Origin of the sequence: Streptomyces sp. NPDC058086 (assembly GCF_042885015.1) — a bacterium.
Classification (GTDB): domain Bacteria; phylum Actinomycetota; class Actinomycetes; order Streptomycetales; family Streptomycetaceae; genus Streptomyces.
The window spans coordinates 57,672-114,180 of sequence record NZ_JBHVST010000021.1 but is presented as its reverse complement, the minus strand read 5'-3'; the positions used below and the strand labels follow the sequence as shown (position 1 = coordinate 114,180).

Annotated in this window: 53 protein-coding genes and 1 riboswitch (2 of these 54 only partly in view); of the genes, 42 read left to right on the top strand and 11 right to left on the bottom strand. The window is 71.0% G+C overall.

The features are described 5' to 3' along the window. A protein-coding gene (locus ACFVWD_RS19015) for a hypothetical protein (protein ID WP_067366048.1) crosses the window boundary here: on the bottom strand, positions 1-57 show its start. 486 nt of this gene lie to the left of the window's left edge; 57 of the gene's 543 nt are visible here — the first part of the coding sequence; it begins with the start codon at positions 55-57; the stop codon falls past the left edge of the window. Positions 58-410: 353 nt separating this feature from the next. Here ACFVWD_RS19015 and fmt point away from each other — a divergent pair, with 353 nt between their 5' ends. From fmt to ACFVWD_RS18960, 11 genes are all read left to right on the top strand, one after another. Beyond that, complete coding sequence (gene fmt / locus ACFVWD_RS19010; protein WP_389597431.1) at positions 411-1,343, top strand: methionyl-tRNA formyltransferase; 933 nt, start codon at positions 411-413, stop codon at positions 1,341-1,343. A 329-nt stretch (positions 1,344-1,672) separates the two neighbouring features. Then, positions 1,673-3,115 (top strand): RsmB/NOP family class I SAM-dependent RNA methyltransferase, encoded by a 1,443-nt coding sequence (locus ACFVWD_RS19005; RefSeq protein WP_389597429.1) that lies wholly within the window; start codon positions 1,673-1,675, stop codon positions 3,113-3,115. A 161-nt stretch (positions 3,116-3,276) separates the two neighbouring features. Then, complete coding sequence (locus ACFVWD_RS19000) at positions 3,277-4,782, top strand: dihydrolipoyl dehydrogenase family protein (RefSeq protein WP_389597428.1); 1,506 nt, start codon at positions 3,277-3,279, stop codon at positions 4,780-4,782. A gap of 92 nt (positions 4,783-4,874) precedes the next feature. Then, positions 4,875-5,702: an alpha/beta fold hydrolase gene (locus ACFVWD_RS18995; protein ID WP_389597426.1), complete on the top strand. Its 828-nt coding sequence runs from the start codon at positions 4,875-4,877 to the stop codon at positions 5,700-5,702. A 179-nt stretch (positions 5,703-5,881) separates the two neighbouring features. Further along, on the top strand, positions 5,882-6,568 hold the full coding sequence (rpe, locus tag ACFVWD_RS18990) for a ribulose-phosphate 3-epimerase (RefSeq protein ID WP_389597424.1): 687 nt from the start codon (positions 5,882-5,884) through the stop codon (positions 6,566-6,568). Positions 6,569-6,646: 78 nt separating this feature from the next. Continuing rightward, entirely contained in the window at positions 6,647-7,690 is a 1,044-nt protein-coding gene (locus ACFVWD_RS18985; protein WP_389597422.1) for a sugar-binding transcriptional regulator, read from the top strand. Positions 7,691-7,759: 69 nt separating this feature from the next. Beyond that, the gene (locus ACFVWD_RS18980) at positions 7,760-8,197 is read left to right on the top strand and encodes a ribonuclease domain-containing protein (RefSeq protein ID WP_389597459.1); all 438 of its coding nucleotides are present in this window, start codon (positions 7,760-7,762) and stop codon (positions 8,195-8,197) included. Continuing rightward, positions 8,194-8,580, top strand: coding sequence for a barstar family protein (locus ACFVWD_RS18975; RefSeq protein WP_389597420.1), 387 nt, complete (start codon positions 8,194-8,196; stop codon positions 8,578-8,580). The genes ACFVWD_RS18980 and ACFVWD_RS18975 overlap by 4 nt, the downstream gene beginning before the upstream one ends. 107 nt (positions 8,581-8,687) lie before the next feature. Continuing rightward, positions 8,688-10,130 (top strand): GuaB1 family IMP dehydrogenase-related protein, encoded by a 1,443-nt coding sequence (locus ACFVWD_RS18970; RefSeq protein ID WP_389597458.1) that lies wholly within the window; start codon positions 8,688-8,690, stop codon positions 10,128-10,130. Between the two features lie 306 nt (positions 10,131-10,436). Then, positions 10,437-11,903 (top strand): amino acid permease, encoded by a 1,467-nt coding sequence (locus tag ACFVWD_RS18965; protein ID WP_389597418.1) that lies wholly within the window; start codon positions 10,437-10,439, stop codon positions 11,901-11,903. A 10-nt stretch (positions 11,904-11,913) separates the two neighbouring features. Continuing rightward, the gene (locus tag ACFVWD_RS18960) at positions 11,914-12,366 is read left to right on the top strand and encodes an Lrp/AsnC family transcriptional regulator (protein WP_015661832.1); all 453 of its coding nucleotides are present in this window, start codon (positions 11,914-11,916) and stop codon (positions 12,364-12,366) included. A 109-nt stretch (positions 12,367-12,475) separates the two neighbouring features. Here ACFVWD_RS18960 and ACFVWD_RS18955 read toward each other — a convergent pair whose 3' ends face one another. Continuing rightward, positions 12,476-13,216, bottom strand: coding sequence for a GntR family transcriptional regulator (locus tag ACFVWD_RS18955; protein ID WP_389597416.1), 741 nt, complete (start codon positions 13,214-13,216; stop codon positions 12,476-12,478). A 212-nt stretch (positions 13,217-13,428) separates the two neighbouring features. Between ACFVWD_RS18955 and ACFVWD_RS18950 the strand changes: the two genes are divergently transcribed. From ACFVWD_RS18950 to ACFVWD_RS18905, 10 genes are all read left to right on the top strand, one after another. Continuing rightward, entirely contained in the window at positions 13,429-14,586 is a 1,158-nt protein-coding gene (locus tag ACFVWD_RS18950) for an ABC transporter substrate-binding protein (protein WP_389597414.1), read from the top strand. Then, complete coding sequence (locus tag ACFVWD_RS18945) at positions 14,583-15,494, top strand: ABC transporter permease (protein ID WP_389597412.1); 912 nt, start codon at positions 14,583-14,585, stop codon at positions 15,492-15,494. The genes ACFVWD_RS18950 and ACFVWD_RS18945 overlap by 4 nt, the downstream gene beginning before the upstream one ends. Beyond that, on the top strand, positions 15,479-16,357 hold the full coding sequence (locus tag ACFVWD_RS18940; RefSeq protein WP_389597410.1) for an ABC transporter permease: 879 nt from the start codon (positions 15,479-15,481) through the stop codon (positions 16,355-16,357). The genes ACFVWD_RS18945 and ACFVWD_RS18940 overlap by 16 nt, the downstream gene beginning before the upstream one ends. Positions 16,358-16,360: 3 nt before the next feature. After that, the gene (locus ACFVWD_RS18935) at positions 16,361-17,437 is read left to right on the top strand and encodes an ABC transporter ATP-binding protein (RefSeq protein ID WP_384917951.1); all 1,077 of its coding nucleotides are present in this window, start codon (positions 16,361-16,363) and stop codon (positions 17,435-17,437) included. A 45-nt stretch (positions 17,438-17,482) separates the two neighbouring features. Continuing rightward, a complete protein-coding gene (locus tag ACFVWD_RS18930; RefSeq protein ID WP_389597407.1) occupies positions 17,483-19,018 on the top strand; it encodes an HAD-IA family hydrolase in 1,536 nt (511 codons plus the stop codon). Between the two features lie 161 nt (positions 19,019-19,179). Then, a complete protein-coding gene (locus tag ACFVWD_RS18925; RefSeq protein WP_389597406.1) occupies positions 19,180-21,543 on the top strand; it encodes a nitrate- and nitrite sensing domain-containing protein in 2,364 nt (787 codons plus the stop codon). After that, positions 21,533-22,003, top strand: a complete 471-nt coding sequence (locus tag ACFVWD_RS18920) for a roadblock/LC7 domain-containing protein (protein WP_389597405.1) — start codon at positions 21,533-21,535, stop codon at positions 22,001-22,003. The genes ACFVWD_RS18925 and ACFVWD_RS18920 overlap by 11 nt, the downstream gene beginning before the upstream one ends. Before the next feature lie 7 nt (positions 22,004-22,010). Then, positions 22,011-22,391 (top strand): DUF742 domain-containing protein, encoded by a 381-nt coding sequence (locus ACFVWD_RS18915; RefSeq protein ID WP_389597403.1) that lies wholly within the window; start codon positions 22,011-22,013, stop codon positions 22,389-22,391. 253 nt (positions 22,392-22,644) lie between these two features. Beyond that, positions 22,645-23,433 (top strand): carbon-nitrogen hydrolase family protein, encoded by a 789-nt coding sequence (locus ACFVWD_RS18910; protein ID WP_168507226.1) that lies wholly within the window; start codon positions 22,645-22,647, stop codon positions 23,431-23,433. Between the two features lie 61 nt (positions 23,434-23,494). After that, the gene (locus ACFVWD_RS18905; RefSeq protein ID WP_389597401.1) at positions 23,495-25,189 is read left to right on the top strand and encodes a flavin monoamine oxidase family protein; all 1,695 of its coding nucleotides are present in this window, start codon (positions 23,495-23,497) and stop codon (positions 25,187-25,189) included. A gap of 74 nt (positions 25,190-25,263) precedes the next feature. Here the strand turns inward: ACFVWD_RS18905 and ACFVWD_RS18900 are convergent, their stop codons facing one another. Together ACFVWD_RS18900 and ACFVWD_RS18895 are read right to left on the bottom strand one after the other, a co-directional pair. Beyond that, positions 25,264-26,196: a TIGR03619 family F420-dependent LLM class oxidoreductase gene (locus tag ACFVWD_RS18900; protein ID WP_389597400.1), complete on the bottom strand. Its 933-nt coding sequence runs from the start codon at positions 26,194-26,196 to the stop codon at positions 25,264-25,266. A 58-nt stretch (positions 26,197-26,254) separates the two neighbouring features. After that, on the bottom strand, positions 26,255-26,959 hold the full coding sequence (locus tag ACFVWD_RS18895; RefSeq protein ID WP_097283883.1) for a DUF5995 family protein: 705 nt from the start codon (positions 26,957-26,959) through the stop codon (positions 26,255-26,257). Positions 26,960-27,173: 214 nt separating this feature from the next. On the opposite strand from ACFVWD_RS18895, the gene ACFVWD_RS18890 reads away from it, so the two are divergent. Continuing rightward, positions 27,174-28,292 carry a glycoside hydrolase family 6 protein gene (locus tag ACFVWD_RS18890; protein WP_389597456.1) on the top strand — a complete coding sequence of 373 codons (1,119 nt, stop codon included), beginning with the start codon at positions 27,174-27,176 and terminating at the stop codon, positions 28,290-28,292. On the opposite strand, the gene ACFVWD_RS18885 is transcribed toward ACFVWD_RS18890, so the two are convergent. Further along, positions 28,274-29,668 carry a uracil-xanthine permease family protein gene (locus ACFVWD_RS18885; RefSeq protein WP_389597398.1) on the bottom strand — a complete coding sequence of 465 codons (1,395 nt, stop codon included), beginning with the start codon at positions 29,666-29,668 and terminating at the stop codon, positions 28,274-28,276. The genes ACFVWD_RS18890 and ACFVWD_RS18885 overlap by 19 nt on opposite strands. A gap of 121 nt (positions 29,669-29,789) precedes the next feature. Between ACFVWD_RS18885 and ACFVWD_RS18880 the strand changes: the two genes are divergently transcribed. Together ACFVWD_RS18880 and ACFVWD_RS18875 are read left to right on the top strand one after the other, a co-directional pair. After that, complete coding sequence (locus ACFVWD_RS18880) at positions 29,790-31,055, top strand: alginate lyase family protein (RefSeq protein WP_389597397.1); 1,266 nt, start codon at positions 29,790-29,792, stop codon at positions 31,053-31,055. A 99-nt stretch (positions 31,056-31,154) separates the two neighbouring features. Continuing rightward, positions 31,155-31,616, top strand: coding sequence for an acyl-CoA thioesterase (locus tag ACFVWD_RS18875; protein ID WP_389597396.1), 462 nt, complete (start codon positions 31,155-31,157; stop codon positions 31,614-31,616). On the opposite strand, the gene ACFVWD_RS18870 is transcribed toward ACFVWD_RS18875, so the two are convergent. Beyond that, a complete protein-coding gene (locus ACFVWD_RS18870) occupies positions 31,576-32,778 on the bottom strand; it encodes an MFS transporter (RefSeq protein ID WP_389597455.1) in 1,203 nt (400 codons plus the stop codon). The genes ACFVWD_RS18875 and ACFVWD_RS18870 overlap by 41 nt on opposite strands. Positions 32,779-32,907: 129 nt before the next feature. Here ACFVWD_RS18870 and ACFVWD_RS18865 point away from each other — a divergent pair, with 129 nt between their 5' ends. From ACFVWD_RS18865 to ACFVWD_RS18820, 10 genes are all read left to right on the top strand, one after another. Then, on the top strand, positions 32,908-34,137 hold the full coding sequence (locus ACFVWD_RS18865; protein WP_389597394.1) for an ROK family transcriptional regulator: 1,230 nt from the start codon (positions 32,908-32,910) through the stop codon (positions 34,135-34,137). A gap of 316 nt (positions 34,138-34,453) precedes the next feature. Further along, a riboswitch (FMN riboswitch) is annotated at positions 34,454-34,584 on the top strand. A gap of 153 nt (positions 34,585-34,737) precedes the next feature. After that, entirely contained in the window at positions 34,738-35,373 is a 636-nt protein-coding gene (locus ACFVWD_RS18860; protein WP_101406323.1) for a riboflavin synthase, read from the top strand. Next, positions 35,370-36,014 carry a nicotinamide riboside transporter PnuC gene (gene pnuC / locus ACFVWD_RS18855; protein WP_389597393.1) on the top strand — a complete coding sequence of 215 codons (645 nt, stop codon included), beginning with the start codon at positions 35,370-35,372 and terminating at the stop codon, positions 36,012-36,014. Before ACFVWD_RS18860 ends, pnuC begins: the two co-directional genes overlap by 4 nt. After that, on the top strand, positions 36,011-37,309 hold the full coding sequence (locus ACFVWD_RS18850; RefSeq protein ID WP_389597391.1) for a bifunctional 3,4-dihydroxy-2-butanone-4-phosphate synthase/GTP cyclohydrolase II: 1,299 nt from the start codon (positions 36,011-36,013) through the stop codon (positions 37,307-37,309). Before pnuC ends, ACFVWD_RS18850 begins: the two co-directional genes overlap by 4 nt. 22 nt (positions 37,310-37,331) lie before the next feature. Then, a complete protein-coding gene (gene ribH, locus ACFVWD_RS18845; protein ID WP_067366149.1) occupies positions 37,332-37,817 on the top strand; it encodes a 6,7-dimethyl-8-ribityllumazine synthase in 486 nt (161 codons plus the stop codon). A gap of 34 nt (positions 37,818-37,851) precedes the next feature. After that, complete coding sequence (locus ACFVWD_RS18840; protein ID WP_015661856.1) at positions 37,852-38,124, top strand: phosphoribosyl-ATP diphosphatase; 273 nt, start codon at positions 37,852-37,854, stop codon at positions 38,122-38,124. 57 nt (positions 38,125-38,181) lie between these two features. Then, on the top strand, positions 38,182-39,039 hold the full coding sequence (gene hisG, locus ACFVWD_RS18835; protein ID WP_385369939.1) for an ATP phosphoribosyltransferase: 858 nt from the start codon (positions 38,182-38,184) through the stop codon (positions 39,037-39,039). A 17-nt stretch (positions 39,040-39,056) separates the two neighbouring features. After that, positions 39,057-39,512, top strand: a complete 456-nt coding sequence (locus ACFVWD_RS18830) for a PH domain-containing protein (protein WP_101406327.1) — start codon at positions 39,057-39,059, stop codon at positions 39,510-39,512. A gap of 203 nt (positions 39,513-39,715) precedes the next feature. Continuing rightward, on the top strand, positions 39,716-41,050 hold the full coding sequence (locus tag ACFVWD_RS18825) for a hemolysin family protein (protein WP_389597389.1): 1,335 nt from the start codon (positions 39,716-39,718) through the stop codon (positions 41,048-41,050). After that, positions 41,047-42,144 (top strand): hemolysin family protein, encoded by a 1,098-nt coding sequence (locus ACFVWD_RS18820; protein WP_389597387.1) that lies wholly within the window; start codon positions 41,047-41,049, stop codon positions 42,142-42,144. Before ACFVWD_RS18825 ends, ACFVWD_RS18820 begins: the two co-directional genes overlap by 4 nt. A gap of 259 nt (positions 42,145-42,403) precedes the next feature. Here the strand turns inward: ACFVWD_RS18820 and ACFVWD_RS18815 are convergent, their stop codons facing one another. Together ACFVWD_RS18815 and ACFVWD_RS18810 are read right to left on the bottom strand one after the other, a co-directional pair. Further along, on the bottom strand, positions 42,404-44,269 hold the full coding sequence (locus ACFVWD_RS18815; protein ID WP_168507204.1) for an AAA family ATPase: 1,866 nt from the start codon (positions 44,267-44,269) through the stop codon (positions 42,404-42,406). 435 nt (positions 44,270-44,704) lie between these two features. Beyond that, entirely contained in the window at positions 44,705-45,325 is a 621-nt protein-coding gene (locus tag ACFVWD_RS18810) for a uridine kinase (RefSeq protein ID WP_389597453.1), read from the bottom strand. A 242-nt stretch (positions 45,326-45,567) separates the two neighbouring features. On the opposite strand from ACFVWD_RS18810, the gene ACFVWD_RS18805 reads away from it, so the two are divergent. Next, complete coding sequence (locus ACFVWD_RS18805) at positions 45,568-46,926, top strand: peptidase C39 family protein (protein WP_389597385.1); 1,359 nt, start codon at positions 45,568-45,570, stop codon at positions 46,924-46,926. 63 nt (positions 46,927-46,989) lie between these two features. Here the strand turns inward: ACFVWD_RS18805 and ACFVWD_RS18800 are convergent, their stop codons facing one another. Next, on the bottom strand, positions 46,990-48,489 hold the full coding sequence (locus ACFVWD_RS18800; protein WP_389597384.1) for a M1 family metallopeptidase: 1,500 nt from the start codon (positions 48,487-48,489) through the stop codon (positions 46,990-46,992). 237 nt (positions 48,490-48,726) lie between these two features. On the opposite strand from ACFVWD_RS18800, the gene ACFVWD_RS18795 reads away from it, so the two are divergent. Both ACFVWD_RS18795 and ACFVWD_RS18790 read left to right on the top strand, forming a co-directional pair. Next, positions 48,727-48,873, top strand: coding sequence for an SCO1431 family membrane protein (locus ACFVWD_RS18795; protein WP_107096575.1), 147 nt, complete (start codon positions 48,727-48,729; stop codon positions 48,871-48,873). A gap of 165 nt (positions 48,874-49,038) precedes the next feature. Beyond that, a complete protein-coding gene (locus ACFVWD_RS18790; protein ID WP_389597382.1) occupies positions 49,039-49,698 on the top strand; it encodes a TetR/AcrR family transcriptional regulator in 660 nt (219 codons plus the stop codon). Between the two features lie 51 nt (positions 49,699-49,749). On the opposite strand, the gene ACFVWD_RS18785 is transcribed toward ACFVWD_RS18790, so the two are convergent. Beyond that, positions 49,750-50,985, bottom strand: coding sequence for a glycoside hydrolase family 18 protein (locus ACFVWD_RS18785; protein ID WP_389597380.1), 1,236 nt, complete (start codon positions 50,983-50,985; stop codon positions 49,750-49,752). A 351-nt stretch (positions 50,986-51,336) separates the two neighbouring features. Here ACFVWD_RS18785 and ACFVWD_RS18780 point away from each other — a divergent pair, with 351 nt between their 5' ends. The 3 genes from ACFVWD_RS18780 to ACFVWD_RS18770 all read left to right on the top strand — a co-directional run bounded on the left by ACFVWD_RS18780 (position 51,337) and on the right by ACFVWD_RS18770 (position 55,204). Next, entirely contained in the window at positions 51,337-52,530 is a 1,194-nt protein-coding gene (locus ACFVWD_RS18780; RefSeq protein ID WP_389597378.1) for an acyl-CoA dehydrogenase family protein, read from the top strand. 422 nt (positions 52,531-52,952) lie between these two features. Then, a complete protein-coding gene (locus ACFVWD_RS18775; RefSeq protein WP_389597377.1) occupies positions 52,953-54,080 on the top strand; it encodes a hypothetical protein in 1,128 nt (375 codons plus the stop codon). An 11-nt stretch (positions 54,081-54,091) separates the two neighbouring features. Further along, on the top strand, positions 54,092-55,204 hold the full coding sequence (locus ACFVWD_RS18770) for a phosphotransferase family protein (protein ID WP_389597375.1): 1,113 nt from the start codon (positions 54,092-54,094) through the stop codon (positions 55,202-55,204). A 13-nt stretch (positions 55,205-55,217) separates the two neighbouring features. Here ACFVWD_RS18770 and ACFVWD_RS18765 read toward each other — a convergent pair whose 3' ends face one another. Next, on the bottom strand, positions 55,218-55,655 hold the full coding sequence (locus tag ACFVWD_RS18765) for a hypothetical protein (RefSeq protein WP_389597374.1): 438 nt from the start codon (positions 55,653-55,655) through the stop codon (positions 55,218-55,220). Between the two features lie 267 nt (positions 55,656-55,922). Here ACFVWD_RS18765 and ACFVWD_RS18760 point away from each other — a divergent pair, with 267 nt between their 5' ends. Together ACFVWD_RS18760 and ACFVWD_RS18755 are read left to right on the top strand one after the other, a co-directional pair. Then, entirely contained in the window at positions 55,923-56,363 is a 441-nt protein-coding gene (locus ACFVWD_RS18760) for an Lrp/AsnC family transcriptional regulator (RefSeq protein ID WP_028803629.1), read from the top strand. 47 nt (positions 56,364-56,410) lie between these two features. Further along, positions 56,411-56,509 carry the 5' portion of an amidohydrolase gene (locus ACFVWD_RS18755; RefSeq protein ID WP_389597373.1) on the top strand. It continues 1,518 nt past the right edge of the window, so only the first 99 of its 1,617 coding nucleotides appear in the window; it begins with the start codon at positions 56,411-56,413; its stop codon lies beyond the right edge, outside the window.

Genomic DNA, 56,509 nt, shown 5'->3' with positions numbered 1-56,509 from the left:
CACCAGCAAGTGCAGGCTGGCCCGAGCCTGGGCGTCGTGGGTTGCGTGGTCGGCCATGAACAAGCCTCTCGAACCGGCGTTGAAAAGGATCGGGCCGCGATCGCGGCCCGTTGTGGTCAACTCTCTCTTGACCAACGCGTTTGCGGGTGAGTGGTCACGCTGCGGGGGCGTAAGAGAATATGCACAGGGCGCGTCCGGGGGCGTACGCCCCCGGGGCACCGTTGTCTCGCCTCGGTCTTCGGCGCCTGTTCGCCCGTTCGTGTGTTCGTGTGTTCGAGGTGTCGCCCGTCAAACCCCCGAGCCGCCGAGCCGTCGCGCCGCATAGACTGGTGCGCTGCCCCGTACCCCGTCCGGACCGGCGAGGGTGCAGGGCCCTGAAGCGTTCCCGCCCGAGAGGCCAGCCGTCACCCATGAAGCTCGTCTTCGCAGGTACCCCCGAGGTCGCCGTTCCCGCACTGGACGCCTTGATCGCCTCCGGGCGGCACGAGGTGGCCGCCGTGGTCACGCGGCCCGACGCGCCCGCCGGCCGGGGACGGCGGCTTGTCGCGAGTCCGGTCGCCGAACGGGCGGAGGAGGCCGGCATCGAGGTGCTGAAGCCGGTCAAGCCGCGGGACGAGGACTTCCTGGCCCGGCTGAGGGAGATCGGGCCCGACGCCTGTCCCGTGGTGGCGTACGGGGCGCTGCTGCCGCGGGTCGCCCTCGACGTGCCCGCCCACGGGTGGGTCAATCTGCACTTCTCCCTGCTGCCCGCCTGGCGCGGCGCCGCCCCCGTGCAGCACGCGATCATGGCGGGGGACGAGATCACCGGTGCCTCCACCTTCCTCATCGAGGAGGGGCTCGACTCGGGGCCGGTGTACGGGACCGTCACCGAGGAGGTCCGGCGTACCGACACCAGCGGGGACCTGCTCACCCGGCTCGCGTTCGCCGGTGCCGGCCTGCTCGTCGCGACCATGGACGGCATCGAGGACGGCACCCTGAAGGCCGTACCGCAGCCTGCCGACGGCATCACCCTGGCACCGAAGATCACCGTCGAGAACGCCCATGTCGACTGGTCCGCACCGGCGCTGCGCGTCGACCGGATGGTGCGCGGGTGCACGCCCGCGCCCGGCGCCTGGACCGCCTTCCGCGGCGAGCGGCTCAAGCTCATCCACGCCACGCCCGTGCCCGAGCGCACCGACCTCGCCCCGGCCGAGCTGTCCGTCGGCAAGAACAACGTGTACGTCGGGACCGGCTCGTACGCCGTGGAACTGCTCTGGGTCCAGGCCCAGGGCAAGAAGCCGATGCGCGCGGCCGACTGGGCGCGCGGGGTGCGCATCGCCTCCGGGGAGCGGCTCGGGGCCTGACACACGGTCGTATGGCGACGGCCCGCACCTCCTCCGTTGTACAACTCCCCTGGTGGCGCGGGAGCTTGACGCACCGTCCCGTCCCGGTCGAGCCGGTCGTCGAGGGTACGCCGCGCCCGCACGCGCGCGTGGCACTCGGTTACGGGCAGCACGAGTCGACAGGCTCCGCCACGGACGGCGGGGAGGGGCTGAATCCGGACACGGCCCCGACGGGCACCGGGCACGGCGCTCGGCCCGGACAGCCGGGCACGTGGGCCGTCAGGCCGGCCACGTCCGTCCGGAAGTAGGCTGGAGGGGTCGAACCATCCAGGATCCGGAGCACCTTTTTCGTGAGTGAGCAGTCCCGTGGGCCGCGCAAGCCCGGCAAGCCCTATCGCCGCCCCCAGAAGGACCCGGTCCGCATGCTCGCCTTCGAGGCGCTGCGGGCCGTGGACGAGCGCGACGCGTACGCGAACCTCGTCCTGCCGCCGCTGCTGCGCAAGGCGCGCGAGAAGGAGGGACCGGAAAAGTTCGACGGGCGGGACGCGGCGCTGGCCACCGAGCTGGTGTACGGGACGCTGCGCCGGCAGGGGACGTACGACGCCGTCATCGCGGCCTGTGTGGACCGGCCGCTGCGAGAAGTCGATCCACCCGTGCTCGATGTGCTCAGCCTCGGCGTGCACCAGCTGCTCGGCACGCGCATCCCGACGCACGCCGCCGTGTCCGCCTCCGTCGAACTCGCCCGCGTCGTACTCGGCGACGGGCGCGCCAAGTTCGTGAACGCCGTGCTGCGCAAGGTCGCCCGGCAGGATCTCGACGCCTGGCTGGAGCAGGTCGCGCCGCCCTACGACGAGGACCCCGAGGACCACCTCGCCGTCGTGCACTCGCACCCGCGCTGGGTCGTCTCGGCGCTGTGGGACGCGCTGGGCGGCGGTCGTGCCGGGATCGAGGACCTGCTCGAGGCCGACAACGAGCGGCCCGAGGTGACGCTCGTGGCCCGGCCCGGGCGCTCCACCGCCGACGAACTCCTCGGCGTCCTCGGGGAGGAATGCGCGCTGCCGGGGCGCTGGTCGCCGTACGCCGTGCGGCTCAGCGAGGGCGGCGAACCCGGTGCCATCGACGCCGTACGGGAGGGACGTGCGGGCGTCCAGGACGAGGGCAGCCAGCTGGTGGCGCTCGCTCTCGCGAACGCGCCGCTCGACGGCCGGGACAAGACGTGGCTGGACGGCTGCGCGGGCCCCGGCGGCAAGGCCGCCATGCTCGCCGGACTGGCCGCCGAGCGCGGCGCCGCGCTGCTCGCCTCGGAGAAGCAGCCGCACCGGGCGGGCCTGGTGGCGAAGGCGCTCGCGGGCAATCCCGGCCCCTACCAGGTCATCGCCGCCGACGGCACCCGTCCGCCGTGGCTGCCCGGCACCTTCGACCGGGTGCTCATGGACGTGCCCTGCACGGGCCTTGGTGCCCTGCGCCGCCGTCCCGAGGCCCGCTGGCGGCGCCGTCCCGAGGACCTGGACGGCTTCGCGCCCCTCCAGCGCGGGCTGTTGCGCACGGCGCTGGACTCCGTGCGGGTCGGCGGCGTCGTCGGGTACGCGACCTGCTCGCCGCACCTCGCCGAGACCCGCGCGGTCGTGGACGACGTCCTCAAGCACTATGAGACAGGCTCCGCCGAACTCCTCGACGCCCGCCCGCTGCTGCCCGGCGTACCGGCGCTGGGCGACGGCCCCGACGTACAGCTGTGGCCACATCTGCACGGTACGGACGCCATGTATCTGGCGCTGATCCGCCGGACGGCGTGACCTCTCCCAGCGCCAAGAACAGCCAGAAGGCGTACCCTTTCTCGTATTCGGAGAAAAGGCAGAAGCGGAGTAGGACGACGAGTGGTAACCCTCGTCCGAGCGCAATACGAGAGCCATCGCCGAATCCTCCGAGTTCACCATTCTCGTATCTGAGGGCGTGAATGATGGCAGCGCGTGTGGATCCCGATCGTTCCGAATGGGACGTCATCGTCCTGGGCGGCGCCGCGGCCGGGGAGAACGCGGCACAGTACGCCACGCAGTTCTCCGGTCTGGACGCGGTGCTGGTCGAGGCGGAGTTGCTGGGTGGCGAGTGCTCGTACTGGGCCTGCATGCCCAGCAAGGCCCTGTTGCGCCCGGCCGAGGTGCTGGGCAGCGGACGGCATGTGCCGGGTGTGTCCTCGCTGTTGAGCGGGCGCGAACTGGACGTGCGGGCGGTACTGGCCCGCCGGGACACCGTCGTGAACGGCCTCGACGACTCCTCGCAGATCGACTGGGCGCTCGGCGTCGGCATCGACGTGGTGCGCGGGTACGGGCGGCTCACCGGGGAGCGCTCGGTGGCGGTGGAGACGGCGGCCGACGGCACCCGTGTGCTGACCGCACGGCACGCGGTGGTGATCGACACGGGCTCCTGCACCACCGTGCCGACGATCCCCGGCATGAGCGAGGCACGCCCGTGGACGTCCCGCGACGTCACCAATCTGCGCGAGGTGCCACGCCGGGTCGTCGTGCTGGGCGGCGGGGTGGTCGCGTGCGAGGCGGCGACCTGGCTGAGGGCGCTGGGCGTCGAGGAGTTGAGCGTCGTGTACCGGCGCACCGGCCTGCTGGCCCGGTCGGAACCCTTCGCCGGGCGCATGGTGGGTGGCCAGTTGACGGCCGCGGGGGTGCGGCTGCTTCCCGGCAGGTCGATCACCGAGGTGCGGCGCGACGATCCCCGTGACACGGGAGTCGGGCTGCCGCACGGCGGCGAGGTCACCGTCCGGCTGGACGACGGGAGCACGCTCGTCGCCGACGAACTGGTGCTCGCCACCGGCCGTACGCCGAACACCCAGGACATCGGCCTGTCGTCGGTGGGATGCCCCGACGGCGGCTTTCTGGAGGTCGACGACGAGCAGGCCGTGCGGGCGGTGGACGGGCACTGGCTGTACGCGGTAGGTGATGTCTGCGGACGTGCGCTGCTGACCCACATGGGCAAGTACCAGGCGCGGATCGCCGGTGAGGTGATCGCCGCCCGTGCCACGCAAGGGCCGGCGGCCGCGGCGGAACCCGGCGCGCCGGGCTCCGCCGACGGACATCGGGGCAACCCGCAGGTCACCTTCACCGACCCGGAGGTCGGATCGGCCGGCATGACCGAGCGGGAGGCGCGCGCGGCGGGACTCGACGTGGCAGCGGTCGAGTACGACATGGCCGCGCTGGCCGGCACGTATGTGATGCGCGAGGACTACCTCGGGCGCGCCAAACTGGTCATCGACCGGGGTACCGACACGGTGGTGGGCGCGACGTTCGTCGGCTCGGGCGTCGCGGAACTCGTCCACTCCGCCACGACGGCCATTGTCGCGAGAGTGCCGCTGCCCGTGCTGTGGCATGTCGTGCCCAGCTACCCCACCGCGAGTGAGGTGTGGCTCCGCCTGCTGGAGGCGTACCGCGCGGAAAAGCGGCGTGTCGGGTAGCGTGAAATTCCCGTCATGCATTTCAGCCGATCAGGTATCTCGCACGTGACTCGCAGAGATCTCGCACGTAACTCGATCGAAAGAAATATGCCATGCCTTTCATTTCCACGAAGGATGACACGGAAATCTATTACAAGGACTGGGGTACGGGGCAGCCGGTCGTGTTCAGCCATGGCTGGCCGCTGAATGCCGACGCCTGGGACCCCCAGGTCCGCATGATGGCCGAAAACGGCTTCCGTGCGATCGCACACGACCGTCGCGGCCACGGACGTTCGGGGCAGCCGTGGGACGGAAACGACCTGGACACGTACGCGGACGACCTGGCGCAGTTGATCGAGGCGCTCGATCTGCGCGATGTGATCCTGGTCGGCCACTCCACGGGTGGCGGTGAGGTGACGCGCTACATCGGCCGCCACGGCACCGGACGGGTGGCCAAGGCCGTCCTCCTCGGCGCGATCCCCCCGCTGATGCTCAAGACGGAAGCGAACCCCGAGGGGCTGCCGTTGGAGGTCTTCGACGAGATCCGCAACGGCGTCGCGACCGACCGCTCGCAGTTCTACGAGGACCTCAGCGCGCCCTTCTACGGTGCCAACCGGCCCGGGTCGCAGGTGTCCCAGGGCACGCGGGACGCGTTCTGGCTGTGGTCCCTGCAGGTGGGGATCAAGGGCTCGTACGACTGCGTCAAGGCGTTCTCCGAGACCGACCTCACCGAGGACCTGAAGCGGTTCGACGTCCCCACCCTGATCGCGCACGGCGACGACGACCAGATCGTGCCCATCGTCGCGGCCGCGGAGAAGTCCTCGAAAATCGTCAAGGACGCCACGCTGAAGGTGTACCCGGGTGCCCCGCACGGTCTGTCGATGGTCGCCCCGTTCAAGGACGTCTTCGACGCCGACCTGCTGGCCTTCGCCCGCGGCTGAACGACCGGGCGGCACCCCGACCTGCGGGGCGCGACATCCGCGCGACGGTCCCGGCGCCGCCCCGGTGCGGCTCGGACACGGCGCGGGTATGGCGCGGGTATGGCTCAGGTATGTCTCAGGTACGGTCCAGGAGCCGGACCGAGGAGAGCAACCGGCCCGGGGCATGGCAGGCTTGGGGCATGGCCGTGCAGATCAACCCCAGCATTCTGTCCGCGGACTTCGCCCGTCTTGCCCAGGAGGCACAGGCGGTGGAGGGCGCGGACTGGCTCCATGTCGACGTCATGGACAACCATTTCGTTCCGAACCTCACGCTCGGTGTGCCGGTCGTGGAGTCCCTGGCCCGTGCGACGGACACGCCGCTGGACTGCCATCTGATGATCGCGGACCCCGATCGGTGGGCGCCCCAGTACGTGGAAGCGGGTGCCGGTTCCGTCACCTTCCACGCCGAGGCGGCCGCCGCGCCGGTGCGGCTCGCCCGCGAGATCCGGGCCAAGGGCGCCCGCGCCTCCATGGCGCTCAAGCCCGCGACCCCGATCGAGCCGTACGAGGACCTGCTTCCCGAGCTCGACATGCTGCTGATCATGACGGTCGAGCCCGGTTTCGGTGGCCAGGCGTTCCTGGACATCATGCTGCCGAAGATCCGCCGCACCCGTGAGCTGATCAGCAAGCACGGCCTCGAGCTGTGGCTTCAGGTCGACGGCGGGGTGTCGGCGTCCACCATCGAGCGGTGCGCGGAGGCGGGCGCGGACGTCTTCGTCGCCGGTTCGGCCGTGTACGGGGCCGCGGATCCGGCCCAGGCGGTACGTGCATTGCGCACCCAGGCTCAGGGTGCGACGGCCCAAGCGGCGTGGGCGTGCGACCACTGACCAAAGGGAACGTGAACGCCGCCCATCTGGGCTGATCAAGTACGCCGGATCTGCGAGGATGAACGGCGAATCCAGAGTGTGAACAGCAGTGAGGAGATCGCCGTGTCGGGTATGTCGGCGGGCCGGTCAGCCATGCGGATGGGACCCGCTGAGCTGGTGCAGGCGGCGGCCATGGCCCGCCGCTTCTACCTCGAGGGCAAATCCAAGATCCAGATCGCCGAGGAGTTCGGCGTCAGCCGCTTCAAGGTGGCCCGGGTCCTGGAGACCGCCCTCGAACGGGATCTCGTGCGGATCGAGATCCGGGTGCCCGCCGAGCTGGACGCGGAGCGCTCCGACGCGCTGCGTGCCCGCTACGGCCTGCGCCATGCCGTCGTGGTCGAGTCCCCGGCGGATGCCGAGGAGTCGCCCGACCCCGAGAACCTCGGCGAAGTCGCCGCCGACCTGCTCGGTGAGCTGGTCAACGAGGGCGATGTGCTGGGCCTGGCCTGGGGCCGCTCCACCATCCACATGGCGGCGGCGCTCGACCGGCTCCCGCCGTGCACGGTGGTGCAGCTGACGGGCGTGTACGACGCCGGGACGGCGGAGCGCGGGTCGGTGGAGGCGGTACGGCGCGCCGCGCAGGTGTCGGGCGGCGACGCCCACCCCATCTACGCGCCGATGCTGCTGCCGGACGCTGCCACCGCGGCCGCGCTGCGCAGCCAGACGGGGATCGCCCGCGCCTTCGAGTACTTCGACAAGGTCACGGTCGCCTGCGTGTCGATCGGCTCCTGGGAGCCCGGCATCTCGACGGTGCACGACATGCTCACCGAGGAGGAGCGCGCCCACTACGCCACTCTCGGTGTCGCCGCCGAGATGTCCGCGCACCTCTTCGACACCGAGGGACGGCGGGTCGGCCGTGACCTGGGCGAGCGGTGCATCACCGTCGAGGCCGACCGGCTGCGGCGCATCCCCGAGGTCGTGGCGATCGCCGGCGGACAGCGCAAGGCCGCCGCCATCGACGCGGTGCTGCGGTCCGGGCTCGTCACCAGCCTGGTGACGGACACGTCCGCCGCGGACTACCTGATGACAGCGGGCCAGTCCCCCCGCCCCGCCCTCAACCGGGCGGACCCGGACGGGCCGTGACCCGTTGGGCGGGCGCTTCGGGGTATCGACGCGCCACGTGGAGGGGCCCGTGGCAGCATCGGCGGCATGGTGGTGGTGCGGTGGGTGCCCCGGGCGCTCGTAGGGCTTTTTCTGTGTTTCGGCGTGCTCCTGACGGGCTGCTCGTCGACCGAGTCGGCCGGTACCGGGGCGGGTGCGGTTACGGGAGCCCCGTCGGCGGCCCGGTCGGCGGTTCCGTCCTGGGCCCACGGGATGGGGACCGTCGACGCGGCCGGGCTTCCCGCCGAGGCTCGTACGACGCTTGCCCTCATCGACAAGGGCGGCCCCTTCCCGTACGCCAGGGACGGCATCGTCTTCGGAAACTTCGAGGGCATGCTGCCCAAGCACCAGCGCGGCTACTACCACGAGTACACGGTCAAGACGCCCGGCGCACAGGATCGGGGAGCCCGTCGCATTGTCACCGGGCAGGGCGGTGAGATCTACTACACCGATGATCACTACAAGTCGTTCAGGGCGGTGCTGAGGTGACGGACGGCCTGTTGGCGGAGGTGTTCCGCGCGGCGCGCGCGGTCGGATGGCAGGTCAGCGTGCTCGACCTCACCGGTGTCTCGGACAAGGCGGCCTTCATGGAACGCTGCGTCCGCGCCCTCGACCTGCCCGAATGGTTCGGCCGGAACTGGGACGCCCTCGCGGACTGCCTGGGCGACCCCGACTGGGGGCCCGCCAGCCCGGGCCGCGTCATCGTGGTGAACGGCTGGCGGCACTACGCCAAGGCCCGCCCCGACGAGTGGGAGACCGCCCAGGAGGTACTGGAATCGGCCGCCGGGCACTACGAGGAGCACGACGCCACGCTGTCGGTCGTCCTCTCTCTTGGAGGATCCGACCAACTGCCCCCTGACCAGCCTGGATGATCTGTGCGGGCATCACATTCAGGTCGCCATGGGACAATGAAGTACGTGCTCTTCCCCCTGGCTGACCTGTCCGGGGGCCACCTCTGATCGACTGGGATGTGCAGCACGTGCGTTTCCTCAACGACATCCAGCCCCCGTACGACCTGACGTACGACGACGTCTTCATGGTGCCCAGCCGCTCAGCGGTCGGCTCCCGGCAGGGCGTGGACCTCAGTGCCCCGGACGGCACGGGCACCACGATCCCCCTGGTCGTCGCCAACATGACCGCGATCGCGGGCCGCCGGATGGCCGAGACCGTCGCCCGCCGCGGTGGTCTCGTGGTCATCCCGCAGGACATTCCGATCGAGGTCGTCACCGAGGTCGTCTCCTGGGTCAAGGGACGCCACCTGGTGCTCGACACCCCCATCGTCCTGGCCCCCCACCAGACCGTCGCCGACGCACTGGCGCTGCTGCCCAAGCGCGCCCACAACGCGGGCGTCGTCGTCGACGAGGACGGCCGCCCGATCGGCGTGGTCACCGACGCCGACCTCACCGGCGTGGACCGGTTCACGCAGCTGGCCGAGGTCATGTCCCGGGACCTGCTGCTCCTCGACGCCGACATCGAGCCGCGCGAGGCGTTCAACAAGCTGGACGGCGCCAACCGCCGCTATGCCCCCGCCGTGGACGCCGTGGGCAAGCTCGCCGGCATCCTCACCCGCAAGGGCGCCCTGCGCGCCACGCTCTACACCCCGGCCACCGACGCCGACGGCAAGCTGCGCATCGCGGCCGCCGTGGGCATCAACGGCGATGTCGCGGGCAAGGCCAAGCAACTCCTCGACGCGGGCGTCGACACGCTCGTCATCGACACCGCGCACGGCCACCAGGAGTCGATGATCAGCGCGATCAGGACCGTGCGCGCGCTCGACCCGCAGGTCCCGATCGTCGCGGGCAACATCGTCGCCGCCGAGGGCGTCAAGGACCTCATCGACGCGGGCGCGGACATCATCAAGGTCGGTGTCGGCCCCGGCGCCATGTGCACCACCCGCATGATGACCGGCGTCGGCCGGCCGCAGTTCTCGGCCGTCCTCGAGTGCGCAGCCGAGGCGAAGAAGTACGGCAAGCACGTGTGGGCCGACGGCGGCGTCCGCCACCCGCGCGACGTGGCCATGGCACTGGCCGCGGGCGCGTCCAACGTCATGGTCGGTTCCTGGTTCGCGGGGACGTACGAGTCCCCGGGCGACCTCCAGCAGGACGCCAGCGGGCGCCTGTACAAGGAGTCGTTCGGCATGGCGTCCGCACGCGCGGTCCGCAACCGTACGAGCGAGGAGTCGGCGTACGACCGCGCCCGCAAGGCCCTCTTCGAGGAGGGCATCTCCACCTCGCGGATGTTCCTCGACCCGGGCCGCCCGGGCGTCGAGGACCTGATCGACTCGATCATCGCGGGCGTCCGCTCCTCCTGCACCTACGCGGGTGCGGGCTCCCTGGAGGAGTTCGCCGAGAACGCGATCGTCGGCATCCAGAGCGCGGCCGGCTATGCGGAGGGCAAGCCCCTGCACGCCAGCTGGGGCTGACCCGTTCCACCGTCTTACGGCCCCCGTGGTGCGCCCACGGGGGCCGTCGGCGTACCTGCCGCGGACCGCCGTGCGGGCGCGTGCGCAACCATCGAAAGGCCCCGCGCAACGAACACGCGCCGAGGTGCGATGAACGCAACGATCTTGCGGAGATGCGCAAGGTTGCTGCATTACGCCCGTGAAGCCCGGGCTCATAGGGTCAAGCGCTGTACATGGCGTGGCGGGGACCCCGCTCGGTGGGTCCCTGCTGCCAGGGGTGCCGCCGGTCCCCGCCGTATCGACCGGCAGCGACGAAGGAGCCACCGCGTGCTCGATCAAGGCGCACCCCCGCAGTCCCGCACAGAGTCCGCCGCACCGTCCCCGGGTGTCGGCGCGCGCCTCATGCGCCGCAAGCCCGTGGAAAGCCTGGTGGCCGAGGGCGGCCAGGGCGAGGGAGGCTCGCTCAGGCGCTCCCTCGGGCTGTGGCAGCTCACCATGATCAGCATCGGTGCCACCCTCGGCACCGGCATCTTCGTGGTCCTCGGCGAGGCCGTCCCCAAGGCCGGACCCGCGGTCACCCTCTCGTTCGTGATCGCCGGCCTCACGGCGCTCTTCTCGGCCCTCTCGTACGCCGAGCTGGCCGGCACCATCCCGGTCGCCGGCTCCTCGTACTCGTATGCGTACGCAACGATGGGTGAGCTGATCGCCTGGATCTGCGGCTGGTGTCTGGTCCTGGAGTACGGCGTGTCGGTGGCCGCCGTCGCGGTCGGCTGGGGCGAGTACCTCAACGAACTGCTCGACGGCACGATCGGCGTCACCATCCCGGACGCGCTCTCCGCACCTCCCGGCGACGGCGGCATCTTCAACCTGCCCGCCCTGATCGTCGTGATGCTCGCCATGGCCTTCCTGCTCGGCGGCGCCAAGGAGTCCGCACGCGCCAACACGATCATGGTGGCCGTGAAGATCGTCGCGCTGCTGCTGTTCTGCGCGATCGGCATCCAGGGCTTCAAGTCCGGCAACTACGAGCACTTCATGCCGCTCGGCATGGCGGGCGTCAGCGCCGCCGGCGCCACGCTGTTCTTCTCGTACATCGGCTTCGACGCCGCCTCCACCGCAGGTGAGGAGGCCAAGAACCCGCAGCGCGACCTGCCCCGCGCGATCATGCTCTCGCTGGTCATCGTGACGGCGCTGTACGTCGTCGTCGCGGCCGTCGCCGTCGGCGCGAAGCCCTGGCGGAAGTTCAACGACTCGGAGGCAGCGCTCGCCGAGATCATGAAGAACGTCACCGGGCAGACCTTCTGGGGCACGCTGCTCGCAGCCGGTGCCGTCATCGCCATCGCCAGCGTCGTCCTGACCGTGCTCTACGGCCAGACCCGCATCCTGTTCGCCATGTCCCGCGACGGGCTCGTGCCCAAGGTGTTCTCGCGCGTCCACCCGAAGACCGGCGCGCCCCGCGCGGGCACCGTGATCGTCTCGCTGTTCTGCGGTGTCCTCGCCGCCGCGATCCCGCTCGGCCAACTCGCCGACGCCACCAGCATCGGCACCCTCTTCGCCTTCGCGCTGGTCAATGTGGCCGTCGTGGTGCTGCGCCGGACGCGCCCGGAGATGCGGCGCACCTTCCGGGTGCCGCTGTCGCCGGTGCTGCCCGCGATCGGCTTGGCCCTGTGCGTGTGGATGATGGGCAGCCTTTCGGCCGTCACCTGGGTGGTCTTCGGAGTCTGGATGGCCGCCGGGCTCGTGTTCTACTTCAGTTACGGCTACCGCCGCTCCCGTCTCGCGCCATCAGAAAAGTGAAACACCCGCAGTGCTGAACGATCTCGACGAACGCATCGTGCACGCCCTCGCCGAGGACGCCCGCCGCTCCTACGCCGACATCGGCCAACTGGTCGGCCTGTCCGCGCCCGCCGTGAAGCGACGGGTGGACCGGCTGCGGGCCACGGGTGCCATCACCGGGTTCACCGTGCGGGTGGATCCGGCGGCGCTGGGGTGGGAGACGGAGGGGTTCGTCGAGATCTACTGCCGCCGGAACACCTCGCCGGAGACCATTCAACGGGGGCTGGAGCGGTATCAGGAGGTGGTGGCCGCGTCCACCGTCACGGGGGAGGCGGACGCGGTGGTGCAGGTCTTCGCTTCCGACATGCGGCATTTCGAGCGGGTGTTGGAGCGGATCGCTGGGGAGCCGTTCGTCGAACGGACCAAGTCCGTGCTGGTGTTGTCTCCGTTGCTGCGGCGGTTTTCGTCGGGATCGCCCACGTAGGCGCTCCGCTGGGGTGCGGTGTTCGGGTGCGGGTTGGCTGTGGCTGGTCGCGCCCCGCGGCGGAGCCGCTATACGTCACAGCCCCGCGCCCCTTTCGGGGCGCTCCAGCTCACTCCGCTGTTTTGCGGGCCAACGCGTTGTTGCCGATCGAGTTGTGGACGCTGAAGCTCACCGCGTCCGAGCGGTAGCGGTCGTCGGACCATTCCACCGGGCGGCCTTCGCGGGTGGTGGTGACGCGGCGGACCCTCAGGAGGGGACTGGTGCGGCGGACGCCGAGGAGGTCGGCGTCCTGGGCGCCCGCCGCCACCGCGTCGATGACGTGCTCGCCGTAGGCGAAGACCAGGCCGGTGTCCTCGTAGAGCCGCTGTGTGACCGAGGGGCAGTCGGGCTCGACGGCCTCGACGGCGGGGGAGATCCAGTCCGCGTACACGGTCCGTTCCAGGAGGACCGGCTCGCCGTCCAGGCCGCGGACCCGCAGCACGTGCAACACCGGTGTCGTCTCGGGGAGTTGGAGGCGTACGGCGTCCTCCGCGGTCGCCGGGCGGTGCTCCTGCTCGACGACGTGTCCCGTCGCTTCCCGGCCCATCGCGCGCGCCCACTGGGCGAAGCTGCGCAGTTCGGCGAAGCTCTGGCTGCGACGGCTGGCGAGGACCACCCGGCGGGCGCCCTGGCGGGAGCCGATGAGGCCCTCGGCGGTCAGGGCCGCGACGGCCTGGCGGACCGTGCCGCGCGCCACGCCGTACTGGGCCGCGAGGTCCGTCTCCGCGGGCAGCAGACTGCCCACCGTGTACTCCTCGCGGTCGATCGCCCGCCGCAGCTCATCGGCGATCTCCTCGTGTCGCGCCGGCATGCTTCCCCTCTGACTCGACTGCTGTGCACAGCGTGACCAGCCTAATCGAGATCGGAAGGTGATCGGCGCGGGCCGGGATTGTGCAGGGAATCAAGGGTCACGGTTTCGCCAAAGTTTACGAACAAGACACCAATGCCGGGCCTACTGGGGCCAACTTGTTCAGACAAGTTCTCCGCACCACCCGAACCCTCGTGCGTACTCCTGGAGAGACCGTGACCGTGTTCCTGCCGAGGACCGCCGTCCTCACCGGCGGCCTCGCCGTCGCCGCCGCCCTCGCCCTCAGCGCCTGTGGCGCGGCCCCCGACGACAAGTCGACCACCGCCGACGGCAAGAGCGCGGCCACCGCGACCTCCGCCGCGGACTTCGGCGGCCTCGACGCCCTGGTCAAGGCCGCCAAGAAGGAGGGCACGCTGCACGCGATCGCGCTGCCCCGGGACTGGGCCAACTACGGTGCCCTGATCGACGGCTTCAAGAAGAAGTACGGCATCAAGATCGAGGTGGAGAACCCGGACGGCGCCAGCCAGGACGAGATCAACGCCGTGACGTCGAGGAAGGGGCAGGACCGCGCCCCGGACGTCCTCGACCTGGGCAGCTCGTTCGCGCTCAGCGCCGCCCAGCAGGGGCTGCTCGCGCCGTACAAGGTGACCGCCTTCGCCGACATCTCCGAGGGGCAGAAGGACGCGCAGGGCCGCTGGTTCAACGACTACGGCGGCTACATCTCCATCGGCTGCGACGCCAAGAAGGTCAAGGAGTGCCCGAAGACCTTCAAGGACCTGCTCAAGCCGGAGTACAAGGGTCAGGTCGCCCTCAACGGCAACCCCACCAAGTCCGGTTCGGCCTTCGGCGGTGTCTACGCGGCCTCGCTCGCCAATGGTGGTTCGTTCGACGACATCCAGCCCGGCCTGGACTTCTTCGCCAAGCTGAAGAAGAACGGCAACTACACGCCCGTCGAGTCGACCCCGGCCACCGTCGAGAAGGGCGAGACCCCGATCAGCATCGACTGGGACTACCTGAACGCCGGTTACGCCGACGAGTTCAAGTCCAAGGGCGTCGACTGGACGGTCACGGTCCCCTCGGACGGCAAGTTCTCCCAGTACTACTCCCAGGCCATCAACAAGGACGCCCCGCACCCGGCGGCCGCCCGCCTGTGGCAGGAGTACCTCTACAGCACCGAGGGCCAGAACCTCTGGCTCAAGGGCTACGCCCGCCCGGCTCTGATGACCGCCATGCAGACCGCCGGCACCCTCGACAAGACCGCCGCCGCCAAGCTCCCCGCGGTCTCCGGCACGCCGAGCTTCCCGACCGAGGCCCAGCAGGCCAAGGCCAAGACGGTCCTCGCGCAGGGCTGGGGCAAGGCCGTCTCCGGATGACCACCGTCCTCGCCGAGGCCGAGGCCGACGTGACGCCCGCCGCCGCCGCTTCCCGGCGGCGGCGGCGCCGCGCCCCCGGCTGGCTCGCCGTGCTCCCGCTGCTCGTCTTCGTCGCGATCGCCTTCGGCATCCCCGCCCTGGCCATGCTGAACGGCGCCTTCACCGTCAAGGACCAGACGACCGGCGCCACCTCGTACACCACGGCCAACCTGACCGACTCGCTCCAGGGCGCCTACCTCACCGCCCTGATCGGCAGCGTCAAGCTGTCCGCGGTCTCCGCGGGCATCGCGACCGTCCTCGGACTGCCGCTCGCCCAGGCCGTGGTGACCTCCCGCTTCCGCGCCCTGCGCGAGGCGGTCCTCACCGCCTCCGGCGTCCTCGCCAACTTCGGCGGCGTCCCGCTGGCCTTCGCGTTCGTCGCCACCCTCGGCAACGCGGGCGTCCTGACCGAGCACCTGGGTCTGAAGGACAAGGGCTGGAACCTCTACAGCTTCTGGGGCCTGGTCATCGTCTACCTGTACTTCCTGATCCCGCTGATGGTCCTCACCATCACGCCCGCCCTGGACGGCCTGCGCTCCCAGTGGCGCGAGGCCGCACAGAACAACGGCGCCACCGGAATCCAGTACTGGCGGCACATCGCCCTCCCCGTCCTCACTCCCTCCCTGCTCGGCGGCCTCGTGCTGCTCTTCGGCAGCGCCTTCGCCGCGTACGCCACCGCGGCGGCCATGGTGGGCAGTGCGGTCCCGCTGGTCACCCTGCAGATCGCCGACGCCATCTCCGGCAACGTCCTGGTCGGCCAGGAGAACGTGGCGCTCGCCCTCAGCCTCGACATGGTCCTCATCGCGGGCCTGGTCATGGCCGTGTACCTGCCCCTGCAACGACGGAGCGCGCGATGGCTGGAAGCCTGAACAATCCCGCTCGGGTCCTGAAGCCCGCCCGCTGGGCGAACAAGTCCGTACGCGTACGTCCCTGGCGCGGGGTCGTCCTCGTCTGCGCCGGGCTCTACTTCCTGGTCCCGCTCGCCGCGTCCGTGATCTTCACGGTCGACGTGCCGAACCAGGGGATCACCTTCGACGCGTACCGCCAGATCGTCTCCGCCGACGGCTTCGGCTCCAGTCTGCTGCTGTCGCTGGAACTGGCCGCCGCCACCATCGCCGTGGTCCTGCTGCTGATGGTGCCCGCGATGGTCGCGCTGCGGCTCGGTGCCCCGAAGCTGCGGCCCGTGGTGGAGGTGATCTGCTCGCTGCCGCTGGTCGTCCCGCCGATCGCCTTCGTCGCCGGGATCGCCACGGTCCTCAAGTGGGGACCCGAACACCTCTCCCGCACCCCGCTGTTCGAGACGTTCGTGGCCCTCCAGAACCCCGACTTCCCGTTCGTGCTCGTTCTCGCGTACGTCGTGATGGCGCTGCCGTTCGTGTACCGGGCCCTGGACGCCGGGCTGCGCGCCGTCGACGTACGCACCCTCGTCGAGGCCGCGCGCAGCTGCGGGGCGAACTGGCCGCAGGCGCTGGTACGGGTCGTGCTGCCCAATCTGCGCGGGGCGCTGCTCAACGCCTCCTTCCTCACGCTGGCCCTGGTGCTCGGCGAGTTCACCGTCGCCCAGTTGCTCGGCTTCCAGCCCTTCGCCGTGTGGATCTACAGCGTCGGCGGCTCGCAGGCCCAGCTCTCCGTCGCCGTCTCCGTGCTCAGCCTGCTCGTCACCTGGGCCCTGCTCCTCTCGCTCGCCGGGCTCGGCGGGCGCTCCCGTTCCGCTTCCGCATCCCGGGGATGAACCATGACCGTCACCACGCTTGAGAAGGCCGCCGACGCCAAGGCCGCCACCGTTGAATTCCGGGGCCTGCGGCGGGAGTTCGGCCCGACCGTCGCCCTCGACGGCCTCGATCTGACCGTCCGGCCCGGCGAACTCCTCGCCCTGCTCGGCCCCTCCGGTTGTGGCAAGACCACCGCGCTGCGCATGCTCGCCGGTTTCGAACACCCCGACTCCGGCGAGGTGCTGGTCGACGGCGAGGACGTCACCCGGGTCCCGGCCCACCGCCGCGACGCGGGGATGGTCTTCCAGTCGTACAGCCTCTTCCCGCACCTCAGTGCCCTCGACAACGTGGCCTTCGGGCTGCGGATGCGCAAGGTGCGTACCGCCGAACGGCGTTCCCGCGCGGCCGAGTTGCTCGACCTCGTGGGACTCGCCGACAAGGGCGAGCGGTTCCCGCACCAGCTCTCCGGCGGCCAGCAGCAGCGCATCGCACTGGCCCGCGCACTCGCCCTGCGTCCGCGCGTGCTGCTGCTCGACGAGCCCCTCTCCGCCCTGGACGCCAAGGTGCGGCTCACCCTGCGCGAGGAGATCCGCCGGCTTCAGCAGGAACTCGGCATCACCACACTGTTCGTGACACACGATCAGGAAGAGGCGCTGTCCATGGCGGACCGCGTCGCCGTGATGCGGGCCGGGCGGCTCGAACAGTGCGCCGCGCCCGCCGAGCTGTACGGGCGGCCCGCGACCGCCTTCGTCGCCGAGTTCGTCGGCACGATGAGCCGGATTCCGGGACGGCTGGACTCCGGCGTGGCCGAGGTGCTCGGACAGCGGCTTCCGGTCGACGGGGACGCGCCCGCCGCGACGGAGATCGACGTGCTCGTACGGCCCGAGGCGGTGCGGGTACGGGCGGACGAGGCCGGGACCGCCCGCGTCGTCGCCACCGCCTTCCTCGGTGCCGCGACCCGCGTCACCGTCCGGCTCCCGGACGCCACCGAGGTCAAGGCCGACCTGCCCACGCACGAGGCCGCCGGGCTCGGCTCGGGCGCCGCCGTGACCGTGAGCCTGCCGGAGCGTCCTGTGCTGGTCGCCGAGCGCACGCGTTGACGGACGCATCCCCCCACTGAGTTACGCCGAGTGAAAGAGAGCACCGTGACCCTCCGCACCACCCCCCGCCGACTCCCCCTCCAGGCCGTCCTGTTCGACATGGACGGCACGCTCGTGGACACCGAGCGACTGTGGTGGGAGGCGGTGGAGCAGGTGGCCGACGGGCTCGGACGCCGGCTGACCGGGGCCGACCAGCCGGAGGTGCTCGGCCGGCCCGTCGAGTACACCGCCGCCTGGCTCGGCGGGATCACGGGCGCCGGGGCGCGGGAGATCGCCACCGAGCTGCACCGGGAGTTCGCGCACCGGGTCCGCACCGGCATCGTGCCCCGCCCGGGCGCGCTGCGGCTCCTCGGCGAACTGGTCCGCGAGGGTGTCCCCACCGCCCTCGTGACCGCGTCGCCGCGCGCCGTCGCCGACACCGTCCTCGCGGCCCTCGGCGCCGAACACTTCGCGGTCTCCGTCACGGCCGACGACACCGAACACACCAAGCCCGCCCCCGACCCCTACCTCGCCGCCTGCCGCGCCCTCGGCGTCGACCCCACCGCATGTGTGGCCGTGGAGGACACCGAGACGGGTGTGGCGTCCGCCGAGGCCGCGGGCTGTGCCGTGCTCGCCGTGCCCTCACTCGCGCCGATCGACTCCGTACCCGGACGCACCGTCCTGACCAGCCTGGAGGAGGTGACCCCGGCCCGGCTGCGCGCCATGGTCGCGCCCCGCGAGTTGCGGGTGATGAGCTGGAACCTCTGGTGCGGCGGGACGAAGGTCGACGACCACCGCGAGAAGCAGCTCAAGGTCATCGCCGAGACCGGCGCGGACGTGGTCGGCCTCCAGGAGACCTACGGCACCTCGGCACAGGAACTCGCCGAGGCGCTCGGCTGGCACCACCACCGGGCCGGCGAGAACCTCGGCGTCATCAGCCGCTACCCGATCACCGCCCACCACGGCGACCCGGACGTCGGCTTCTACGGCGGCACCGGAGTGCGCGTCCGGCTGGACGGCGGCCAGGAGGTGGACGTCTGGAGCGCCCACCTCGACTACACCCCGTACGGCCCCTACGAGGCCCGCTTCGACGGGCTCCCGGCGGCCGGACTCATCGCCCACGAGGGCGTCCGCCTGGAGCAGATGCGGGAGATCCTGCGGCGCGTCACCGAGTCCGCCACCGAGGCGGTCCCCGTGGTCCTGGTCGGTGACTTCAACGCGCCCTCGCACCTGGACTGGCCGGACGTCGAGTGGCCCGTGACCAGGGCCGCCGAGGAGGCCGGCCTGCGCGACTCCTACCGCGAGGCCCACCCCGACCCCGTGCGGGAGCCCGGACACACCTGGTCGCCGGTCCACGTGGAGCACGAGGACGGCAGCGGACGGCCCGAGCCGCAGGACCGGATCGACTTCGTGCTGCACCGTGGGCTGACCGTGCTCGACTCCCGGGCGCTCGTCACCGGCACGCCGCGACCCTGGCCCGACGTCGCCGGCAACGACTGGCCCTCGGACCACGCAGCGGTCGTGACCACCTTCGCCGTGCCCCGCGCCGACCCCTCCGACCCCTCCGAACTCGCCGACCGGCCGGGCATGTCCGCGCACTGAACCGAGAGTCAGTCCAGGAAGCCATGAGGAAGCCATGAGGAAGCCATTGCGATGCGGGCGCGCCATCACGTAGGTTGATCCGCGCCGCTACCAGCGAGTAACACCGATGGGTAACCAACCGTCGCCCAGCCACCCGACCGTCCTGTCGTCCTGGGGAGTCCATGCGCTGGTCCTTCGGCCGTCCCACCACGGTCCGTACGCGCATCGTGGCGCTCGCGCTCGCACCGGTGGTCGCCCTCATGGTGCTGTGGAGCTTCGCCATGGTGTCCGTCACCGGCGAACTGCGCGCGCTCGTCCGGGTCCAGGGGGTGTACGACGACTTCGGGACGCCCGTCGACACGGCGGTCGGCCAGATCCAGATCGAACGGCGGCTCGCGGCCGCCTACCTGGGCGCGGACCACGGCACGGCGGCGGCCCTCGACCTGATGGAGCAGCAGCGCCGCACCGACCGTGCCGTGACCGCCATGCGCACGGCGATCCGGGACGGTGACCGCGGGCGGCTCTCCGGCAGGCAGCGGCAGGTGCTCGACGCCGTGCTGCGCTCCTTCGACGGGCTGGAGGGGCTGCGGGAGCGGGTGCTGTCCCGCGCCATCAGCTGGGACCGGGCGGTGACCGAGTACGGTGCCCTCGTGGAGCCGGGCTTCGACGTCCAGTCCGCCCTCACCGCGCTGCAGGCCGGACAGCTGGCGCGCGAGGCCCAGGTCGTCATCGAGCTGGTGCGGGTGAGGGAGTTCGTCTCGCGGGAGGACGCCCTCGTCGCCGGGGCGCGGGCCGCCGGATCGCTCACCGACCGTCAGTACGACACGCTCACCGCGACGATCGAGGACCGCCGGGTCTTCGAGCGGACGTACGTGCCCGACCTTCCCGCCGACTCGCGCGGCCCCTTCGAGGAGTTCCAGCGCGGCTCCCTGTACCGGGAGTTGACCCGAGGCGAGGACGCCCTGCTGCGGGCGGGCGCGCGGGGTGCGGGGGAGGCCGTCGCGGCCGGCTCCTGGCGCACCACCACCGACCGGGCCGTCAAGCGGTACATGCAGCTGTGTACGCGGTCGGCCGTCAACTCCGCCGAGCGCGGACGGGCCTTCGCCTACCGGGAGCTGGCCAAGGCGGCGATCGTCGGTGTACTGGGACTCGCCGCCGTGGGCCTGTCCCTGTGGTTCGCCGTGCGCGGTGCCCGGCGCATCTCGCGCCGCCTGGAGACCCTCCGGGACGCCGCCGACCTCCTCACCACCCGCCAACTGCCCGACGTGATGCGGCGGCTCGGCGCGGGCGAGGACGTGGACGCCGCAACACAGGCCCCACCCCTGGCCGACGGGGAGGCGGGAGCCGACGAGATCGGCCAGGTCGGCCGGTCCTTCAACACCGCCCGCCTCGCGGCCGTCGAGGCGGCCGTCAAGCAGGCCACCCTGCGCCGCGGGCTGTTCGCGGTGCTCCTCAACATCGCCCGCCGCAACCAGGCCCTCGTCCACCGCCAGCTCAAACTGGTCGACACGCTGGAGCGGCGCACCGACGACCCGGACGTCCTGGACGACCTGTTCCGGATCGACCACCTCACCACCCGGATGCGGCGCCACGCGGAGAGCCTGATCATCCTCTCCGGCGCCGCGCCCGGCCGCAGATGGCGCAGGCCCGTGCCCGTCGCCCGCGTGGTGGCCTCCGCGGTGAGCGAGATCGAGGAGTACGCGCGCGTCGTGGTCCCGCCGATGCCGGAGGTGGGCGTGGCGGCGGACGCCGTCGCCGACGTCGTCCATCTGATCGCTGAACTCGTCGAGAACGCCACCGTGTTCTCACCGCCCCAGACGCAGGTCACCCTGCGCACGGGCCGGGCCGGGAGCGGGTTCGTCCTGGAGATCGACGACCGGGGCCTCGGTCTCGAACCCGAACAGATCGAGGAGGCCCACCGCACCCTCACCACGCCGGACGATTTCGACCCGACCCGGCACGACCGGCTCGGGCTGTACGTGGTGGGTCGGCTCGCCGCACGGCACGGCATCGAGGTCACGCTGTGCCGGTCGCCGTACGGCGGTACGACCGCGGTGGTGCTGCTGCCGGAGGCGGTCCTCGCGCCGGTCGACCCCGAGCGGCCGGAGCCGGCCGCGGACACGGACCGGCGGACGCTTCCGTCCCGGACCTCCCGGACCTCCGAGACTTCCTGGACCTCCGAGACTTCCCGGACCTCCGAGATCTCCCGGACCTCCGAGACCTTCCGGAAGGGCGCCGCGGTCCTTGAGGAACAGAGGGAGGCACCCGAGCGGCACGCTGACCGCTCACCGCAGAGCGCTCCCGCCGCGAGCCCGCCCGCGCTGCCCACCCGCGTCCGGCAGACCTCCCTCGCCCCCGAACTGCGCACCGAGGGCCCGGCCGCCGACGAGCCGTCGGAGCGCGAGGTCACCGCCGAGGAGGTCCGCGCGGTCTTCGGCGCCTTCCAGCGCGGCCTCGACCGCGGCCGCAAGGGCCTGCCCACCGGGCCCGGATCCGAGCGGCGAACCGACACCGAGGAAGGGACGGACGCCGACGATGCTCCGTGACCAGACCCCCGAGCCCGCCGACCGGGTCTCCGAGCCCCCCGGCAGCACCCCCGAACCGCCCGGCACGGACCTCGGCTGGTTGCTCGACGACCTCGTGGCCAGGACCGACCACGTCCGCCAGGCCGTGCTCCTCACCGCCGACGGCCTCCCGCTGAGCTGCTCGGACGGCATGCGCCGACGGGACATCGAGCACCTCGCCGCCGTCTGCTCCGGCTTCCACAGCCTGGCCCGCTCGGCCGGCGAACGCTTCGCCGCGGGGGAGGTGCGCCAGACCATGGTGATGCTCGACGACGCCTACCTCTTCATCACCCCGGCGGGCGACGGCAGCCGACTGGCCGTCCTGAGCGAGGTGCAGACGGACGTCGGACAGCTCGCCCACGAGATGGCGCTGCTGGTCCGCCGCGTCGGCCGCCACATGGCCGCCGCCGTACGGTCGGCCGCCGACCCCGCGGGCCCCTGACCCGGCCGTGACCGACGACCACTGGTACGAGGACGAGACCGGGTCGATGGTGCGGCCCTACACCGTGACACGGGGCCGGACCCGGCCCTCGGACCAGCACACGATCGATCTGATGTCGCGGGTCATCGCCCTCAGGACGGACGAGGGCCGGCCGGGTGTCGACCACGCCGGCGCCGCCCTGCTCGCCCTCGTGCGCCACGGACCCCGGCCGGTCGTCGAGCTCGCCGCCGACGCCGACCTGCCCCTGACCGTCGTACGCGTGCTGCTCGGCGATCTGGCCGAGGCCGGTCTCGTACGCATCGACGCGCCGCGGCGGCCGGATCAGGGCGGCCCGGCGGCCGACCCCGAGCTGTTGCGCGAGATCGTGGAGCGCCTGCGCGCGCTGTGAGAACCGGACGCGGGCCGTGCGGCCGGGACGGCTCGGCACGGCGAGCTCGCGACGGCTCGTCACGGCGTCTGTGACCTGCGCCTCAGCGGGTTTCGGGCCCCGTCCGAGGGTGCGCAACGAATCGCCGCCGGAGGCCGGGCGCACGCAACGATTCGTCCACCGGCGCGCAACGGCTCCGCCTTGTCCCCCCGAGCCCCCCGCCCGTACCGTCTAGACAGCCCCCGATACCCCTCCGTACCCGTGAGGACCACGCATGCGCACAGCCCTGCTCCAGAGCTCCGGCCGCCCCGGCTCGGTCGTCGAGAACCTGAAGGTCCTCGACGAGGCCGCGGGCCGTGCCGCCGCTGCCGGTGCCGGGCTCGTGGCGGCGCCGGAGATGTTCCTCACTGGGTACGCGATCGGCGACGACATCGCCCGCCTCGCCGACCCGGCCGACGGCGCCTGCGCGGACGCGATCGCCGAGATCGCCACCCGCCACGGCGTCGCCGTCGTCTACGGCTACCCCGAGCGCGAGGGCGAGACGGTCTACAACTCCGCGCAGCTCATCTCCGCCGACGGCACCCGCCTCGCGAACTACCGCAAGACCCACCTCTTCGGCTGCTTCGAGCGCGACCACTTCACGCCCGGCGAGCAGCCCGTCGTCCAGGCGGAGCTGAACGGCCTCCGCGTCGGCCTCATGATCTGCTACGACGTCGAGTTCCCGGAGAACGTCCGGGCGCACGCCCTCGCCGGCACCGACCTCCTCGTCGTGCCGACGGCGCAGATGCACCCCTTCCAGTTCGTCGCCGAGTCCGTCGTCCCGGTGCGCGCCTTCGAGAACCAGATGTACGTCGCGTACGTCAACCGGGTCGGCCCGGAAGGCGAGTTCGAGTTCGTCGGACTGTCCACGCTGGCCGGTCCCGACGGGATCGCCCGTACCCGGGCCGGACGCGGTGAGGAACTCGTCCTCGCCGACGCCGACCCCGACTTCCTCGCGGCCTCGCGCGAGGCGAACCCGTATCTGAAGGACCGCCGCCCCGGCCTCTACGGGTCGCTCGTCTGACATCCGGCCGCTCCCCCCGGCGCCTCCCCTCACCAGCTTTCCCGCAAGGAGTCCGTACCCCATGACGTCCACGGTGCCCACCGCCGTCCAGCACGCCGACGTGCAGCAGCCGCCGATCACCATGTTCGGCCCGGACTTCCCGTACGCGTACGACGACTTCCTCGCCCACCCGGCGGGCCTCGGCCAGATACCCGCGACCGAGCACGGCACCGAGGTCGCGGTCATCGGCGGCGGCCTGTCCGGCATCGTGGCGGCCTACGAGCTGATGAAGATGGGCCTCAAGCCCGTCGTCTACGAGGCCGACGAGATCGGCGGTCGCCTGCGGACCGTGGGCTTCGAGGGGTGCGACCCCTCGCTCACCGCCGAGATGGGCGCCATGCGCTTCCCGCCCTCCTCCACCGCCCTCCAGCACTACATCGACCTGGTGGGTCTGGAGACCCGGCCGTTCCCCAACCCCCTCGCGGAGTCCACGCCCTCGACGGTCGTCGACCTCAAGGGCGAGTCGCACTACGCGACCACCGTCGACGACCTGCCGCAGGTCTACCGCGACGTCATGAACGCCTGGAACGCCTGTCTCGAAGAGGGCGCCGACTTCTCCGACATGAACCAGGCCATGCGTGAGCGCGATGTGCCGCGCATCCGCGAGATCTGGGCGAAGCTCGTCGAGAAGCTCGACAACCAGACCTTCTACGGCTTCCTCTGCGACTCGGACTCCTTCAAGTCCTTCCGGCACCGTGAGATCTTCGGCCAGGTCGGCTTCGGCACGGGCGGCTGGGACACCGACTTCCCGAACTCGATCCTCGAGATCCTGCGCGTCGTCTACACCGAGGCCGACGACCACCACCGCGGTATCGTCGGCGGCTCCCAGCAGCTGCCGCTGCGCCTGTGGGAGCGCGAGCCGCAGAAGATCGTGCACTGGGCCTACGGCACCTCGCTCGCGAAGCTGCACGACGGCGCCCCGCGCCCGGCCGTGACCCGGCTGCACCGCACCGCGGGCAACCGGATCACCGTCACCGACGCGAACGGCGACATCCGCACCTTCAAGGCGGCGATCTTCACCGCCCAGTCCTGGATGCTGCTCTCCAAGATCGCCTGCGACGACTCGCTCTTCCCGATCGACCACTGGACGGCGATGGAGCGGACCCACTACATGGAGAGCTCCAAGCTCTTCGTGCCGGTCGACCGACCTTTCTGGCTGGACAAGGACGAGGAGACCGGGCGGGACGTCATGTCGATGACGCTCACCGACCGCATGACCCGCGGCACCTACCTCCTCGACGAGGGCCCGGACAAGCCCGCCGTCATCTGCCTCTCGTACACGTGGTGCGACGACAGCCTGAAGTGGCTGCCGCTGTCCGCGAACGAGCGGATGGAGGTCATGCTGAAGTCGCTCGGCGAGATCTACCCGAAGGTCGACATCAGGAAGCACATCATCGGCAACCCGGTGACCGTGTCCTGGGAGAACGAGCCCTACTTCATGGGCGCGTTCAAGGCCAACCTGCCCGGCCACTACCGCTACCAGCGCCGCCTGTTCACGCACTTCATGCAGGACGCGCTGCCCGAGGACAAGCGGGGCATCTTCCTCGCCGGCGACGACATCTCCTGGACGGCCGGCTGGGCCGAGGGCGCCGTGCAGACCGCGCTGAACGCGGTCTGGGGCGTCATGCACCAGCTGGGCGGGGTGACCGACCCGACCAACCCCGGGCCCGGCGACGTCTACGAAGACATCGCGCCGGTGGAACTGCCCGAGGACTAGGACCTGTCCGGCCGATCCTGCGACTTGATCGGCCGGACAGGTCCTGGCCGGGCCGGCCTTCGTGGGCCGGCCGGTCAGATTCCGGCCGCCCGCGCCGCCGTGTACACCTCGGCGGCCAGGTCCTTGAGCTCCTCGGCGTCCCGCGGGCCGTCCTGGAGGTCGACGAAGTACTCGTCGAGGCCGATCTCGGCGTAGGGCACCAGGTCCGACACGATCTGGTCGACGTTGCCCTGGAAGGGCTGGCGGTCCGTGCCGTCGTAGGCCTTGGCGGAGTAGCGCGCGTTGATGCGCGCCACCGACTGGATCGGCTCGGTGCGCCCGCGCTCGGCCGCGAAGTCCTGCACCTGCCGCCACTGGGCGGCGAGTTGGTCGGCGCCCCCCTGGGCGACGGGCTGCCAGCCGTCGCCGCGGTCCACGAGCCGGGTCAGCGCCTTCTTGCTGAAGGCGGGCAGCAGGATCGGGATCGGCCGGGCCGGTTTCGGGGCGACCACAGCCGACTCGATTTTGGTCAGGCGGCCCTCGTACGACACCGGGTCCGGGCCCCACACCGCGCGGCACACGTCGAGGACCTCGTCCAGGACCTGGCCCCGCTCCTCGAACGGCGCCACGCCCGCCGCGGCGTACTCGTCGAGCGACCAGCCGGTACCGAGGCCGGCCACGACCCGGCCGCCGCTCGCCGCGTCCAGTGTGGCCAGGGCCCTGGCCAGCTGGAACGGGCCGTGCAACGGGGCGACCAGGACGCTGGTGCCGAGCCTCGCCCGCCGTGTGGCCGCCGCGGCCAGCGTCAGGGTCACCAGCGGCTCGGCGACGCCGCGGTACGTGTCGGGCCAGGGCAGGTTCGGGACGCCGTACAGCCCCTGCGTGGCAGGGTCCGGGAACAGGGCGCGCTCGAACACCCACAGACTCTCGTAGCCGATCTCCTCAGCAGTGCGCGCCACGTCCGGGACGTCACGACCGATGTCGAACTGGCGTGTTTGAGGAAGACTCAGACCCAGCCGAGCAGCCATGCTTGTGCTCCTTCGCATTCGGCATTTGAATCGTGAACGTATCGCGTACGAGGGTGAGTTACGTGCCGTACGCGGTGATATGGCCGGATCGGTCCCCCAGGGGCGTGAGCAGCATCCGGCCCGCCAGACCGACCGCGGCGCCGAGCCGGTCGGCGAACTCCTCGGCGAGGTCGGGGAGTCCGCGCAGCGCCCACAGGGCCCGCGCCGCCGACCAGGCCGCGTCGCGGGCCCTCTCCAGGCTCCACGAGCCGAGCAGATGGGTGAGCGGATCGGCGATCTGGAGGAGGTCGGGGCCCGGCATCAGATCTTCGCGGACGCGCTCCTCCAGCGAGACGAGGAGGTCACCCACGCGCTCGAACTCGTCCTCCAGGTCGGCTGGTTCGCAGCGGAGCGTACGACAGGTGTCCACGACGGCGAGCGCCAGATCGTGTCCGATGTGCGCGTTGATGCCCGCGAGCGCGAACTGCAGCGGGCGTACTCCGGGATGGCGCCGGAACTGGAACAGCGGGCGCCAGCAGGCGGGCGGGGAGCCCTCCTCGGCCACGCGCAGATAGCGCTCTGCGAAACGTACATCCAGCGTGACCGCGGCCTCGCCGTCCGGGAATTCCCCCGCGTCCAGGCGCCGTTCGACCTCCTCCGTGACGGTGAGGTAGACGCGGTTGAAGACCGCGATTCCGTCCCGCTCCGGCAGGGTCGCCGCCAGGGTGCGCATCCGGGAGGCGATGGCGTCCACGGGGGTGGTGAACTGTTCCAACTGCGTCATGGGGGAAGGTTCCCAGTCCTAGGCTGACCGGAGTTGCCGCCTGGCCGGGCGCATCCCCAGAACGAGGGAAAACGCCCGTGTCGGGAGGAGCGGATGTGGCCGGGAGCGGCGGAAACGTGGTGGGAACCGGGGGGAGCGGTACGTGTCAGGCTTACGTGCGCAGCGTCTGGCCGCACGCAGGGCCGAGCGCAGGCGCGCGGTCCGGCGCGCCGCCATGGTCGCGGCGGCCGCGGTGGTCGTGGCGGTCGGCGCGGTGACGGGGATGATGTCCGCCCTCGACCGCGAGCGCCCCTCCGACGACGCCCAACCGCTGGTGACCCGCTCGCCCGGCCTCCGGCCGGGGCCCGCCGTACCGACTCCCTCCCCGGCCAGGACCTCCGCCGCGCCGTCCCCGTCCTCGCACTCCCCGTCCCCGAAGCCGAGCCCGACGCCCTCCCCGAGCAGGAAGGAGCCGAAGTCCGTGGCCGCCCCCGCCCTGCTCTACAACCACCCCGACTCCCAGGTCCTGGCCTGGGTCGCGTCGCACCCCGGCGACCACCGGCGTGCGGTCATCGAGTCCCGGATCGCCGACCGCCCGGCCGCCGTCTGGTTCGCCGACTTCACGCCCGCCACCATCACCGCGCGGGTCAGGGCGGTGACCGCGGGCGCCGCCGCCGAGGGCCGAGTCCCGGTCGTCGTGCCGTACGCCATCCCGCAGCGCGACTGCGGCGGGGCCTCGCAGGGCGGCGCGCCCGACCTGGCCGCGTACGACGGCTGGATCGACGACTTCGCGGCGGGCCTGGGCGATGACGAGGTCATCGTCATCCTGGAACCCGACTCGGTCGCCCAGGCCGGTTGCCTCCCCGCGGCCGACCGGGCCGCCCGCTTCGCCTCGCTGGCCCGCGCCGGCCGCGTCCTCAAGGCCGCCGACCCCCGGGCCCGCGTCTACTACGACGCCGGCCACTCCGCCTGGAACCCGGCCGCCGAACAAGCCGCGCTCCTCGAACGGGCGGGCGCCGCCTCGGCCGCCTCCTCCGACGGCGTCTTCACCAACGTGTCCAACTTCCACCGTACGAGCGACGAGATCGCGTACGCCCGGCGGGTGCTGTCCGCGCTGGGCGGCCCCGCGAGCCTGGGCGCCGTCATCGACACCAGCCGCAACGGCAACGGGGCCCCGGCCGACGGGGAGTGGTGCGATCCGGCGGGCCGGAAGATCGGCCGGGCGCCGACCCTGAACACCGGGGAGGCCGGGATCGACGCCTATCTGTGGGTGAAGCTGCCGGGGGAGTCGGACGGGTGCAAGGGCACGCCGGGGACCTTCTCGGCGGAGTACGCCTATGAGCTGGCGCGCTGATCGTCCGGCTCGTCGTACGAGGATGTGCCGGAGTCCAGCAGCGCCCCCCCGGTCTTCAGGTGGGCCGGGGCCATCGCCCGCAGCGCGTGGTACCCGGTGATCACGACGAGCGTGCCGAGCGCGATGCCGCTGAGCGAGAAGTTGTCCGTGAACTTCAGGGAGACACCGCCGACGCCGATGATGATGCCCGCGGCGGCCGGCACCAGGTTCAGCGGATTGCGCAGGTCGACCCGGGCGTTGAGCCAGATCTGGGCGCCGAGCAGGCCGATCATGCCGTACAGGATGACGGTGATGCCGCCGAGCACGCCGCCCGGGATCGCGGCCACGATCGCGCCGAACTTGGGGCAGACGCCGAAGAGGAGGGCGAAGCCCGCGGCGGCCCAGTAGGCCGCCGTGGAGTAGACCCGGGTCGCGGCCATCACGCCGATGTTCTCGGAGTACGTGGTGTTGGGCGGCCCGCCGACCGCCGTGGAGAGCATCGAGGCGACGCCGTCCGCGGAGATCGCGGTGCCCAGCTCGTCGTCCAGCGGATCGCCGGTCATCTCGCCGACGGCCTTGACGTGCCCCGCGTTCTCGGCGACCAGCGCGATCACGACCGGCAGCGCGACGAGGATCGCCGACCACTGGAAGGACGGGCCGTGGAAGGACGGCAGCCCGATCCAGTCCGCCTTGCCGACGCCGGAGAGGTTCAGCCGCCAGTGGTCGGTGAGCTTGCCGCTCGCGTCCACCGAGTGGATCTTTCCGAAGATCCGGTCGAAGACCCAGGAGATCGCGTACCCGAAGACCAGGCCCAGGAAGATCGCGATCCGTGACCAGAAACCGCGCAGGCAGACGACGGACATACCGGTGAGCAGCATGGTGAGCAGGGCCGTCCACTGGTCCTGTGGCCAGTACGTGGACGCCGTCACCGGCGCCAGGTTGAAGCCGATCAGCATGACGACCGCGCCCGTGACGATCGGTGGCATCGCGGCATGGATGATCCGCGCACCGAACCGCTGCACGGCCAGGCCCACCAGGAACAGCGCGACGCCGACGACGAACACCGCGCCCGTCACCGTGGCGCTGGTGCCGCCCTGCGCGCGGATCACCGCTGCGACGCCCACGAAGGAGAGCGAACAGCCGAGGTAGCTGGGCACCCGGCCGCGGGTGGCGAGCAGGAAGATGACCGTCGCGAAGCCGGACATCATGATCGCGAGGTTCGGGTTCAGACCCATGAGCACGGGTGCCACGAACGACGCCCCGAACATCGCCACCACGTGCTGGGCGCCGAGCCCGATCGTGCGCGGCCACGAGAGGCGTTCATCGGGTCGGACAACCGCTCCGGGCGCGGGCGTCCGCCCGTCGCCGTGCAGTTTCCAGCGCACGCCGAGGTCCATGGTGAGTTTCGCTTTCTTCGTACGTGAAACTTTGTCCGGACCATTGTCACGGGTACCTGGCGGTTCTACGCTCGCACGGTCTTACTCATGAACTGCGTTCATATGTCTGATCGGAGGCTTGATGAGTGCAAGACCCCGTCTGGCTGTCCTCCTCGCCGCAGTGGCCACCTTCGCGGCGGTCGTCGTCCCCTCCGCCTCGGCCCACGCGGCGCCCAAGGCCCCCCGGACCGCCGTCCTCGACGGCACCCGGCTCCAGCAGACCCGACTCCGCCTCGACCGCGGAGATCCCCAACTGAAGCGCACGCTCAAGGGCTTGACGGCCCGCGCCGACAACTGGCTGACCCAGGGCCCCTGGACGGTCGTCGACAAGCCCAAGCCCGCCCCCGGCGGCGACGTCCACGACTACCTGAGCCAGGCCCCGTACTGGTGGCCCTCCCAGCCGAAGACCGCCGACAACCCCTGGGGCTGCCCGTACGTCCAGCGTGACGGCCAGCGCAACCCCGAGGTCGACACCGGCACCGACCGCCAGGACGTCGAGAAGGTCTTCGACTTGACGTACGACCTCGCGCTCGCCTGGTACTACACCGGCAGGAAGCAGTACGCCGAGAAGGCCGCCACCGTCCTGCGCACCTGGTTCCTCGCCCCGGCCACCCGGATGAACCCGAACCTCGACCACGGGCAGTTCATCCCCTGCAAGTACGACGGCCGGGCCATCGGCATCATCGACTTCTCGCAGTCCTACACCAGCGTCCTGGACGCGATCGCGATCCTGGAGACGGGCGCCCCCGGCTGGTCGAAGAGCGACCGCACCGCCATGCGCGCCTGGAACACCGACTTCCGCGACTGGCTGGAGAACAGCGCCTTCGGCGGCGAGGAGGGCGCCGCCGAGAACAACCACGGCACCTTCTACGACATGCAGCTCGCCGCCCTGGCGTACGCGACCGGCGACGAGGACCTCGCCCGCCGGACCGTCCTCGGCGCGGAGTCCAAGCGGATCGACCCGCAGGTCGCCGCGGACGGCAGCCAGCCCCAGGAGCTCACCCGCACCCGCAGCTGGCACTACTCGACCTTCGACCTCGTCGCCTACACCCGCCTCGCGGCCATCGGCCGGCACGTCGGCGTGAACCTGTGGCGGTACACGGGGCCGGACGGCCAGACCCTGGCCAAGGCGGTCGACTATCTGCTGCCCGCCGCGACGGGCGCCGCGCCGTGGCCCCACCCGGAACTGGAGTTCCACCGCTACGCGGCGAGCGACATCGTGCACGCGGCGGCCGACGCGGGGGACCGGGCGGCCCGGGCCGCGGTGCCGGAACTCGAGACACCGCCCGGCGGCGACCTGTGGGCGCTGCGGCCCGCCGCCGAGCAGCTGGACTCGATCGCCGGCTGACCGGAGGGCGTACGAACACCCTGATCAGGGGCTCCTGAGCGGCCGCTTAGGATGGGGGTGTCCCCACCGTCCCCACCGGCACCCTCAGGAGCCCCGCCCGTGACCGCCGAAGCCCCCGCCGCCCCCGCCCTCTCCTACGGGCGGCTCCTCCCCGTCACCGTCCACTTCGACGACCTGGACGCACTCGGGCTGCTCCACAACGCCCGCTACCCGGTCATGGTCGAACGCGCCTGGACGGCCCTCTGGAACGACCAGGGCTTCCTGGCCTACGAGGGCGACTGGGAGGCGGCGGGTGACTTCTGCAACGCCGTCAAGGAACTGCGGATCAGCTACGAGGCCCCGATCAACCGCCCCGGCGGGTACGCCGTCCACCTCTGGCTGGAACGCCTGGGGAACACCGGACTGACGTACGGCTTCCGCTTCTGCTCGGCCGACGGCGCGTTCACGTACGCGCACGGGACGCGGGTCCTCGTCCGGCTCGACGCCGCGACGCTGCGTCCCACGCCCTGGAGCGACCGCTTCAGGGCCGTGGGCCGGGAACTGCTGCGTTCGCAGGACTGACCTTGGGCCGGTCGCGCTCGCCCGCGCGCAGCACCCCCGCGAACGCGGCAAGGCCGCACGCCAGCACCGTGACCAGCCCGAACGACACCACCAGGCTCGTCGCCTGCGCCAGCGTGCCGATCGCGCTCGGCGCGACCAGGCCGGAGGTGTACGTGATGGTGGCGACGCCCGCGATGGCCTGACTCGGGTTGGGGCCGCTGTGCCCCGCCGCCGCGAAGCAGAGCGGGACGACGACCGCGATGCCGAGACCCATCAGGGCGAAGCCGCTCATCGCCACGGCGGGGTGGTTCGCGACGACGACGAGCAGGCCGCCGAGCACGGCAAGACCGCCGCCGGCCCGCACCGTGCGCACCGCGCCGAACCGGTTGACCACCGCGTCGCCCACGATCCGGGCCAGCGCCATGGTCAGCATGAATCCGGTCGTCGACGCCGCCGCCAGACCGGCCGAGCTGCCCAGCTCGTCCTTCAGATAGACCGCCGACCAGTCCAGACTGGCGCCCTCCGCGAACACCGCGCAGAAGCCGACCGCGCCGATGAGCAGGGCGGACTTGGGCGGCAGCGCGAAGCGCGGCGGCGGGGCCTCGTCCTCGGTCGGTCGCAGGTCCAGCACCCATCGGCAGGCGGTGAGGCCCAGGACCGTCAGGACCCCGGCCGCCAGCGCGTGGTGCAGGCGCGCGTCCGAGCCGAGGTGCGCGGCGAGGGTGCCACCGGCCGAGCCGACCAGGGCTCCCGCGCTCCACATGCCGTGCAGTCCCGACATGATCGACTTGCCGAGGCGGCTCTCGATCTCGACGCCGAGCGCGTTCATCGCCACGTCCGCCATGCCCGCCGAGGCGCCGTAGACGAAGAGGGCCGGGCACAGCGTGTAGATGTTCGGCGCGAGGGACGGGAGGATCAGCGACAGCGTCCACAGGGACATCAGCCCGCGCAGCGCGCTGCGGGCGCCGAAGCGGTGGCTGATCCGGCCCGCCAGCGGCATCGCGACGGAGGCCCCGATCGCCGGGAACGCGAGGGCCAGTCCGAGCTGGCCGGTGCTGACGGACGCGTGGTCCTGGATCCAGGGGACACGGGTCGCGAACGAGCCCGTCACCGCTCCGTGCACCGCGAAGACGGCTGCCACGGCGTACCGCGCCCGCTTCACCTCGCGCAGGTCGTAGACCATGTAACCCATCTTTCCCGCCCCTCCAGGCTCTGCTTCCCGCGCTGCCGCCGTAAACTATCAGGAACCCTGCCTGATAGATAGGTGGTTTACTGGCCGCCGACCGAGCGACCGATCTGGGAGGATCCCGGCATGCCCGCATCACCGAGCACCGCCCGGGCCATCAACGACCGCCTCGCCCTGCGCTTGCTCCAGCAGGAAGGCGCCCTGACGGCAGGGCAGTTGAAGCAGCTCACCGGACTGTCCCGGCCCACCGTCGCCGACCTCGTCGAGCGCCTCGCGGCCGCCGGACTGATCGAGGTGGTGGGGGAGTCAGGGGAGCAGCGCCGAGGCCCCAACGCCCGTCTGTACGGGATCGTCGCCGACCGGGCCCATCTCGCCGCCCTCGACGTGCGTACCGAGGGCGTCTCGGTCGTCGTCTCCGACCTCCTCGGCAGGGAACTGGCCCGGGCGTCGGTGCCGATCGCGGACGACACCGGTACCGGGCCCGCCGTCGAGCAGGCGGTCACACTGGTCGAACGCGCGGCCAAGGAGGCCGGGGCGGATCGCCTGCACACGGTCGGCGTCGGCGCCCCCGGCCTCATCGACCCCGCCACCGGCGAACTCCGCGACTCCTCCGGCCTCCCCGAGTGGCACCGCCGCCTGGTCGCCGCCCTCCAGGAACGGCTGCCCGCCCGTGTGATCGTCGAGAACGAGACGAACCTCGCCGCCCTCGCGGAACAGCGTGACGGTGTCGCCCGCGACCGCGACACGTTCGTCCTGCTCTGGCTCGGCCACGGCACCGGTGCGGCCGTCGTCCTCGACGGAAGACTCCGTCGTGGTGCGTCCGGCGGAACGGGCGAGATCGGCTTCCTGCCGGTACCGGGCACGACGACGCTGCCCTCGGCGACGGACTGCGAGGGCGGGTTCCACTCCCTGGCGGGGTCCGCCGCGATCGCGGAACTCGCGGCCGGCCACGGGTTGGTGGCGACAGCGGTGTCGCCCGGCGAACCGGAGGCGGCGACGCTGGTGAGGCAAGCGGTGGCGACCCTTCCCTCACCTTCCCCTGCCTCTTCCCCTTCCCCCGCCTCTTCTTCCTCCGGAGCCGACCGCTTCCTCTCCGCCCTCGCCGACCGTCTCGCCATCGGCGCGGCGTCCGTCGTGGCCGTTCTCGACCCCGGGTGCGTGGTGCTCGGCGGTGAGGTGGGGCAGGCGGGCGGGGAGGTGCTGGCCACGCGGGTCGGCGAGCGACTCGCCCGGATGTCCCCGCTACCGGTCGAGGTGCGCGCGAGCACGCTGGGCGGCGGTGCGGTACTCCGCGGAGCCCTCCTGACGTCCCGGGAATCAGCCCAGGACGACCTCTTCGCGCCGCGCTCCCGGTGATTCGATGCGGGCGCGCCCCGGATGGGGAGACCCGGCGGCGGGGCAAGGGCCTCCGTCACCGCCGCCGGGTCGCTCAAGGGGCGAGTGCGACACCTCGGCTTCGACAAACCATTGATCATGGACCTTAAGAGGACTAGACCAGGGCGGTCAATGGGTACGGACCAAGGGGCGATCGCGTCAAGCGTGAGGATTCCCGCAGGAGTTGACCTCCCGCGATTCGCCGGAGAAGTCCATCCGGACGACCTGTGAGGCACCCCACAGACGCTCGCCCGCATGGACGTGGATCAGACGTGGCACACTGATGCTGTACCAGAAGCAGCGCACTCCGGGGTCGGTGAAAGTCCGAACCGGCGGTTACAGTCCGCGACCCGGTCGCTTCCAGCGGCCGGTTGACCAGGTGAAATTCCTGGACCGACGGTTAAAGTCCGGATGGGAGGCAGTGCGCGGCGGGCGGGCATTCGTGCGCGCTGCCGTTTGTTTCGGCGCGTCCTTCGGGACGTGTCGCCCCATGCGGCTCGCTCCCGGTGTCGCAGTCCGCTCATTCTGTCGTCATCGACAGGCCCCGGAGTCCGTGCCCCATGAGGCAGGAGGACCCGGGAAGTGTTCACCGGAATCGTCGAAGAGCTGGGTGAGGTCACCGCCGTCGAAATTCTCGACGACGCCTCCCGTTTCCGTCTGCGCGGCCCCGTCGTCACGCAGGGCGCACAGCACGGCGACTCCATCGCCGTGAACGGCGTCTGTCTCACGGTCGTCGAACACGAAGGCGACGAATTCACCGCCGACGTCATGGCCGAAACCCTGGACCGCTCCAGCCTCGGCGCCCTGACCGTCGGCTCCCGCGTCAACCTGGAACGCCCGATGGCCGTGGGCGAGCGCCTCGGCGGCCACATCGTCCAGGGTCACGTCGACGGCACGGGCACGGTCATCGAGCGCAAGCCGTCCGAGAACTGGGAGATCGTGAAGGTCTCCCTCCCCGCGGACCTCTCCCGCTACGTGGTCGAGAAGGGCTCCATCACCGTCGACGGCATCAGCCTGACGGTGGTCGACGCGGGCCCCGACTTCTTCACCGTCAGCCTCATCCCCACCACCCTCGACCTCACCACGCTCGGCCACAAGCAGGCCGGCGACCCGGTCAACCTCGAGGTGGACGTCATCGCCAAGTACGTCGAGCGACTGCTCGGCGCCCGCGGCGAGCAGCCGGTCGCGCTGCCCGACACCCAGGGGAGCGGGCAGTGAACTGGCTGAACTCCGAGGCGTTCACGCTCCTCGGACAGCACATCAAGTGGTCGGACATGATCGGCAACATCGTCGGTCTGATCGGCCTCGCGCTGGGCTGGCGGCGCTCCATATGGAGCTGGCCCGTCCAACTCCTGTCCGGCGTCATCCTCTTCGCGGCCTTCGCCAGCGGCCATCTCTCCGGCAGTGCCGGAAAGCAGGTCGTGGTCATCGTCGTTGCCCTGTGGGGCTGGTGGCAGTGGAACCGCGGTAAGGCGGAGGGCCAGGACGGTCACATCTCCGTACGGTTCGCCACCTGGCGCGAGCGCGCCTACATGGTGGGCGCCGCGGCCCTGGGCACCCTCGCGGTCAGCGGTCTGTTTCACGCCTACCCGACCCTGTCCTGGGACCCCTGGCCGGACGCGTACATCTTCGTCGGCACGATCGTCGCCATGTACGCGCAGGCCCGCGGCATGGTCGAGTTCTGGTTCGCCTGGCTGCTGGTCGACGTGGTGGGCGTCCCGCTCAACTTCGCCAACGGCTACGCCTTCTCCGGTTTCGTCTACGTCGTCTACGGCGCGCTCGTCCTGTCGGGCATGCGCGACTGGTGGCTGCGCTCCCGCAAGGCCGGGCAGCCCGTCCTGGAAGGAGCCCCCGCATGACCACGGCACCCGTTTGGTACAGCACGGGGCACGATGAAGATGCTTCGGACTTCGCGCTCGACCCGGTCGAGAAGGCCATTGCCGACATCGCGGCGGGCCGACCGATCGTGGTCGTCGACGACGAGGACAGGGAGAACGAGGGCGACCTCGTCATCGCCGCGGAGAAGGCGACCCCCGAGATCATCGCCTTCATGATGAGCGAGTGCCGCGGGCTGATCTGCGCACCCATGGAGGGCGACGAACTCGACCGCCTCCAGCTCCCCCAAATGGTCGAGAACAACACCGAGTCGATGAAGACCGCGTTCACCGTCTCGGTGGACGCCTCCGCCGCCCACGGCGTGTCCACCGGCATCTCCGCGGCCGACCGCGCCACCACGCTGCGGCTGCTGGCCGGCGGCGAGGCCGGGGCGGGCGACTTCGTGCGCCCCGGGCACATCTTCCCGCTGCGCGCCAAGCCCGGCGGTGTCCTCGTCCGCAACGGCCACACCGAGGCCGCCGTCGACCTCGCCCGGCTCGCGGGCCTGCGCCCGGCCGGCGCGATCGTCGAGATCGCCGGGGAGGACGGACGCATGCTCCGTCTGCCCGAGCTGATCCCGTTCGCCCGCAAGCACGGCCTGACGATCATCTCCATCGAGGACCTGATCGCCTACCGCCGTACCGCGGAGCCCACGGTCCGCCGCGAGGCCAAGACACAACTGCCCACCGCCTTCGGCGAGTTCACGGCGTACGGCTACCGCTCCACTGTCGACGGCGTCGAGCACGTCGCCCTCGTGCACGGAGAGATCGGCGACGGCGAGGACGTCCTCGTCCGTGTCCACTCCGAGTGCCTGACCGGCGACATCTTCCACTCGCTGCGCTGCGACTGCGGCCCCCAGCTCCAGACCTCCATGGAGCGCATCCAGGCCGAGGGCCGGGGCGTCGTGGTCTACCTGCGTGGGCACGAGGGGCGCGGCATCGGCCTGCTGTCCAAGCTGCGCGCCTACGAGCTCCAGGAGCGCGGCCGCGACACCCTCGACGCCAACCTGGAACTCGGCCTGCCCGCCGACGCCCGGGACTACGGCGCGAGCGCGCAGATCCTGGAGGACCTCGGCGTCCACAGCCTGCGCCTGCTGACCAACAACCCCGACAAGACCGACGCGCTCGTCCGGCACGGCCTCAAGGTCACGCGCCGGGAGCCGATGCCCGTACAGGCGGGCGAGCACAACCTCCGCTACCTGCGCACCAAGCGGGACCGGATGGGTCACGACCTGCCCTGGCTCGACACGGCCACCGTGTCCGCCTGCGGCAACCAGTAACAAGAAAGCACTGAGGAGAGACGTGAGCGGCAAGGGTGCACCTGAACTGTCCGTACGCAACTGCGGCGACCTGCGCGTCGCGGTCATCGCGGCACAGTGGCACGAAAAGGTGATGGACGGCCTCGTCAACGGCGCGCTGCGCGCCCTGCACGAGCTCGGGATCGACGAGCCGACCCTGCTCAGGGTCCCCGGCAGTTTCGAGCTGCCGGTCGTCGCCAAGGTCCTCGCGGGCCGCGGCTACGACGCGATCGTCGCGCTCGGCGTCGTCATCCGCGGCGGTACCCCGCATTTCGAATACGTGTGCCAGGGTGTCACCCAGGGCCTCACTCAGGTCTCCATCGACACCGGCGTCCCCATCGGCTTCGGCGTGCTGACCTGCGACACCGAGGAGCAGGCCCTCGACCGCGCGGGCATCGAGGGCTCCAACGAGGACAAGGGGCACGAGGCGGTCACGGCCGCCGTGGCGACCGCGGCCACACTGCGCTCAGTATCCGAACCCTGGCACTGAGGCAGGGGCGGTAGCGCGTAGGGTGGGCAGCATCATGTCCAAGAAGACGTTCGAGGAGCTCTTCACCGAGCTCCAGCACAAGGCCGCCACCGGCGATCCCGCCACTTCGCGTACTGCCGAACTTGTCGGCAAGGGCGTCCATGCCATCGGCAAGAAGGTCGTCGAAGAGGCCGCCGAGGTCTGGATGGCCGCCGAGTACGAGGGCAAGGACGCCGCCGCCGAGGAGATCTCGCAGCTCCTCTACCACGTTCAGGTGATGATGGTGGCGCGCGGGATCTCCCTCGACGACGTGTACGCCCACCTCTGAGCCGTAAACCCCGCAATCCCGTACGTTTCGTACGCACGAACGAAGGAAGCCGACCTCATGCTGCGCATCGCCGTCCCCAACAAGGGTTCCCTGTCAGGCCCTGCGGCGGAGATGCTGCATGAGGCCGGCTACCAGCAGCGCCGGGAGTCCAAGGAACTGCGCATCGTCGACCCGGGCAACGAGGTCGAGTTCTTCTACCTCCGCCCCCGCGACATCGCGATCTACGTCTCCTCCGGCCGCCTCGACATCGGCATCACCGGCCGCGACCTGCTCATCGACTCGGGCGCCAACGCGGAGGAGATCCTCCCGCTCGGCTTCGCCCGCTCGACGTTCCGCTTCGCCACTAAGCCCGGCACCGCCAAGGGCATCGAGGACCTCGGTGGCATGACGGTCGCCACCTCCTACGAGGGCATCGTGGCCAAGCACCTCGCCGACAGCGGCATCGACGCCTCCGTCGTCCACCTCGACGGTGCCGTCGAGACCGCGATCGAACTCGGTGTCGCCGAGGTCATCGCGGACGTCGTCGAGACCGGCACCTCGCTGCGCAACGCGGGCCTCGAGGTCTTCGGCGACCCGATCATGAAGTCCGAGGCCGTCGTCATCCGCCGCGTCGGGGCCGACACCTCCGAGGAGGCCGAGCCCAAGGTGCAGCAGTTCCTGCGCCGCCTCCAGGGCGTCCTGGTCGCACGGACGTACGTGATGATGGACTACGACTGCCGCGCCGAGCACCTGGAGAAGGCCGTCGCCCTCACGCCCGGCCTGGAGTCGCCGACCATCTCCCCGCTGCACAACGAGGGCTGGGTCGCCGTCCGTGCCATGGTGCCCGCCAAGGAGGCCCAGCAGATCATGGACGACCTGTACGCGCTCGGTGCGCGGGCCATCCTGACCACGGCCATCCACGCATGCCGCCTCTGAGGACCCCGACCGAAGCCATGCCCGACCTTCCCACGCTCCCCGTCACGTTCCGGCCGTCCCTCACCCGGGCCGTGCTGCTCACCGCGGGCGTTGCGATCTTCGTCGTCATAGCGACGGTCGCGATGCTCCTCGAACAGCTCAGCCCGGGGGAGAAGCTCAGCTTCGTCTTCATCGGCGCGCTGCTCTTCGGTGTTCTGCTGATGCTCTCGCGGCCCAAGGTCGTCGCCGACGAGACCGGCGTCACCGTGGTGAACATCACCAGCAGGCGACACCTGGAGTGGGCGGAGATCCTCCAGGTCAACCTGCGCCCCGGCGACCCCTGGGTGTTCCTCAACCTCAGCGACGGCACCAGCCTGCCCGCGCTCGGCATCCAGCCGGGCATCGCCAAACAGCGCGCGATCGAGGACGCCCGCGCCCTGCGCGCGCTCGCCGAGGCCCGCTCCATCGGCGACCCGGAGCAACATCACGGCTGACTCTCGGCCTTCCACCCTGCCGAACGGGCCCATGTCTTGATTAATCTGTTGGCGGAGGCGTTTTCGTTGCGCCTCCGCCACTGATGTTGCACATGGTGACTCAGAGGCCCCCTGCTACCCGAGGAGTGACTCCCTCCAGCGATGGACGGATCGTCCTGTAGTACCTGCGCCGCCCCCTCCCGACATATCGAGGCGGCGGCATCATGACCATCCCCCTGCTGCTCCTTGGGGCGGCGTTCCTGCTGATTCTCGCCAACGGCTTCTTCGTGGCGGCCGAGTTCGGCCTTGTCACGGTCGAGCGGCCCGACGCCGAGAAGGCGGCGGCCGAAGGCGACCGACGGGCCGCTACGGTCGTCGAATCGCTCAAGGAGCTGTCCTTCCAGCTCTCCGGCACCCAGCTCGGCATCACCATCACCTCGCTCGTCGTCGGCATGCTCGCCGAACCCGCGCTCGCCGAACTGCTGCACGGACCCTTCGCCGCGCTCGGAGTGCCCGAGGGCGCCGTGTCCGGTGTCGCCGTGGTGGTCGGCATGCTGCTCGCCGCGGCCGTGCAGATGGTGATCGGCGAACTCGTGCCCAAGAACTGGGCGGTCTCCAAGCCGCTTCAGGTCGCCCGCTTCGTCGCGGGCCCGCAGCACGTCTTCTCCCGCCTCTTCCGGCCGGTGATCGCCGCGCTCAACACGGTCGCCAACCGGCTCGTACGGGCCCTGGGCGTCGAACCCGCCGAGGAGCTGGCCTCCGCCCGTACCCCCGGCGAGCTCGTCTCCCTGGCCCGGCACTCGGCCCAGGCCGGCGCGCTGGAGCAGGACACCGCGGATCTCTTCGTACGGACCATCTCGCTCGCCGACCTGACCGCGCAGCACGTCATGACCCCGCGGGTACGGGTCAGCGCCCTCCAGTCCTCCGCCACGGCCGAGGACGTCGTCAACCTCACCCGCGCCACCGGCCTCTCCCGCTTCCCCGTCTACCGGGAGCGGATCGACGAGATCGTCGGCATGGCGCACCTCAAGGACGCCCTGGCGATCCCGTCCCAGGACCGGCTGCGCACCCCCGTCGGCCGGATCGCCCAGGCCCCGCTGCTCGTCCCGGAGACACTGCCCGTGCAGCCCCTGCTCGAACAGCTGCGCAACCAGCAGCCGATCGCCGTCGTCGTCGACGAGTACGGCGGTACGGCGGGCGTGGTCACCCTGGAGGACATCGTCGAGGAACTCGTCGGCGAGGTCCGCGACGAGCACGACGCCAAGGACCTGCCGGAGCTCGCCGCCGTGCCGCCCGAGGACGGGCGGCCCGCCTGGGACGCGGACGGCAGCTGCCGGGTCGACGTCCTGCAGCGCATAGGCCTCGACGTGCCCGAGGGCCCGTACGAGACCGTCGCGGGCCTCGTCGCCGATCTGCTCGGCCGGATCCCGGCCCCCGGCGACAAGGCCGAACTGCCCGGCTGGCGTCTGTCGGTACGCCAGGTCGGGCACTACCGGGCCGAACGGGTCCGGCTGGTCAGGACCGCCGACGCGGTTGCCGCGCCGGAGGCCGTCCGATGAGCGTGCTCCAACTCCTGTTCGCCGTGCTGCTGGTGCTCGCCAACGGATTCTTCGTCGGCGCCGAGTTCGCGCTCGTCTCCGTGCGGCGCAGTCAGATCGAACCCCTCGAGTCCGCGCGGGCCCGTCAGGTCCTGTACGGCCTGGAGCGGCTGCCGCAGATGATGGCGGCGGCCCAGTTCGGCATCACCATCTGCTCCTTGACGCTCGGCGCGGTGGCCGAACCGACGGTCGCCCACCTGCTGGAGCCCGTCTTCGAGGCGGTGCACCTCCCCGAAGGGGTGATCCACCCCCTCGGATACGTCATCGCGCTCGCCCTCGTCGTCTTCTTCCACCTCGTCATCGGCGAGATGGTCCCGAAGAACCTGGCGATGGCCGCGCCCGAGAAGACGGCACTGTGGCTGAGCCCCGGCCTGGTGGCCTTCGCGCGCCTGTGCCGTCCCGTCACCGTCGCCCTGGGCGCCTGTGCCCGCCTCATCCTGAAACTCTTCCGGGTCGAACCCAAGGACGAGGTCGAGGCGGTCTTCACGAGCGAGCAGCTCAACCGGCTCGTCGAGGACTCCGGTCAGGCGGGTCTGCTGGACCCCGAGGAGCAGGAACGCCTCGAAGACGCCCTGGAACTGGGCTCCCGCCCGGTCACCGACGTCCTCCTGGACCACGACTCCCTGGTCACCGTCGGCCCCTCCGTCACTCCCGGCCAGGTCGTCGCGCTCACCGCCCGCACCGGGTACTCCCGGTTCCCGGTTGTCGCGGAGAACGGCGCCTTCATGGGCTATCTCCATGTGAAGGACGTACTCGACCTGGAGGAGTCCGAACGGGCGGTTCCCCAGCACCTGTGGCGGCACATGACCACCCTGAGCTCCGAACTCCCGCTGGACGACGCCCTGACGGTGATGCGCCGCGCCGCGACGCACCTCGCGCAGGTCGCGGACGCGTCGGGGAAGGTTCTGGGTCTTGTCACGCTGGAGGACGTCCTGGAGCTCCTGGTCGGCGAGGTACGCGACCCGGCCCATCGGGACGTCGGCGCTGCCGCTGTGGCCACGCCGCTCACGGAACCCCGCCTCAGTGAGACCCCGGAGCAGGCCCTGGCAACCTGACGCCACCGTGTGGGGAGCCGCTCGCGCAGCTCCCCACATTTTCAGACCGGGGCTACGCCCCGAGTCCCCCTGCGCCTGGTTGTTGGGCTGCGGGGTGGTGGGGCTGGTCGCGCAGTTCTCCGCGCTCCTGGGTCGGGGCTGCGCCCCGATTTCTGCTGGGCCTGGTTGTTGGGCTGTGGGGTGGTGGGGGTTGCTCGCGCAGTTCCCCGCGCCCCTGAGGGCCTCGGCGCATCCGGCGTTCGAGGCCGGGGGACGCCGGTCACATTGCTGACGGGTCTTGGGGGCCCCGGCCCGACAGCACCTCCCCGTACGCCTGCATAAGGTCCGGCAGCCGGAGTGTCGACAGGTCGTCGCGGGAGGGCGTGTTCGGGTAACCGGAGAGACGGAGGTCCCGGTACGCGCAGCTCTTCTCGTACAGGGTCCGCAGGAACCGGCCGTTGCCGAGTTCGTCGATCCAGCCCTGATCGACCACATGCCCGGCGATGGAGCGCAGCTCGTCGAGCGCCTCCTCGTCCCAGATGTCACCGTTCTCGGCGGCGAGCACCTCACCGATGGAGGTGAGTTCCAGGGGGCGGTAGGAGGGGAAGTCGACCCGGGTGGTGAAGCGGGAGGAGAGGCCGGGGTTGGCGGCCAGGAGGCGGTCCATGCCCTCTGGGTAGCCGGCGAGGATGACGACGAGGTGGTCGCGGTTGTCCTCGGCCCGCTTCAGCAGCACCTGCAGCGCCTCGTCCCCGTACGCGTCCCCCTTGCCGTAGCCCGAGTTCGACAGCGCGTACGCCTCGTCCACGAAGAGGACCCCGCCGATCGCCGAGTCGATCAGCTCGTTGGCCTTGACGGCGGTCTGGCCCAGGTACTCGCCCACAAGATCCGCCCGCTGTGCCTCCACGAGGTGGTCACCGCCGAGCAGACCGAGCGCGTAGAAGACCCGTCCGAGAATGCGAGCCACCGTGGTCTTGCCGGTGCCCGAGGGGCCGGAGAAGACGAAATGGCGCTTCGGCGGCTGGACGGGCAGGCCCTGTCCGGCCCGCAGTCGCGCCATGTTCAGCTGCGCCGACAACGCCTTGACCTGCCGCTTCACCGGCTCCAGCCCGACCATGCGCTCCAGTTCGGCCAGCGCTTCGTCAAGTAAGGCGGGGTCGGTCGGCCCGGCCGGCAACGGTTGCACCGGCACCACGGCCTTCTCGCGCACCACGTCGGTCTCCGGCGGCAACGCGCCCGGCGGGAGAGGATCGGGCTCCGAGAGCTTCAGGTCGCGGCCCTCGGCGCCGAAGAGCGGATCGATCCCGTCGGGGCCGTCCATGACATCCTGCCCGACCCCGGCGAGGGTGATCGCCGCGAGGTCGGCGGCGGCATCGTCGTACCCGTCGCCCTCGGAGATCGCGGCCAACCGGGCCGAGGTGTCCATGAAGGCCGGGTCGACGCGGTGCACCGCCCGGTACAGAGGGAGCGCGGCGGCCGACCGCCCGGTGCCCTCGTGGGCCCGCGCGAGCCAGTACCGCAGCTCCTTGCGCTGGGGCTGCTCGCTGCGACAGCGCATCAGCGCGGAGGACAGGAGCGGCTCCGCCTGGCCGAACATCTCCAGGCGGACCCGGGCCATGCCGCCGAAGAGGCCGGCCTCTATGCCCAGCATGGGGTCGTCGATCAGCGGATCCGTGTGCCGGACCAGCTGTTCCCAGTCCTTGACCAGATAGGCACGGCAGGCGTGCAGAAACCGCACCTGATGATCGGCGTCGACCGGCGGCAGCCCCGCGAGAGCCCGGTCCAGCTCGGGCACATGGCGGCCGTCCAGCCAGTGCGAGGCGTGCGCGAGCAGCAGATCGCGCGGGCTCTCCAGCACCGGCTGCACCCACCAGCCCAGCCAGTACCAGGAGTTGAGCGTGCGCCGGTGCCGCGAGCGCTGCTCACCGAAGCGGTCCCGGTGCCGGAACATCCGCAGCAGCGCGGTCGTCGTGTCCACCCGCAGCGCGTGCAGTCCGAGCCAGCCGTCCGCCATCCCCGGGTCCATCCGGACCGCGGTGCGGAACTCCTCCTCCGCCTGCGGATAGGCGCCCATGGTGTAGGCGTCCACACCTCGCATCCAGGCGAGGTCGGCCGGGGCCTCCGGGCCCTGCATGCCGAAGTCCATCACGTCCCCCACAAACCGTGCCCCCGATGGTTCTGCGAACGGGCCGGTGCCCGTCGGCAGCTTTGGTCGAACCCCTGTGCCGCGGACGGGAGTTGCACCGGTGCGCAGAGCAGCCGTCCGAAGGTCGCACCGAGAGGCATCGTACCTGCGGTTCATGGGCGTGCCGAAGGGTGCCGCACGCCCCGTTCCACGAGGTGGGAGCAGATGGGGCGCACTTGACTCGGTGACCGAGGGTGAGCGGATCGCGGCGCGGAGCGCCCGAAAAGAGAGGGTGTGGGCAGAACGAAGCCCCCGATCACGGGGGAACAACCGGGGGCTTCGCGACTGCGGGCGGCTTCGAAAGACCGCACATTCAGAACGTAAGTCCTGTACGGCCCCCGGGTCAAGCCGAGTTGAGGCACTTGGAGAACTTCCCTCGCAAGGCTCTTCACAGGTTCAGCACATTGCGGACGATCCGTCACCGTGAGTGATGAGCTGGTCTGGTCCAGCGGTCTCAGTGGGTCCCGAAAACACCTCGTATCCCTCAGAACACTGCCGCACCAGAAGATCGGCAAAGGGTCTTGAGGGATCCTCGACGAAATGCTGACGCTCGGCGGCGACCCACCCGGCCCAGAACGCGCTCTGCGCCTCGCCGTCCCGTCGCCGCCCTCGTGTCCAGGCCGCGTCGCGCGCCAGTTCCATCCACAGCAGCCGCGCGAGATACGGGCGCAGCGCCCGGCGTCCGGCGCCGACCCCCTCCAGCAGGATCACGGGCGCGGGCGGCAGTTCGCGGACCGGACCGAAGGCGCGGGCGGTCCAGTCGTACGGCGCGTAGCGCGCCGCTTCGCCCCGGCTCAGCGGTTCCACCACCTGGCCCAGCAGCCGCCGGGTCCAGCCGAACAGCTCCTCGTGCGTCGCGATGTCGTCGAGGTGCAGCACGGGCGCGTCGCCCAGTGCCGCGGCCAGCCGTCCGGTGAAGGTGGTCTTCCCGGAGCCGGCGTGCCCGTCGACGCCGATCAGACGGACGGGTCCGCAGGAGGGCGGCAGGGCGCTCAGGCGCGCGGCGAGATCGCGAATGACGGTTCCCCTGGTGCGGTGAGATGCGGGCGCATCCGCCCGGCGGGCACACGCACCCCTGTACGGGGAACACTCTAGTGGCGGCCGGCGCGCCCCCGCCGGAACCGAGGCGTCGCAGGTCATGCCAGTGGTTCCGACCAATATTGGTGGGCGCGGCACAGGCCGAAGAGCTGGCAGGAGCCGCCTTCCACCGTCCATAGTGGGGAGCCGCCGCTTTCGGACGAACTGGGGGTCCCCCACCCATGACCAGAGCTTCAGCGCCGTCCCGCAGAGCCCTGCTGGCCGTGGCGGTCGCCGCGGCGGCGACCGGTACCGCGGGCTCCGCGGCCGCGGCCACACCGGCCGGGGCGGCGCACACGCACGCGGGTCCCGGCCTCGTGGACAACCGGGCCTGGATCACGTACGCCGACTGGCGGACCGGCACCGCGAAGGGCACGAGGGCCCTCGATGCCGCCCGTCCGGGCCTGGTGATCGCGACCCCGGCCGGCACCGCGGACTACACCGACCCGCACACCGGAAAGACCGCGACCTGGGAGTACGCGACCTGGACCTCCCCGGTCCACCGGCTCGCCGTCCCCGCCACCGAGGCCATCGCCTCCTGGAACGCGCACACACCGGCGGGCACCTGGCTCCAGGTCGAGCTCACGGGCACGTACTCCGACGGCACCGCCACCCCCTGGTACGTGATGGGCCGCTGGGCGGCCGGTGACCAGGACATCAAGCGGACCTCCGTGGACAACCAGAAGGACGGCAAGAGCAGCATCTCGACGGACACCTTCTCGATCGACGACGCGGCCTCGGGCCTGCGCCTCGTCTCGTACCGGCTCCGTCTGACCCTGTACCGCAGCCCGGGCTCCGGGCTCACGCCCACCGTGTGGCGGCTCGGCGCGATGGGCTCCGACATCCCCGACCGCTTCACCGTCCCGGCCTCCACCCCCGGGCTCGCGAAGGAGTTGACGGTCCCGCGCTACTCCCAGGAGATCCACGCGGGCCAGTACCCCGAGTACGACAACGGCGGCGAGGCCTGGTGCAGCCCCACCTCCTCGCAGATGATCATCGAGTACTGGGGGCGCAGGCCCACGGCGGAGCAACTAGCCTGGGTCGACCCGGCCTTCGCCGACCCGCAGGTCTGCCACGCGGCCCGCTTCACCTACGACTACCAGTACGGCGGCTGCGGCAACTGGCCCTTCAACGCGGCGTACGCGGCGACGTACAAGGACCTCCAGGGGGTGGTCACCCGCCTCCGCTCGCTCACCGACCTGGAGACGCTGATCGCCGCCGGCATCCCGGCCATGACGTCCCAGTCGTTCCTGAAGTCCGAGCTGACGGGGGCGGGGTACGGGACCTCGGGCCACCTCATGACCGTCATCGGATTCACCGCGGGCGGCGATGTGATCGCCAATGACCCCGCCTCGCCGGGCGACGACGCCGTGCGCCGGGTCTACAAGCGGCGCGAGTGGGAGAACATCTGGCTCCGTACCAAGAGGTACAACGCCTCCGGGAACGTCGTCTCCGGTATGGGCGGGGTCTGTTACCTGTACTTCCCGGCGAATCCGTCGGCGGGGCAGAGCGAGGCGCTCAAGGCGGTCGGAGTCCGTTGAGTGAGGGGGCGACCCCCGTGGTGCCGCCCCCTCACTCAGCCTCAGTCCCTCACCTCTGGTCCCTCAGCCCTGGACCGGGTTGACCACCCAGTCGGGGTGATTGGGCATCGGCGGGGTCTTGGCGCCGTAGAGCCACGGGTGCAGGAAACCGTCGAGGTCCTGGCCCGCGACCTTGGACGCCAGGTCGACGTAGTCCTGGGTACTGGCGATCTTTCCGCGGTACTCGGTGACCCAGGCCCGTTCGATCTTCCCGAACGTCTCCTGGCCGACCTTCTCGCGCAGCGCGTACAGGACGAGCGTCGAGCCGTCGTACCGCATCCGCTTGAAGAGGTTCGGTTGGGTCGGTTCGGCGGGGGCGCCGTAGTCGTGGCGCCACTGGTCGTGGCTCGCGTACGCCGTCTTCATCGTGGCCTCGAAGTTGTCGCCGCCGTGCGCCTGCGAGTACAGCCGCTCGTAGAAGCGCGCGTGGCCCTCGCTCAGCCACAGGTCGGACCAGGTCTTGATGCCGACGCTGTCGCCGGTCCACTGGTGGGTGAGCTCGTGCACCAGGTTCCGCTCGGCGCCGACCCGGTCGCCGAGCAGGTCGGCCTTCGGGATCAGGGAGAGCGTCTGTGTCTCCAGGGCCACGCCCAGGTCGGTGTCGCCGACGAGGAGGCCGTAGCGGTTGAAGGGGTAGGGACCGAGCCGCTCCTCCAGCCACGCGATGTGGTCGGCCGTGAGCTTGCGGTACTGCTCGGTGGAGGCGACCAGGTCGTCCGGGACCACATCGCGGATGGGCAGCCCGTGCGGCCCGGTGCTGTCGACGAAGGTGAACCTGCCGATCGCCAGCTGGGCGAGCTGGGTGGCGAGGGGCTGTTCCGAGTCGTACGTCCACTTCACGCGCCCGTCCGCCTGCTCGGCGCGGCCGGTGAGCTCGCCGTTGGCAACGGCCGTGAGGCCCGGCGGGGTGGTGATGCGGAAGGTGATCGGGGCGCGCTGGCTCGGGTGGTCGTTCGACGGGAAGATCATCTTGGCGCCGTTGGGCTGCGGGTACAGCACCGTGCCGTCCGGTGTGGGGATCCAGCCGTAGTCCTCGATGGCGTCGTCGCGGTGCCGTACCTGGGTCGGGTCGGCGGTGTAGGTGACCTTGACCGTGAAGGGCTTGCCCTTGGCGAGCGGCTTGGCCGGGGTGATCACCAGTTCGTCGCCGTCGCGCACGGCCTTGGCGGTCGCCCCGTCCACGGTCACCGTGTGCAGGGTGTTGCCCGCGAAGTCCAGGTCGAAGCGGGACAGGGCCTGGGTGGCGGTCGCCTTGACCGTCGTGGCGGCCTCGAAGGGCGTCCTGGGCGCCTGCCAGTCGAAGTCGAGGAGGTAGCGGCTCACCTCGTAGCCGCCGTTGCCGTCGAGCGGGAAGATCGGATCGCCGAGACCCGGCGCACCCGGGGAGGGCGCGGCGGACGGGGAGGTGGGGGCGGACGGGGAGCCGGCGGCTTGCGAGACCGGCCCCGTCAGGGCGGCTGCCACCGTGATCGCCGCCGCCAGAGCGAGGCGGGCTCTGCGGCGAGGCGTCCGGAACGTGCTCATCGAGGACCTTTCGGTTGGCTGACCACTGTCCTGTGAGGAGACCCACACCCCCCGCGCATCGTTGCCGAGAAGCGAGGTATTCGAAGGTGGTCGAAGTGTCCGGCGTGTCCCGTCGAGGGGTTCGGGGTGACCAAGGTCTCTACCGCCGAAACCCGTTCCGGTGGCAAGGTGGTCGGGTCGGTGGGGAGCCGGCGTGAGGCGGGGGATGTCACCGCACCACTACGTCAGCGAGAAACCATGACCGCGAGCTCCGCCACCGCCACCCGACTCCGCGCCCGCACGGGCGGCCCCAAGGACGACGGCCCCAAGATCCTCGAACACGTCGCGGGCTGGACCTTCGTCGTGGTCCTCGCGATGCTCGTCACCCAGCTCGGCCTGCTGTGAACCGAACCGGCGGACCCGCTGTGAACTGAACCGGCGGACGCCAGGCCGAGCCCACACGACAGTTCTCCCCAAGACCGCGCCCAGTCGATCAGAGTCGAACGAGTGGGTGGTACCGGTCTGCCATACTGCCAACGTCCCGCTGGCAGTCGGAGACTAGGGCTGGAATTGAATCATAGTCAACAGCGCGCCGTCGACCGCCCCCGGGCGCGCGGCACCGATCGCTCACTGGCGCGCCGCGCCGAACTCATCGCCATCGGGCGGAAGTTGTTCGCGGACACGTCCTACGACGCGCTGTCGATGGATGACATCGCACGCCAGGCGCATGTCGCCAAAGGGCTGATCTACTACTACTTCAAGTCCAAGCGCGGCTACTACCTCGCGATCGTCGAGGACTCGGTCGCGGACCTGATCTCCCGGGCGGCGAGCGGCCTCGAACTGCCCCCGGCCGACCGGGTGCACCGCACCATCGACGGCTATCTGCGCTACGCCGAGCACAACCAGGCCGCGTACCGCACGATCATCACCGGCGGAGTCGGCTTCGACACCGACGTGCAGGCCATCCGCGAGGGCGTGCGCGAGGTCATCGTCGAGACCATCGCCGAAGGGGCTTACGGCAGACGCAAGATAGCGCCGCTGCCGCGTATGGCGCTGCTCGGCTGGCTCTACAGCGTCGAGGGCGCGACCCTCGACTGGATCGGCCAGCCGGCCCTGCCCCGAGACACGGTCCGTGAGCTGCTGGTGAAGATGCTGGGCGGCGCGATGCGCGCGGTCGAGGAACTCGACCCCTCCTACCGGGCCCCGCAGGCGGCCCGCCGGGAGACCTGAGCGAGGGGCGGGGGCAATCGAACCCCCGCCCCGACTCATGTACGGCACCGGCTAGTTGATCGCCTTGATCAGCTCCCCGTTCGAGGTGTCACCGCTGAGCTCCCAGAAGAAGGTGCCGCCCAGGCCCTGCTGGTTCTTGTAGGTCATCTTCCCCGCGATGGTCGACGGGGTGTCGTAACTCCACCAGTTGGTACCGCACTTGGCGTACGCCGTGCCGCCGACCGTGCCCGTCGCCGGGCACTTCGTCTTCAGCACCTTGTAGTCGTCGATGCCCTGCTCGTACGTTCCCGTGGCCGGTCCGGTGGCCGTGCCGCCGGCGGCCGCCTGGGTGACGCCGGTCCAGCCGCGCCCGTAGAAGCCGATGCCCAGCAGCAGCTTCGAGGCCGGGATGCCCAGGCCCTTGAGCTTCGCGATCGTGGCGGAGGTGTGGTAACCCGCCTTGGGGATACCGGTGTACGAGTTCAGCGGAGAGTGCGGAGCCGTGGGGCCGGTCGCGTCCCAGGCGCCGAAGAAGTCGTACGTCATCGGGTTGTACCAGTCGACGTACTGCGCCGCGCCCGCGTAGTCCGCCGCGTCGATCTTGCCGCCCGCGGTGGCGTCCGCCGTGATCGCCGCGGTGACCAGGTTGCCGGAGCCGAACTTCGCCCGCAGTGCCGCCATCACGTTCTTGAAGGCCGCCCTGCCGCTGGTGTCGCAGGTGTTGCCACAGGCGTTCGGGTACTCCCAGTCGATGTCGATGCCGTCGAAGACGTCCGCCCACTTGGAGTTCTCGACCAGGTCGTAGCAGGACTGCGCGAACGCGGCCGGGTTCTTGGCGGCCTCGCCGAAGCCGCTCGACCAGGTCCAACCGCCGAAGGACCAGAGGACCTTGAGGTTCGGGTGCTTCTTCTTCAGCTTGCGCAACTGGTTGAAGTTGCCGCGCAGGGGCTGGTCCCAGGTGTCGGCGACACCGTCCACCGACTGGTCGGCGGTGTACGCCTTGTCGGTCGCCGCGTAGGCGTCGCCCATGGCGCACTTGCCGCCGGTGACATTGCCGAAGGCGTAGTTGATGTGAGTGAGCTTGGCGGCCGAGCCGGACGTCTCGACGTTCTTGACGTGGTAGTTCCGGTCGTAGACGCCCCATTCCGTGAAGTAGCCGACGACCTTGGAACCGGCGGCCTCCTGGGCCGAGGGGGCCGCGGTGGTCGCGGTGGCCGTGCCCGCGCCGGCGAGCAGTGTGGCGCCGAGGGCGGCGCAACAGGCGGCGGACAGGAGCGCTCGGAAGCGGGGGCGGTGCGGTCGGAGCATCGGTTCTCCTCGTGGGGGAGGGGAGTGTGGGGGAGGCGTGCTGGGACCTGCGCGTGCCGTTTGGCATGAACGCGGTGAGGCGTTGACGGAACAGTAGGAGGACTAGACCAGTGCGTCAATGGTTCGGACCAATTGGGCGGAGCGGTCGGATCGGTTCCCCTTTCTTCCGGTAAGCGGTCGTTAACTGGTGACTCGGTGCCCCCGAGCGGGCATACTCACAGCGCCACAGCCGCTGATCAGGCCGTTCTCCACCCTGGAACGGCAGCATCGGCTGGGCCGTGAGACCCGGCGCCGCCGCCCCACCCCTGGCGCGCGTGCGCCGATGCGCCCGACAGGGAGGAGAGCGTCGCCATGCCCGACCGCGCCCCGCAGCCGGTGGACCGTCAACTGCCCACGGATGATGCCCGGGATCTGATCTCTCTCGTCCGTGACATCGCGCAGCGCGAGATAGCCCCGAAGGCGGCCGAGGAGGAGGACGCCGGACGATTCCCGCGCGAGATATTCGGCCTGCTCTCCGATTCCGGACTGCTCGGGCTGCCGTACGACTCCCAGTACGGCGGCGGTGACCAGCCGTACGAGGTCTACCTCCAGGTCCTCGAAGAGCTCGCCATGGCCCGCCTCACCGTCGGCCTCGGCGTCAGCGTGCACACCCTCTCCTGTCATGCAGTGGCGAACTACGGCACCAAGGAACAGCGGGCCGAGCACCTGCCCGCGATGCTCGATGGCGGCCTCCTGGGGGCCTACTGCCTGTCTGAGCCGTCCTCCGGCTCGGACGCCGCCTCCCTGCGGACGAAGGCCGTCCGGGATGGCGGGGGAGAGGCCGGGAGCGGGGGAGAGTGGGCGATCACGGGCACCAAGGCCTGGATCACGCATGGCGGCGTCGCCGACTTCTACACCGTGCTCGCCCGCAGCGGCGGCGCGGGCCCGCGCGGCATCACCGCGTTCCTGGTGCCCGGCCACGCCGAGGGGCTGAGCGCCGCCCCGCCCGAGAAGAAGATGGGCATGAAGGGCTCGCCCACCGCGCAGGTCCACTTCGACGGCGTACGGGTGTCCGACGGCCGGCGCATCGGCGACGAGGGGCAGGGCTTCGCGATCGCCCTCGCCGCGCTCGACTCCGGCCGGCTCGGCATCGCGGCCTGCGCCATCGGCGTCGCGCAGGCGGCCCTCGACGAGGCCGTCGCGTACGCGACCGGGCGTGAGCAGTTCGGCCGGCCGATCTCCGACTTCCAGGGCCTGCGCTTCATGCTCGCGGACATGGCGACGCGGATCGAGGCGGGCCGGGCGCTCTACCTGGCCGCGGCACGGCTGCGCGACGCGGGGCGGCCCTTCGCCAAGCAGGCCGCCATGGCGAAGCTGCTGTGCACGGACACGGCGATGAAGGTCACCACGGACGCCGTCCAGGTGCTCGGCGGGTACGGCTACACCGCGGACTTCCCGGTCGAGCGCTATATGCGCGAGGCCAAGGTCCTCCAGATCGTCGAGGGCACCAATCAGATCCAGCGGATGGTCATCGCCCGTCACCTCGCGGGGCCGGAGTCACACTGAACTGCCCGTAGCCGTACAGGACCGGTGGCGCCGTCAGCCGGACCCACTCCGGGTCGTGGCGCCCCGGCAGCGTGCGGCCGCGTTCGGCCCAGGCGCGGATCAGCGCGCGGTAGATGGGGGGATCCTGGGCCGGCGGCGCGGCGGCTGCCGGCCGAACCGATTCTGCCGGAGCCGGGACGAAGATCCGGCGAGGCCGCTCGGTCGCCGCGTATGTGGGGGTCATACCGGGGCAACGCGCGGGTGAGCGGCCAGGTCACCCGTCCGCGTAATCGAGCGTGGGTTCGCGGTGGGTCCGTACGGGGGGCGCCCCGACGTGCGGGTGTCTGGCCCCGGGCCGCCATCTGACGTACCGTCAACTGGCGCCGCCGGGGGCCGCACCCTTCCGGGGGACGTCAACCGCCATGCCCCCAGGGAGGCTTGCCGTGCCCGACGACCGCCCCGTTGCCCTCGACGAGTACCCCGTCCACCAGGTGCCCCTGTCCATGAGGGACCTTGCGACCGGGGACCGGAACGCCTACGACCGCTGCATCTTCCATGTCTTCGACCACCAGGGCCGGGCGCTGCTGATCCTGGGGCTCGGCGTTTATCCGAATGTCGGGGTCGTCGACGCGTACGCCACCCTGCGCCTCGGTGACCGCCTGCACGCCGTGCGCGCCTCGGACGCGCTCGGGGACGACCGGATGCGCCTCGCCGTCGGCCCGCTGCGCATCCTCGTCGAGCGCCCCCTGCAGACCTTCGTGCTGAGCTGCGCGGCCGATCCCGCCGACCCGGAGGGACTGTCGTACGAGATCACCTGGACGGCGGACTTCCCGGCCCTGTGGGAGCCGCACCACCTCCAGCGGCGCGGCGGCCGGCTCACGCTGGAGGGCAAACGCTTCGTGCAGGCGGGGCACTGCGAGGGCTGGATCCGGATCGGCGGCGAGGAGATACGCCTGGAGGGCGGCCGCTGGAGCGGCACCCGCGACCGCAGCTGGGGCGTGCGCCCGATCCCGGGGGAGGAGGGCGGCCGGCTCGCGGAGGAGAACCCGACGGAGGGCTTCCACTGGCTGTGGTGCCCGGTCCGGTTCGAGGACCGGTTCCTGATGGTCGTCGTCCAGGAGGACGCCGACGGCTACCGGACGCTGAACGACGCGACGCTCGTACGCAACGGGGAGCGCGACCTGCAACTCGGCTGGCCCCAGGCCGACATCACCTATCGCTCCGGCAGCCGCCACCCCACGTCCGCCGTCATCCACCTCACCCGCCCGGGGGACCGCAAGCCCATGGAGCTGGACGTGGAGGTGCTCACCTCCTCCCCGCTCGCCGTCGGCGCCGGCTATCCGCCCGCCGACGACTGGCAGCACGGCACCTGGGTCGGGCGCGACTGGACCGACCGCCGCGCCTACGACCTCTCCGACCCGGCCGCGCACCCCCGCGCCGCATACGGGGTGATCGACCACGCGGCCCGCTGCACGCTGGACGGGCAGGTCGGCCACGGGATCTTCGAACACGGCTCGTTCGGCCGCCACGACCCGAGCGGCTTCACCGGCTTCGACTCGGTCGCGCCCTGAGGGGGAATGAGATGGCCACGGCACCGCGCCCGCGCACGACCACCCGCGACCCGGAGGAACTGGGCCGCCGGCTGACCGCCTGGCTCAGCGCCCGCCTCCCGGGCGCCAAGGCGGCCGACATCACCGTCCCCGAGTCCAACGGCATGTCCAGCGAGACCCTGCTCTTCGACATCGAGCACCCCGGACCGCCGCTGTCCGCCTGCGCGTTGAGGCTGGCGGCGGACCCGGCTGCGTACACCGTCTTCCCCGTCTACGACATGCCCCGCCAGTACCGCACGATGAGACTGGTCGCCGAGCGCACCGATCTCCCCGTACCGCGGGTGCTGTGGCTGGAGGAGGACCCCGGCCCGCTGGGCGCGCCGTTCTTCGTCATGGAACGGGTCGAGGGGCGCGTGCCGCCGGACGTCATGCCCTACACGTACGAGGGGAACTGGCTGCACGCGGCGAGCGACCAGGAACGCGAACGGCTGGAGGCGGCCTCGGTGGGTCTCCTCGCCCGGCTGCACGACCAGGTCCCGCCGCCGGAAGCCGCCTTCCTGACCCTCCCGGGTGCGGGCAGTCCCCTCCGTCGCCATGTCGAGGCCCAACGCGCCTACTACGCATGGGTGATTGACGGACTGTCACGCTCACCCTTGATAGAGAGCGCCTTCGACCGGCTCGACGAGCTGTGGCCGCGCGACGAGGGCGAGGCGGTGCTCAACTGGGGCGACGCGCGCATCGGGAACGTCGTCTACGACGGGTTCGCACCCGCGGCCGTCCTCGACTGGGAGATGGCGGCCCTGGCCCCGCGCGAGGTCGACCTCGGCTGGACGGTCTATCTGCACCGCTTCTTCCAGGACCTGACGGAGAGCTTCGGCCAGCGCGGACTGCCCGACTTCCTGCGCCGTGACCGCGTCGAGCGGCGCTATGCCGAACTCACTGGCCACACACCCCGGGACATGGACTTTTACACGCTGTACGCGGCACTGCGGCACGCGATCGTCATGCTGCGCGTCGCCTACCGCCAGGTGCACTTCGGCGAGGTCGCCGTACCGCCGGACCCGGACACACTGATCCTGCACCACGGCAGCCTGCGAGCCATGGTGCAGGGCAGTTACTGGGAGGGACCGGCGGCCGGTCGCTGAACGCGAGGGCCGGTCAGGCGGCCTGACGGCGCATCTCGGGGACCCGCATCGGGCGCGAGGCCGGGCCGCCGACGTGCGAGAACGGCTGCGTCCGCCAGTCGAGTCCCTGAGGGAGCGTCAACAGAAGGGCGGTGTCCTGCTCCTGAGGCTCCACCGACTCGTCGGCGGGACGGGCGTCGCCCGCCGCGCGGCCCGTGCCGGCGCAGACCGTCAGCCCGAACGGGTTCCACGGCGAGGCGCACAGCGCGTGCTCGGGCAGGCGCTCCTCGTCCGCGAGGAGCGCGATGGACTGGGCGCAGTCCGGGCAGATCACCCGGTACATCTCGAAGGTGTCGTAGGCGTCGAACTCCTCACCGTCGACGGCGTCGGGTTCGACGCCCTCCGGCTCGGGTTCGACGACCAGCTTGGGCCGCCTGGATGCGGGACGACCAGGGCGCTTAAGACTCTGCATGGGATTCTCCCCCTCGGGTGGGCCGACAAGGCGCTGCGGCCTCGACCACAGCAAGCATTTCCCGTCCCGTCTCTGCGGTAATCACGAGAACATCACGGACCCGGTTGCGGCACTGTGTCGTTCGTCACATGCCGCCCGCAGGTGCCCGGCGCGGTGGATTTGTCCACCAGGCGGTTCACAGTCAGCACTCTGCCACATCACAAAGCGGGTATGACCTGCGCCGCTGAGGTATCCGACGAGATCAAGGGCCCTGTAGGTTCTTGCGTCATGGAGGAGCTGGACCGACAGATCGTGCAGCTGCTCGTCGCAGACGGGCGGATGAGTTACACCGACCTGGGCAAGGCTACGGGCCTGTCCACGTCCGCCGTGCACCAGCGGGTGCGTCGGCTCGAACAGCGCGGTGTCATCCGCGGCTATGCCGCGGTCGTGGACCCCGAGGCCGTCGGGCTGCCCATGACCGCGTTCATCTCGGTGAAACCGTTCGACCCGAGCGCCCCCGACGACATCGCGGAACGCCTCGCCGACGTGCCCGAGATCGAGGCCTGCCACAGCGTCGCGGGCGACGAGAACTACATCCTGAAGGTACGGGTCTCGACCCCGCACGAACTGGAGGAGCTCCTCGCCCGCCTGCGCACCCTGGCAGGCGTGTCGACCCGCACGACCGTGGTGCTGTCGACGCCGTACGAGGCGCGCCCGCCCCGCATCTGACCCACCCGGGGACCGACCGCACACCGGCAGGCGCGAGACTGTTCCCCATGAGTGAGAGCACCGCCACGTCGGACACCGTGCTGTTGCGCGGTGGAGAAGTCCACAGTCCCGCCGATCCCTTCGCCACCGCGATGGTCGTCGAACGC

What these genes read in the sequence shown, in the direction of transcription:
- fmt (WP_389597431.1), top strand. Translation starts at nt 411, where the DNA reads ATGAAGCTCGTCTTCGCAGGTACCCCCGAGGTCGCCGTTCCCGCACTG.
- ACFVWD_RS19000 (WP_389597428.1), top strand. Translation starts at nt 3,277, where the DNA reads ATGATGGCAGCGCGTGTGGATCCCGATCGTTCCGAATGGGACGTCATC.
- ACFVWD_RS18995 (WP_389597426.1), top strand. Translation starts at nt 4,875, where the DNA reads ATGCCTTTCATTTCCACGAAGGATGACACGGAAATCTATTACAAGGAC.
- rpe (WP_389597424.1), top strand. Translation starts at nt 5,882, where the DNA reads ATGGCCGTGCAGATCAACCCCAGCATTCTGTCCGCGGACTTCGCCCGT.
- ACFVWD_RS18955 (WP_389597416.1), bottom strand. Translation starts at nt 13,216, where the DNA reads ATGCCGGCGCGACACGAGGAGATCGCCGATGAGCTGCGGCGGGCGATC.
- ACFVWD_RS18945 (WP_389597412.1), top strand. Translation starts at nt 14,583, where the DNA reads ATGACCACCGTCCTCGCCGAGGCCGAGGCCGACGTGACGCCCGCCGCC.
- ACFVWD_RS18940 (WP_389597410.1), top strand. Translation starts at nt 15,479, where the DNA reads ATGGCTGGAAGCCTGAACAATCCCGCTCGGGTCCTGAAGCCCGCCCGC.
- ACFVWD_RS18935 (WP_384917951.1), top strand. Translation starts at nt 16,361, where the DNA reads ATGACCGTCACCACGCTTGAGAAGGCCGCCGACGCCAAGGCCGCCACC.
- ACFVWD_RS18925 (WP_389597406.1), top strand. Translation starts at nt 19,180, where the DNA reads ATGCGCTGGTCCTTCGGCCGTCCCACCACGGTCCGTACGCGCATCGTG.
- ACFVWD_RS18920 (WP_389597405.1), top strand. Translation starts at nt 21,533, where the DNA reads ATGCTCCGTGACCAGACCCCCGAGCCCGCCGACCGGGTCTCCGAGCCC.
- ACFVWD_RS18910 (WP_168507226.1), top strand. Translation starts at nt 22,645, where the DNA reads ATGCGCACAGCCCTGCTCCAGAGCTCCGGCCGCCCCGGCTCGGTCGTC.
- ACFVWD_RS18905 (WP_389597401.1), top strand. Translation starts at nt 23,495, where the DNA reads ATGACGTCCACGGTGCCCACCGCCGTCCAGCACGCCGACGTGCAGCAG.
- ACFVWD_RS18900 (WP_389597400.1), bottom strand. Translation starts at nt 26,196, where the DNA reads ATGGCTGCTCGGCTGGGTCTGAGTCTTCCTCAAACACGCCAGTTCGAC.
- ACFVWD_RS18895 (WP_097283883.1), bottom strand. Translation starts at nt 26,959, where the DNA reads ATGACGCAGTTGGAACAGTTCACCACCCCCGTGGACGCCATCGCCTCC.
- ACFVWD_RS18890 (WP_389597456.1), top strand. Translation starts at nt 27,174, where the DNA reads ATGGTCGCGGCGGCCGCGGTGGTCGTGGCGGTCGGCGCGGTGACGGGG.
- ACFVWD_RS18885 (WP_389597398.1), bottom strand. Translation starts at nt 29,668, where the DNA reads ATGGACCTCGGCGTGCGCTGGAAACTGCACGGCGACGGGCGGACGCCC.
- ACFVWD_RS18880 (WP_389597397.1), top strand. Translation starts at nt 29,790, where the DNA reads ATGAGTGCAAGACCCCGTCTGGCTGTCCTCCTCGCCGCAGTGGCCACC.
- ACFVWD_RS18870 (WP_389597455.1), bottom strand. Translation starts at nt 32,778, where the DNA reads ATGGTCTACGACCTGCGCGAGGTGAAGCGGGCGCGGTACGCCGTGGCA.
- ACFVWD_RS18865 (WP_389597394.1), top strand. Translation starts at nt 32,908, where the DNA reads ATGCCCGCATCACCGAGCACCGCCCGGGCCATCAACGACCGCCTCGCC.
- ACFVWD_RS18850 (WP_389597391.1), top strand. Translation starts at nt 36,011, where the DNA reads ATGACCACGGCACCCGTTTGGTACAGCACGGGGCACGATGAAGATGCT.
- ACFVWD_RS18840 (WP_015661856.1), top strand. Translation starts at nt 37,852, where the DNA reads ATGTCCAAGAAGACGTTCGAGGAGCTCTTCACCGAGCTCCAGCACAAG.
- hisG (WP_385369939.1), top strand. Translation starts at nt 38,182, where the DNA reads ATGCTGCGCATCGCCGTCCCCAACAAGGGTTCCCTGTCAGGCCCTGCG.
- ACFVWD_RS18830 (WP_101406327.1), top strand. Translation starts at nt 39,057, where the DNA reads ATGCCCGACCTTCCCACGCTCCCCGTCACGTTCCGGCCGTCCCTCACC.
- ACFVWD_RS18825 (WP_389597389.1), top strand. Translation starts at nt 39,716, where the DNA reads ATGACCATCCCCCTGCTGCTCCTTGGGGCGGCGTTCCTGCTGATTCTC.
- ACFVWD_RS18820 (WP_389597387.1), top strand. Translation starts at nt 41,047, where the DNA reads ATGAGCGTGCTCCAACTCCTGTTCGCCGTGCTGCTGGTGCTCGCCAAC.
- ACFVWD_RS18815 (WP_168507204.1), bottom strand. Translation starts at nt 44,269, where the DNA reads ATGGACTTCGGCATGCAGGGCCCGGAGGCCCCGGCCGACCTCGCCTGG.
- ACFVWD_RS18805 (WP_389597385.1), top strand. Translation starts at nt 45,568, where the DNA reads ATGACCAGAGCTTCAGCGCCGTCCCGCAGAGCCCTGCTGGCCGTGGCG.
- ACFVWD_RS18800 (WP_389597384.1), bottom strand. Translation starts at nt 48,489, where the DNA reads ATGAGCACGTTCCGGACGCCTCGCCGCAGAGCCCGCCTCGCTCTGGCG.
- ACFVWD_RS18795 (WP_107096575.1), top strand. Translation starts at nt 48,727, where the DNA reads ATGACCGCGAGCTCCGCCACCGCCACCCGACTCCGCGCCCGCACGGGC.
- ACFVWD_RS18785 (WP_389597380.1), bottom strand. Translation starts at nt 50,985, where the DNA reads ATGCTCCGACCGCACCGCCCCCGCTTCCGAGCGCTCCTGTCCGCCGCC.
- ACFVWD_RS18780 (WP_389597378.1), top strand. Translation starts at nt 51,337, where the DNA reads ATGCCCGACCGCGCCCCGCAGCCGGTGGACCGTCAACTGCCCACGGAT.
- ACFVWD_RS18770 (WP_389597375.1), top strand. Translation starts at nt 54,092, where the DNA reads ATGGCCACGGCACCGCGCCCGCGCACGACCACCCGCGACCCGGAGGAA.
- ACFVWD_RS18765 (WP_389597374.1), bottom strand. Translation starts at nt 55,655, where the DNA reads ATGCAGAGTCTTAAGCGCCCTGGTCGTCCCGCATCCAGGCGGCCCAAG.
- ACFVWD_RS18760 (WP_028803629.1), top strand. Translation starts at nt 55,923, where the DNA reads ATGGAGGAGCTGGACCGACAGATCGTGCAGCTGCTCGTCGCAGACGGG.